This is a genomic window from Streptomyces sp. NPDC050211 (genome assembly GCF_040656035.1).
Lineage (GTDB): Bacteria > Actinomycetota > Actinomycetes > Streptomycetales > Streptomycetaceae > Streptomyces.
The window spans coordinates 1-57,671 of sequence record NZ_JBFALC010000007.1; the positions used below are offsets into that span (position 1 = coordinate 1).

The 57,671-nt window shown below is 70.6% G+C and carries 47 protein-coding genes and 1 tRNA gene; 26 read left to right on the forward strand and 22 right to left on the reverse strand.

What is annotated here, in order from left to right; translation table 11 throughout:
• Positions 1-286 precede the first annotated feature (286 nt).
• Positions 287-3,574, forward strand: a complete 3,288-nt coding sequence (locus AB0I98_RS09525; RefSeq protein WP_362937776.1) for a S8 family serine peptidase — start codon at positions 287-289, stop codon at positions 3,572-3,574.
• 48 nt (positions 3,575-3,622) lie between these two features.
• Here the strand turns inward: AB0I98_RS09525 and AB0I98_RS09530 are convergent, their stop codons facing one another.
• Together AB0I98_RS09530 and AB0I98_RS09535 are read right to left on the reverse strand one after the other, a co-directional pair.
• Entirely contained in the window at positions 3,623-4,363 is a 741-nt protein-coding gene (locus AB0I98_RS09530) for a hypothetical protein (protein WP_362937778.1), read from the reverse strand.
• Between the two features lies 1 nt (position 4,364).
• Positions 4,365-4,886 carry a sigma-70 family RNA polymerase sigma factor gene (locus tag AB0I98_RS09535; RefSeq protein ID WP_362937781.1) on the reverse strand — a complete coding sequence of 174 codons (522 nt, stop codon included), beginning with the start codon at positions 4,884-4,886 and terminating at the stop codon, positions 4,365-4,367.
• Positions 4,887-5,094: 208 nt separating this feature from the next.
• Between AB0I98_RS09535 and AB0I98_RS09540 the strand changes: the two genes are divergently transcribed.
• On the forward strand, positions 5,095-6,114 hold the full coding sequence (locus AB0I98_RS09540) for an aspartate-semialdehyde dehydrogenase (RefSeq protein ID WP_362937784.1): 1,020 nt from the start codon (positions 5,095-5,097) through the stop codon (positions 6,112-6,114).
• Positions 6,115-6,251: 137 nt separating this feature from the next.
• Here AB0I98_RS09540 and AB0I98_RS09545 read toward each other — a convergent pair whose 3' ends face one another.
• Entirely contained in the window at positions 6,252-6,731 is a 480-nt protein-coding gene (locus tag AB0I98_RS09545; protein ID WP_362937787.1) for a DUF1203 domain-containing protein, read from the reverse strand.
• Between the two features lie 120 nt (positions 6,732-6,851).
• Here AB0I98_RS09545 and pepN point away from each other — a divergent pair, with 120 nt between their 5' ends.
• The 3 genes from pepN (at position 6,852) to AB0I98_RS09560 (ending at position 10,938) form a co-directional block, all read left to right on the forward strand.
• Positions 6,852-9,428 carry an aminopeptidase N gene (gene pepN, locus AB0I98_RS09550; protein WP_362937790.1) on the forward strand — a complete coding sequence of 859 codons (2,577 nt, stop codon included), beginning with the start codon at positions 6,852-6,854 and terminating at the stop codon, positions 9,426-9,428.
• Between the two features lie 384 nt (positions 9,429-9,812).
• A complete protein-coding gene (locus AB0I98_RS09555; protein WP_362937793.1) occupies positions 9,813-10,496 on the forward strand; it encodes a hypothetical protein in 684 nt (227 codons plus the stop codon).
• A gap of 241 nt (positions 10,497-10,737) precedes the next feature.
• Positions 10,738-10,938 carry a hypothetical protein gene (locus AB0I98_RS09560; RefSeq protein WP_362937796.1) on the forward strand — a complete coding sequence of 67 codons (201 nt, stop codon included), beginning with the start codon at positions 10,738-10,740 and terminating at the stop codon, positions 10,936-10,938.
• A 174-nt stretch (positions 10,939-11,112) separates the two neighbouring features.
• Here the strand turns inward: AB0I98_RS09560 and AB0I98_RS09565 are convergent, their stop codons facing one another.
• The 4 genes from AB0I98_RS09565 to AB0I98_RS09580 form a co-directional block, all read right to left on the reverse strand.
• Positions 11,113-11,616 carry a nucleoside deaminase gene (locus AB0I98_RS09565; protein WP_362937799.1) on the reverse strand — a complete coding sequence of 168 codons (504 nt, stop codon included), beginning with the start codon at positions 11,614-11,616 and terminating at the stop codon, positions 11,113-11,115.
• Positions 11,617-11,646: 30 nt separating this feature from the next.
• Complete coding sequence (gene pucD, locus AB0I98_RS09570; RefSeq protein ID WP_362937802.1) at positions 11,647-13,965, reverse strand: xanthine dehydrogenase subunit D; 2,319 nt, start codon at positions 13,963-13,965, stop codon at positions 11,647-11,649.
• A gap of 223 nt (positions 13,966-14,188) precedes the next feature.
• Complete coding sequence (locus AB0I98_RS09575) at positions 14,189-15,085, reverse strand: LysR substrate-binding domain-containing protein (RefSeq protein ID WP_362937805.1); 897 nt, start codon at positions 15,083-15,085, stop codon at positions 14,189-14,191.
• Positions 15,086-15,094: 9 nt separating this feature from the next.
• Complete coding sequence (locus AB0I98_RS09580) at positions 15,095-15,952, reverse strand: DMT family transporter (protein ID WP_362938339.1); 858 nt, start codon at positions 15,950-15,952, stop codon at positions 15,095-15,097.
• Positions 15,953-16,240: 288 nt separating this feature from the next.
• Between AB0I98_RS09580 and AB0I98_RS09585 the strand changes: the two genes are divergently transcribed.
• Positions 16,241-17,119 (forward strand): trypsin-like serine protease, encoded by an 879-nt coding sequence (locus AB0I98_RS09585; RefSeq protein WP_362937807.1) that lies wholly within the window; start codon positions 16,241-16,243, stop codon positions 17,117-17,119.
• Positions 17,120-17,182: 63 nt separating this feature from the next.
• Here the strand turns inward: AB0I98_RS09585 and AB0I98_RS09590 are convergent, their stop codons facing one another.
• On the reverse strand, positions 17,183-18,640 hold the full coding sequence (locus tag AB0I98_RS09590) for an FAD-dependent monooxygenase (RefSeq protein WP_362937810.1): 1,458 nt from the start codon (positions 18,638-18,640) through the stop codon (positions 17,183-17,185).
• A gap of 115 nt (positions 18,641-18,755) precedes the next feature.
• Here AB0I98_RS09590 and AB0I98_RS09595 point away from each other — a divergent pair, with 115 nt between their 5' ends.
• Positions 18,756-19,334, forward strand: a complete 579-nt coding sequence (locus tag AB0I98_RS09595) for a TetR family transcriptional regulator (RefSeq protein WP_362937813.1) — start codon at positions 18,756-18,758, stop codon at positions 19,332-19,334.
• 99 nt (positions 19,335-19,433) lie between these two features.
• Here AB0I98_RS09595 and AB0I98_RS09600 read toward each other — a convergent pair whose 3' ends face one another.
• The 3 genes from AB0I98_RS09600 to AB0I98_RS09610 all read right to left on the reverse strand — a co-directional run bounded on the left by AB0I98_RS09600 (position 19,434) and on the right by AB0I98_RS09610 (position 22,232).
• Positions 19,434-19,727: a hypothetical protein gene (locus AB0I98_RS09600; RefSeq protein WP_362937816.1), complete on the reverse strand. Its 294-nt coding sequence runs from the start codon at positions 19,725-19,727 to the stop codon at positions 19,434-19,436.
• Between the two features lie 91 nt (positions 19,728-19,818).
• On the reverse strand, positions 19,819-21,912 hold the full coding sequence (gene malQ, locus AB0I98_RS09605) for a 4-alpha-glucanotransferase (protein WP_362937819.1): 2,094 nt from the start codon (positions 21,910-21,912) through the stop codon (positions 19,819-19,821).
• 44 nt (positions 21,913-21,956) lie between these two features.
• Complete coding sequence (locus AB0I98_RS09610; protein WP_362937822.1) at positions 21,957-22,232, reverse strand: hypothetical protein; 276 nt, start codon at positions 22,230-22,232, stop codon at positions 21,957-21,959.
• Positions 22,233-22,430: 198 nt separating this feature from the next.
• Here AB0I98_RS09610 and AB0I98_RS09615 point away from each other — a divergent pair, with 198 nt between their 5' ends.
• The 3 genes from AB0I98_RS09615 to AB0I98_RS09625 all read left to right on the forward strand — a co-directional run bounded on the left by AB0I98_RS09615 (position 22,431) and on the right by AB0I98_RS09625 (position 25,064).
• Positions 22,431-22,964 carry a PadR family transcriptional regulator gene (locus AB0I98_RS09615; protein WP_362937825.1) on the forward strand — a complete coding sequence of 178 codons (534 nt, stop codon included), beginning with the start codon at positions 22,431-22,433 and terminating at the stop codon, positions 22,962-22,964.
• The gene (locus tag AB0I98_RS09620; protein ID WP_362937828.1) at positions 22,961-23,647 is read left to right on the forward strand and encodes an ABC transporter ATP-binding protein; all 687 of its coding nucleotides are present in this window, start codon (positions 22,961-22,963) and stop codon (positions 23,645-23,647) included. Before AB0I98_RS09615 ends, AB0I98_RS09620 begins: the two co-directional genes overlap by 4 nt.
• Positions 23,648-23,717: 70 nt before the next feature.
• A complete protein-coding gene (locus AB0I98_RS09625; protein ID WP_362937831.1) occupies positions 23,718-25,064 on the forward strand; it encodes an FtsX-like permease family protein in 1,347 nt (448 codons plus the stop codon).
• A gap of 104 nt (positions 25,065-25,168) precedes the next feature.
• Here the strand turns inward: AB0I98_RS09625 and AB0I98_RS09630 are convergent, their stop codons facing one another.
• Positions 25,169-25,708, reverse strand: a complete 540-nt coding sequence (locus tag AB0I98_RS09630) for an HNH endonuclease (RefSeq protein ID WP_210576597.1) — start codon at positions 25,706-25,708, stop codon at positions 25,169-25,171.
• Positions 25,709-26,026: 318 nt separating this feature from the next.
• Here AB0I98_RS09630 and AB0I98_RS09635 point away from each other — a divergent pair, with 318 nt between their 5' ends.
• Positions 26,027-27,121, forward strand: coding sequence for a mechanosensitive ion channel family protein (locus AB0I98_RS09635; RefSeq protein ID WP_362937834.1), 1,095 nt, complete (start codon positions 26,027-26,029; stop codon positions 27,119-27,121).
• Between the two features lie 18 nt (positions 27,122-27,139).
• Here the strand turns inward: AB0I98_RS09635 and AB0I98_RS09640 are convergent, their stop codons facing one another.
• Both AB0I98_RS09640 and AB0I98_RS09645 read right to left on the reverse strand, forming a co-directional pair.
• Positions 27,140-27,559 (reverse strand): VOC family protein, encoded by a 420-nt coding sequence (locus tag AB0I98_RS09640; RefSeq protein ID WP_362937837.1) that lies wholly within the window; start codon positions 27,557-27,559, stop codon positions 27,140-27,142.
• A gap of 95 nt (positions 27,560-27,654) precedes the next feature.
• On the reverse strand, positions 27,655-27,852 hold the full coding sequence (locus AB0I98_RS09645) for a hypothetical protein (RefSeq protein WP_362937839.1): 198 nt from the start codon (positions 27,850-27,852) through the stop codon (positions 27,655-27,657).
• Positions 27,853-28,083: 231 nt separating this feature from the next.
• On the opposite strand from AB0I98_RS09645, the gene AB0I98_RS09650 reads away from it, so the two are divergent.
• From AB0I98_RS09650 to AB0I98_RS09710, 13 genes are all read left to right on the forward strand, one after another.
• Positions 28,084-29,295, forward strand: coding sequence for an ROK family transcriptional regulator (locus tag AB0I98_RS09650; RefSeq protein WP_362937842.1), 1,212 nt, complete (start codon positions 28,084-28,086; stop codon positions 29,293-29,295).
• 84 nt (positions 29,296-29,379) lie between these two features.
• Positions 29,380-30,717, forward strand: a complete 1,338-nt coding sequence (locus AB0I98_RS09655; RefSeq protein WP_362937845.1) for an ABC transporter substrate-binding protein — start codon at positions 29,380-29,382, stop codon at positions 30,715-30,717.
• Positions 30,717-31,658 (forward strand): sugar ABC transporter permease, encoded by a 942-nt coding sequence (locus tag AB0I98_RS09660; RefSeq protein WP_362937848.1) that lies wholly within the window; start codon positions 30,717-30,719, stop codon positions 31,656-31,658. Before AB0I98_RS09655 ends, AB0I98_RS09660 begins: the two co-directional genes overlap by 1 nt.
• Entirely contained in the window at positions 31,658-32,551 is an 894-nt protein-coding gene (locus tag AB0I98_RS09665; RefSeq protein ID WP_362937851.1) for a carbohydrate ABC transporter permease, read from the forward strand. Before AB0I98_RS09660 ends, AB0I98_RS09665 begins: the two co-directional genes overlap by 1 nt.
• A gap of 7 nt (positions 32,552-32,558) precedes the next feature.
• Positions 32,559-33,824 carry a 6-phospho-beta-glucosidase gene (locus tag AB0I98_RS09670; RefSeq protein WP_362937854.1) on the forward strand — a complete coding sequence of 422 codons (1,266 nt, stop codon included), beginning with the start codon at positions 32,559-32,561 and terminating at the stop codon, positions 33,822-33,824.
• Positions 33,815-34,786, forward strand: coding sequence for a BadF/BadG/BcrA/BcrD ATPase family protein (locus AB0I98_RS09675; RefSeq protein ID WP_362937857.1), 972 nt, complete (start codon positions 33,815-33,817; stop codon positions 34,784-34,786). The genes AB0I98_RS09670 and AB0I98_RS09675 overlap by 10 nt, the downstream gene beginning before the upstream one ends.
• Positions 34,787-35,091: 305 nt before the next feature.
• Complete coding sequence (locus AB0I98_RS09680; RefSeq protein WP_362937860.1) at positions 35,092-36,522, forward strand: hypothetical protein; 1,431 nt, start codon at positions 35,092-35,094, stop codon at positions 36,520-36,522.
• A gap of 14 nt (positions 36,523-36,536) precedes the next feature.
• Positions 36,537-37,589: a glutamate ABC transporter substrate-binding protein gene (locus AB0I98_RS09685; RefSeq protein ID WP_362937863.1), complete on the forward strand. Its 1,053-nt coding sequence runs from the start codon at positions 36,537-36,539 to the stop codon at positions 37,587-37,589.
• A gap of 62 nt (positions 37,590-37,651) precedes the next feature.
• Positions 37,652-38,986, forward strand: coding sequence for a hypothetical protein (locus AB0I98_RS09690; RefSeq protein ID WP_362937866.1), 1,335 nt, complete (start codon positions 37,652-37,654; stop codon positions 38,984-38,986).
• Positions 38,983-41,508: a tetratricopeptide repeat protein gene (locus tag AB0I98_RS09695; protein WP_362937869.1), complete on the forward strand. Its 2,526-nt coding sequence runs from the start codon at positions 38,983-38,985 to the stop codon at positions 41,506-41,508. The genes AB0I98_RS09690 and AB0I98_RS09695 overlap by 4 nt, the downstream gene beginning before the upstream one ends.
• Positions 41,509-42,834 carry a PP2C family serine/threonine-protein phosphatase gene (locus AB0I98_RS09700; RefSeq protein WP_362937872.1) on the forward strand — a complete coding sequence of 442 codons (1,326 nt, stop codon included), beginning with the start codon at positions 41,509-41,511 and terminating at the stop codon, positions 42,832-42,834.
• Between the two features lie 113 nt (positions 42,835-42,947).
• Complete coding sequence (locus AB0I98_RS09705) at positions 42,948-44,294, forward strand: VWA domain-containing protein (RefSeq protein WP_362937875.1); 1,347 nt, start codon at positions 42,948-42,950, stop codon at positions 44,292-44,294.
• An 82-nt stretch (positions 44,295-44,376) separates the two neighbouring features.
• The gene (locus AB0I98_RS09710; protein ID WP_362937878.1) at positions 44,377-45,864 is read left to right on the forward strand and encodes an FHA domain-containing protein; all 1,488 of its coding nucleotides are present in this window, start codon (positions 44,377-44,379) and stop codon (positions 45,862-45,864) included.
• A gap of 28 nt (positions 45,865-45,892) precedes the next feature.
• Here the strand turns inward: AB0I98_RS09710 and AB0I98_RS09715 are convergent, their stop codons facing one another.
• On the reverse strand, positions 45,893-46,903 hold the full coding sequence (locus AB0I98_RS09715; protein WP_362937881.1) for a methyltransferase domain-containing protein: 1,011 nt from the start codon (positions 46,901-46,903) through the stop codon (positions 45,893-45,895).
• 137 nt (positions 46,904-47,040) lie between these two features.
• On the opposite strand from AB0I98_RS09715, the gene AB0I98_RS09720 reads away from it, so the two are divergent.
• Positions 47,041-47,454 carry a globin gene (locus AB0I98_RS09720; RefSeq protein WP_362937883.1) on the forward strand — a complete coding sequence of 138 codons (414 nt, stop codon included), beginning with the start codon at positions 47,041-47,043 and terminating at the stop codon, positions 47,452-47,454.
• A gap of 104 nt (positions 47,455-47,558) precedes the next feature.
• Here AB0I98_RS09720 and AB0I98_RS09725 read toward each other — a convergent pair whose 3' ends face one another.
• The 7 genes from AB0I98_RS09725 to AB0I98_RS09755 form a co-directional block, all read right to left on the reverse strand.
• A complete protein-coding gene (locus AB0I98_RS09725; RefSeq protein WP_362937886.1) occupies positions 47,559-48,254 on the reverse strand; it encodes a hypothetical protein in 696 nt (231 codons plus the stop codon).
• On the reverse strand, positions 48,251-48,664 hold the full coding sequence (locus tag AB0I98_RS09730) for a thioesterase family protein (RefSeq protein ID WP_362937889.1): 414 nt from the start codon (positions 48,662-48,664) through the stop codon (positions 48,251-48,253). Before AB0I98_RS09730 ends, AB0I98_RS09725 begins: the two co-directional genes overlap by 4 nt.
• A 7-nt stretch (positions 48,665-48,671) precedes the next feature.
• Positions 48,672-50,336: an energy-dependent translational throttle protein EttA gene (gene ettA / locus AB0I98_RS09735; RefSeq protein ID WP_328364349.1), complete on the reverse strand. Its 1,665-nt coding sequence runs from the start codon at positions 50,334-50,336 to the stop codon at positions 48,672-48,674.
• Between the two features lie 523 nt (positions 50,337-50,859).
• Positions 50,860-52,272 carry a Cys-Gln thioester bond-forming surface protein gene (locus AB0I98_RS09740; RefSeq protein WP_362937891.1) on the reverse strand — a complete coding sequence of 471 codons (1,413 nt, stop codon included), beginning with the start codon at positions 52,270-52,272 and terminating at the stop codon, positions 50,860-50,862.
• Positions 52,273-52,532: 260 nt separating this feature from the next.
• Complete coding sequence (locus AB0I98_RS09745; RefSeq protein WP_362937894.1) at positions 52,533-53,009, reverse strand: single-stranded DNA-binding protein; 477 nt, start codon at positions 53,007-53,009, stop codon at positions 52,533-52,535.
• Between the two features lie 273 nt (positions 53,010-53,282).
• Positions 53,283-55,529 carry a GTP-binding protein gene (locus AB0I98_RS09750; RefSeq protein WP_362937897.1) on the reverse strand — a complete coding sequence of 749 codons (2,247 nt, stop codon included), beginning with the start codon at positions 55,527-55,529 and terminating at the stop codon, positions 53,283-53,285.
• 3 nt (positions 55,530-55,532) lie between these two features.
• Positions 55,533-57,140 carry a dynamin family protein gene (locus AB0I98_RS09755; protein WP_362937900.1) on the reverse strand — a complete coding sequence of 536 codons (1,608 nt, stop codon included), beginning with the start codon at positions 57,138-57,140 and terminating at the stop codon, positions 55,533-55,535.
• A 318-nt stretch (positions 57,141-57,458) separates the two neighbouring features.
• On the opposite strand from AB0I98_RS09755, the gene AB0I98_RS09760 reads away from it, so the two are divergent.
• Positions 57,459-57,531: transfer RNA gene (locus AB0I98_RS09760), tRNA-Arg, on the forward strand.
• Positions 57,532-57,671 lie beyond the last annotated feature (140 nt).

The following is a 57,671-nucleotide window of genomic DNA, read 5'->3' on the forward strand; positions in this document are numbered from 1 at the left end:
AAGGGGCGCGGGGAACTGCGCGACCAGCCCCCATCGGCCCGCGGGTCCATCACCGCGTTCCCAGCGGAGCGCTTACGTGGGCGACTTGGGCTCGATCGCGAGGTATACCCGTAAAGGCCATCGCGGGTTTTCCCCATACATGCATATCGTTTCGGTCAACACTCCCCAAACATCTGTCCCTTGCGTAAAGCTGTGCGGTCGTCCGGGGTCGCATTCCGGACCAACGTGACCGAGGTTGACCAGCCCGGTCGCGCCACGCTCGTTCCTTTACCTACAAGGGATGCCGATGACCCTCACCCCCCAGCGCGATCCGATATCGGGTGCAAGACATGTGGCCCGCATAGCCGTGGCCGCGGGTCTCGTCGCCGCGCTCTCCGCGGCCGGGCCGATACCCATGGCCATGTCCGCCGACCAGGCCGCACCCGCGGCCGACCCCACCGTCAAGTCCGCCCACGACAAGCTTGGTTCGGACGACGCCGATCTGCTCGCCGAGGCGAAGGCCGACGGTGCCAAGACGGTCACGATGATGGTGGCCACGGCCCCCGGCAAGACCGAGCAGGTCGCCGAGCAGCTCGACGCGGTCAAGGGCGGCCTGGTGGGCCGTACGTACGACAAGCTCGGCTACGTCCGTGCCACCGTCCCCACCGCGAAGGCCGACTCGGCCATCGCCGCCGCCACGAAGCTGTCCTCCGTGCACGGCATCGACCTGCGCGAGGAGATACCCCTCGACGACCCGACGCCGAGCGCGCACACCACCAAGGGCGCGAAGGCAACGGGCAGTTACCCGGCCCCCGGCAAGAAGACCCCCGCCGAGAACCCGTACAACCCGTCCTTCGAGACGGGCGCCGTCGACTTCGTGGCGAAGAACCCGAAGTCGGACGGCCGCGGTATCACCATCGGCATCCTGGACTCGGGCGTGGACCTCGCCCACCCCGCGCTGCGGAAGACCACCACCGGCGAGCGCAAGATCGTCGACTGGGTGACGGCGACCGACCCGGTCGTGGACGCCGACCGCACGTGGCGCCCGATGGTCACCTCGGTGTCCGGGCCGACCTTCACCTTCGGCGGCAAGACCTGGACGGCGCCCGCGGGCTCGTACCGGATCAGCACCTTCCTGGAGTCGTACACCACCGGCGGCGACGCGGCGGGCGACGCGAACCGGGACGGCGACAAGACCGACTCGTGGGGCGTCCTCTACGACGCCGCGGCCGGCACGGTCCGGGTCGACCTGAACAACAACTTCGACTTCGGTGACGACACCCCGATGAAGCCGTACAAGGACGGCTTCCAGATCGGGTACTTCGGCACCGACAACCCGGCCACCGATGTCGCCGAGCGCCAGCCGTTCGTCGTCGAGGTCCGCAAGGACGTCGTCTACAACGAGGCCGGCGCGAAGGCCGACTTCGTCAACATCGGCGTCATCGAGTCCGAGCACGGCACGCACGTCGCCGGTATCACCGCCGCCAACGGCCTGTTCGGCGGCAGGATGGACGGCGCCGCTCCCGGCGCGAAGCTCGTCTCGTCCCGTGCCTGCACCTGGTCCGGCGGCTGCACCAACGTCGCGCTCACCGAGGGCATGATCGACCTCGTCACCAAGCGCGGCGTCGACATCGTCAACATGTCGATCGGCGGCCTGCCCGCGCTCAATGACGGCAACAACGCGCGCGCCGAGCTGTACACGCGCCTCATCGACGAGTACGGCGTGCAGCTGGTGATCTCCGCGGGCAACTCCGGCCCCGGCACGAACACCATCGGCGACCCGTCCCTGGCCGACAAGGTCATCTCGGTCGGCGCGACGATCTCCAAGAAGACGTGGGCCGCCAACTACGGCTCCGCGGTGCAGAAGTCGTACGCGATGATGCCGTTCTCCTCCCGCGGCCCGCGTGAGGACGGCGGCTTCGCGCCGACGCTCTCCGCGCCCGGTGCCGCGATCAACACCATCCAGACCTGGCTGCCGGGCGCCCCGGTCGCCGAGGCGGGCTACTCGCTGCCGGCCGGCTACGGCATGCTCCAGGGCACCTCGATGGCGTCCCCGCAGGCGGCGGGCGCGAGCGCGCTGCTGCTGAGTGCCGCCAAGCAGAAGGGCATCGCCCTCACCCCGGCGAAGCTGCGCACCGCCCTGAACTCGACCGCCGACCACATCCCCGGTGTGCAGGCGTACGAGGAGGGCGCGGGCCTGATCAACATCGTGGACGCCTGGGACGCCATCAAGGACGGCGCCACCGCCCACGACTACACCGTCAAGGCCCCGGTCGACACCGCGATCGACTTCGCCCTGAAGACGCCGGGCTTCGGCACCGGCCTGTACGACCGTGAGGGCGGCCTCAAGGCCGGCCAGAAGAAGACGTACGACGTCACGATCACCCGGACGTCCGGCGCGGACCGCTCGCTGCGGCACGAGCTGGACTTCGAGAACAACGCAGGCGGCACCTTCAAGATCGTCGGCTCCGACGTCGTCAAGCTGCCGCTGAACCAGCCGGTGACCGTCAAGGTCCAGGCCAACCCCAAGAGCGCGGGCATCAAGAGCGCGATCCTCGAGATCGACGACCCGCGCACCGAGGGCGTCGACAAGCAGGCCATGAGCACCGTCGTGGTCTCGGCCCCGCTGAAGTACAGCTACTCCGCCTCCGGTTCGGTGCAGCGCAACAGCAGCAAGTCCTACTTCGTGACCGTGCCCGAGGGCGCGAAGGCGCTGGAGGTGGCGATCGGCGGGCTGAAGGGCAAGAGCCAGACCCGGTTCATCGCCATTCACCCGTACGGCGTTCCGGTCGACCCGACGTCGACGATCAACTGCTACCCGAACTACACCAACCCGGACAGCGCTCCCTGCCGCCCCGACGTGCGCTCGTACGCCGATCCGCAGGCCGGCGTCTGGGAGATCGAGGTCGAGTCTCGCCGTACGTCGCCGCTGCTCGACAACCCGTACAAGCTGAACGTCGCCGTCTACGGCGCGGCCTTCGACCCCGACGTCGTGACCGTGCCCGAGGCCAAGGTCGGCACCCCGGTCGAGGCGTCCTGGAAGGCGACCAACAAGTTCGCCGCCCTGGACGGCAAGCTGGCCGGCGGCCCGCTCGGCTCGTCGAAGTCGGCCCGCCCGACCATCGCCAACGGCGCGACCCAGACCAGCACGGTCGTGGTGCCCGAGGGCGCCAAGTCGCTGGACGTCGCCATCGGCAACGTCTCCGACACGTCGGCCGACCTGGACCTGGTGGTCCTGGACGCCGCCGGCGACGAGGTCGGCAGCTCGGCCGACGGTGACTCGGAGGAGTCCGTCTCGGTGCCGAACCCGGCCGCCGGTACGTACACCGTCCAGGTCATCGGCTACTCGGTGCCGGCCGGTTCGACGGCGTACGACTACCAGGACGTGTTCTTCTCCACCGTCCTCGGCAGCGTCACCGTCGACGACGCGCCGGTGAAGCTCGGTACGGGCGCCTCGGCGACCGTCTCCGCGAGCATCACCGCCGCCGCGGCCGCTCCGGAGGGCCGTGAGTTCTTCGGCCAGGTCCAGCTGGTCAACGCGCGCGGCACGGTCGCGGGCGTGGGCAGCGTGAAGATCGAGAAGGTCACGCCGTAGGTGTTACGGCTGCTGGGGCGGGCGTCCTTCCGGGCGCCCGCCCCTTTCTCATTCGCAGGTGAGGGTGCGGGACTCGGGGAGGGCCCTGGTGATCCAGGTGCGTTCCCGGGCCATGTCCTTCCTGCCGACGGCCCACAGGTCGGGCGAGGCCGCGTTCCGCGGGAGGCCGATCAGGGCGTGGTCGCCCTTGTTGAGAATCTCCTCGTCCATGACGAAGACGACCTCGTCCACGCCCTTGGCGGGCTTGTAGGAGCGGGTGATGTCCAGGGTGACGCGTTCCTGTGCGGTGCCGGGGACCGGCACCACGGCGGTGACCGTGCCCTCGACGACTAGGCGGGCGCAGGCGAGGTAGCGGGCGCCGCTCTCCGACGCTTCCTCCGCCTTCCCCGAGGCGTCGTCGTTCTCCGGCTTGCCCGCGCTGTCCGAGCCGCTGGTGTCCGCCAGCGAGCCGCTGTCGTCCGTCGTCCCCGACCCGGCCTGCATGACAAGCCACCCCGCCCCCGCGAACAGCGAGGCGGCACACGCCACCGCGAGCCCGCCCAGCGCGAGCCGCAGCGTCCGGCGCCGCCGCTGCCGTACCGCCGGCGTGGGTTTTTCGGCCTTCTGCTTCGCCGGCTCGGCGGCCAGCGTGTCCCCGATGACCCCCAACTGCTCGCGCAGCAGCGCCAGATCGGCGAGTGCCGACTCGTGCTCGGCCATGAAGGCGGCGTCCGCGCGGGCCTCGTCCGTCAGCGGCTCGTCGGTGAGCGCGGCCATCAGCGCGTCGGCGCCGTTGTGTTCGGCGGTCATGTCACACCACCTCGTCCTCGTGCAGGCGGGCGCGCAGTGCCCGTACCGCCGTGTGCAGCCGGCTCTTGACCGTGCCTTCCGGGATGCCGAGTTCGTCGGCTATCGAGCGGACGGGCAGATCGGCGTAGAAACGCAGGACGAGGACCTGGCGCTGGGAGTCGGGCAGCTCGTCCAGGCCCTGGGCGACGGCGAGGGAGAGCACGCTGGTGTCCTCGCCGGAGGGGTGCTCCAGCTGGCGCAGGGAGGCCAGGCGCTCGCCGAGCCGTTCCTGGCGGCGCTTGGCGCGGTGCCAGTCCATGGCGAGGTTGGAGGCGACCACGGCCACCCATGCGGAGACATCGCGCGGGGCCTCGTACCCCTTCGCCGCCCGCTCGAGCAGCCGCAGGCGGACCTGCTGCACCCCGTCCGGCAGGTCCGTCTGCGGCACACCGCCCAGCGCGAGCACCGCCCGCACCCGGCGTTCCTGAGCCGCGTCCAGAGGATCATCGTTCCCCTGGTCACGGCGGGCCTTTCTGCGCAGCACAAGCCACCCCCCTCACCGCGTTTCCTCTACGACGCCGCAGCGCGCGGAAACGTTCGGCGGATCCTCGGGAAATCTGCCCGAGGTGTACGTCACACTGCCCGGTGTCCCACTCCTCGGGCATGGAGCGCAAAGAATTGGACAGGCGGACCGGGGTCGGCCGCATGATGGAAAAGCCGCAGACACGTACGTACACGCAGAAGGAGTCGCCGTGAGGGTCGGAATCGTCGGAGCCACCGGGCAGGTCGGCACGGTCATGCGCAGGATCCTCACGGAGCGTGCCTTCCCGGTCACCGAGCTGCGTCTGTTCGCCTCGGCCCGCTCCGCGGGGACGACCCTGGACGGCGTGACGGTGGAGGACGCGGCGACCGCCGACTACAGCGGCCTGGACATCGTGCTGTTCTCCGCGGGCGGCGCGACCTCCCGGGCGCTGGCGGAGAAGGTCGCCTCCCAGGGCGCGGTCGTGATCGACAACTCGTCGGCCTGGCGCAAGGACCCGGACGTACCGCTGGTGGTGTCCGAGGTGAACCCGCACGCGATCGCCGACCGGCCCAAGGGCATCATCGCCAACCCGAACTGCACGACGATGGCCGCGATGCCGGTCCTGAAGCCGCTGCACGCGGAGGCGGGCCTCGAAGCGCTGGTCGTCGCCACCTACCAGGCCGTGTCCGGCTCCGGTCTCGCGGGCGTGGCGGAGCTGCACGGGCAGGCGCAGAAGGTGGTCGCCGACGCGGACCGGCTCACCCATGACGGCGGCGCGGTCGACTTCCCGGAGCCCGGTGTCTACAAGCGCCCCATCGCCTTCAACGTGCTGCCCTTCGCCGGCAACCTCGTCGACGACGGTCTGAACGAGACCGACGAGGAGCAGAAGCTGCGCAACGAGTCCCGCAAGATCCTGGAGATCCCGGAGCTCAAGGTCTCCGGCACCTGCGTCCGCGTCCCGGTCTTCGCCGGCCACTCCCTCCAGGTCAACGCCCGTTTCGCCCGCCCGATCAGCGCCGAGCGCGCGACCGAGCTGCTGGCCGCCGCGCCGGGCGTGGAGCTCTCCGACATCCCGACCCCCCTCCAGGCCGCCGGCCAGGACCCGTCCTACGTCGGCCGCATCCGCACCGACGAGACCGTCGACAACGGCCTCGCCCTCTTCGTCTCCAGCGACAACCTCCGCAAGGGCGCCGCCCTGAACGCGGTACAGATCGCGGAGCTGGTGGCGGCGGAGCTGAGCGCGAAGTAATCCCCGGCGTCAGGGGCCGGTCACCCACGGGTGGCCGGCCCTTTCACATACCCGAGGAATAACGCCCCAAAGGGGCGCGGGGAACTGCGCGACCAGCCACGACGGCGCCGCAGACGATCGACGGCATATCGCGGCACTCACAGCAGAGCGCGCCGCACCTCGTACAGAAAGCACCCGTACTCCACGGCCCGCACATGCACCAGCGCCACGGCCGGGTCGTCGAACGCCTTCCGGAAGGCCTCGTCGTCGACCGCGTCGACCAGCTCGCCGCCCAGGATGCGGCCCTCGGCCGAGTAGCGCCGGACGGTGCGGTGGGCGCGCGCGAAGGGGTAGCCGTCCGGGCCGGGGCCGGGGCATTCCTCGGCGTGGATGAAGACCGGGCCCTGCTCGTCGTAGGCACCGGGTTCCGCTCCCGTCTCCGCGGCCCAGCGGCGCAGTGGGGCGTACGAGACGAGGGCGATCAGCTCCCCCGGCTCGCTGCGGCGCAGACAGCAGCGGAGCGGCGCCCCGCCCTCCTCGTCGGTCACGGGAACCATCTCGCGCCCCGCATCATCAGCAGAGCGCAGCTCCTTCAGGGTCACGGGGGTGATGGGTCGTGCGGTGTACGTCGTCGTCATACGAACAGCGTCCTGCGCGTCCGGCCCGCTCACCGGCGGGAACCGGACATCGCGTTACTCACAGGTCCCGTGGAAGGATGACCGAACCGCCGAAGCCACCCATATCGAGGAGATGACCGCGTGCCTGGCACCAACCTGACTCGCGAAGAGGCGCAGCAGCGAGCCAAGCTGCTCACCCTTGACTCGTACGAGATCGATCTCGACCTCTCCGGCGCGCAGGAGGGCGGTACCTACCGGTCCGTGACCACGGTGCGCTTCGACGTCGCCGAAACCGGCGCGAAGTCCTTCATCGACCTGGTCGCCCCGACCGTCCACGAGATCACGCTCAACGGGGATCCGCTGGATGCCGACGAGGTGTTCAAGGACTCCCGGATCGCCCTGCCGGGGCTGCTGGCAGGCCGCAACATCCTCCGTGTCGTCGCCGACTGCGCGTACACCAACACCGGAGAGGGCCTGCACCGGTTCGTCGACCCCGTCGACAACCAGGCCTACCTCTACACCCAGTTCGAGGTGCCGGACGCCCGCCGGGTCTTCGCCTCCTTCGAGCAGCCGGACCTGAAGGCCACCTTCCAGTTCACCGTGAAGGCGCCGACCGGCTGGACGGTCGTCTCCAACTCGCCGACGCCGGAGCCCAAGGACGACACCTGGGTCTTCGAGCCGACGCCGCGGATCTCGACGTACATCACGGCGCTCATCGTCGGGCCGTACCACTCCGTGCACAGCGTGTACGAGAAGAACGGGCAGTCCGTCCCGCTCGGCATCTACTGCCGCCCCTCCCTCGCCGAGTTCCTGGACTCGGACGCGATCTTCGAGGTGACCCGGCAGGGCTTCGACTGGTTCCAGGAGAAGTTCGACTACGCGTACCCGTTCAAGAAGTACGACCAGCTGTTCGTGCCGGAGTTCAACGCGGGCGCGATGGAGAACGCGGGCGCGGTGACGATCCGCGACCAGTACGTGTTCCGGTCGAAGGTGACCGACGCCGCGTACGAGGTGCGGGCGGAGACGATCCTGCACGAGCTGGCCCACATGTGGTTCGGCGACCTGGTCACCATGGAGTGGTGGAACGACCTGTGGCTGAACGAGTCGTTCGCCACGTACACCTCCATCGCCTGCCAGGCGTACTCCCCCGAGTCGCGCTGGCCGCACTCCTGGACGACCTTCGCCAACTCCATGAAGACGTGGGCGTACCGCCAGGACCAGCTGCCCTCGACGCACCCGATCATGGCCGAGATCCGCGACCTCGACGACGTGCTCGTCAACTTCGACGGCATCACGTACGCGAAGGGCGCGAGCGTCCTCAAGCAGCTTGTCGCCTACGTCGGCATGGACGAGTTCTTCCGGGGCGTACAGGCGTACTTCAAGGCGCACGCGTACGGCAACACGCGCCTGTCGGACCTGCTGGGCGCGCTGGAGGAGACCTCCGGGCGGGACCTGAAGACCTGGTCGAAGCTGTGGCTGGAGACGGCTGGCATCAACATCCTGCGCCCGGAGATCGAGACGAACGACAGCGGCGTCATCACCTCCTTCGCGATCCGCCAGGAGGCCCCGGCGCTCCCGGCGGGCGCCAAGGGCGAGCCGACACTGCGCCCGCACCGCATCGCGGTCGGCCTGTACGCCCTCGATGACGACAGCGGCAAGCTGCTGCGCGACGAGCGCGTGGAGCTGGACGTCGACGGCGAACTGACCGCCGTACCGCAGCTGGTGGGCAAACGCCGTCCGGACGTGGTCCTGCTCAACGACGACGACCTGTCGTACGCGAAGGTCCGGCTGGACGAGCAGTCGCTGTCCTTCGTCACGGACCACCTCGGCGACTTCGAGGCGTCGCTGCCGCGCGCCCTGTGCTGGGCGTCGGCGTGGGACATGACGCGGGACGCGGAACTCGCCACCCGCGACTACCTCTCCCTCGTGCTGTCCGGCATCGGCAAGGAGTCCGACATCGGTGTCGTGCAGTCGCTGCAGCGCCAGGTGAAGCTGGCGATCGACCTGTACGCCGACCCCGCCGCCCGCGAGGCCCTGCTCACCCGCTGGACCGACGCCACGCTGGCCCATCTGCGGTCGGCGGCGCCGGGCGGCGACCACCAGCTGGCGTGGGCGCGGGCGTTCGCGGCGACGGCTCGTACGCCGGAGCAGCTGGACCTGCTGGAGGCGCTGCTGGACGGTTCGCAGACGATCGAGGGCCTGGCCGTCGACACCGAGCTGCGCTGGGCGTTCGTCCAACGGCTCGCCGCCGTCGGCCGGTTCGACGAGGCGGAGATCGCGGGCGAGTCCGAGCGGGACAAGACGGCGGCAGGCGAGCGGCACGCGGCGACCGCCCGTGCGGCCCGGCCCACCCCGGAGGCGAAGGCGGAGGCCTGGGCGTCGGTCATCGACTCCGACAAGCTCCCCAACGCCATCCAGGAAGCCGTCATCTCGGGCTTCGTCCAGACCGACCAGCGCGAGCTGCTGGCGCCGTACGCCGACACGTTCTTCGAGGTCGTCAAGGGCATCTGGGAGTCCCGCTCCCACGAGATCGCCCAGCAGATCGCCATCGGCCTCTACCCGACCATCCAGGTCTCCCCGGAAACCCTGACCAAGACCGACACCTGGCTGACCTCCGCCGACCCGAACGCGGCCCTGCGCCGGCTGATCTCGGAGTCGCGGGCGGGCGTGGAGCGGGCGCTGAAGGCGCAGGCGGCGGACGCGGCGGCGGCGCAGTAGTCGTTCGTACGTCGATGGGGGCGCCCGGCACGATGCCGGGCGCCCCCTTTCGTACGGTCAGTCGGCAGGCCGACGCTTCGGGTATTGGCCTGGCAGGTCTCAGGAGCGCCTCGTCCGGGGGCGTGCCGAAAAGCGTCCAGCGGATCGAATGCCAGCAGGGAAGTCGGCGACTTCCCCGCGGCTGCGGCAGTCGAGCTCAACAAGGTCGCGGCTGTGAGGTGGTCTCGACCGCCGCCTTGCCCGTATTCCGGTGTGAGCGGCGGCCGTTCCTTGTGGGTCAAACGACCGGCACACTCAGCGACCGGGCCTGGCTACTGTGTGGCCGGACATCGCGCCGAATCCGCAGTCTCGTTGCGGAGCCGATCGGCACTTGGAGCACATCGGATGAGCAGCAACGTACTGACCATGTACGGCGGGCCGCGACGAGTCGACGGCCAGGGCCAGGCGAAAGTGGCGCACATGGTCAGCTTCTCCGACGGGTCGGGGCCGGCGCCGTCGGCCGTGTACGTGGAGCGCGAACTGCCGCCGGGAGGTACGTCCGCGTACCTTGCGGCCCGGCGTGGCGGGGCCCGTTCCTTCGCCCTGTGGGCCGACGATCAACGCCGGGAGCGGGTGGCCACCGTGGTGACCCCGTCGGCCGGCGGCGGCGTCGCCAGGTTTCAGGTGTTCGGCGCGCACGGCGAGGTCATCGGCACGCTCATGCGCGAGAAGGCGCTCCGCGGCAAGGGCCTGCGCACCCGCTGGACCGTGCACCAGCCCGGCGGCTCCGAAGCGGTCGGCTTCAAGGGGAGGATCGTATGGTGGTGGATGTGGTGGCTCCTGCTGCCCCTGATGATGGCGGCCCTCGTGATCACCGTCTTCGACAGCGTCCCTGGCAACGAGGGCGGCTTCGCACGCGCACCCCGGCGCATCCGGTGGCGCGCGAACGGGCAGGTCCCGCTGGAGTTCAGGTCCAAGGGCGACAAACTGCACGTACACGCACCCGGTGTGGACTGGCGGCTCGCGGCCGCGCTGATCGCCCTCCTGCGCAGCTTCCACGCCGACGCGTGGGACTCGCTGAAGGAGTGACCCGGGGGACGACGCTCCGACGCGGTGCGTGCTGTGGCGGCGGAAGTTGGTGTTCCGGGGCCGCGCACCGTAGGACTGGGCCGCATGTCTGATCGGTGGCCGGCCCAACGCCCGGCGCCAGGTCCGCCCGGCGGGTACGGGCCGCCACGGTTCCAGCAGGTCAGTGCCGGGTACCGGCGTTGGGCCGGCGTCCTGCTCTGGCTCGCGATCGCCGTCGCGGGTCTCATGGTGGTCGCCTTTTGTGGCCAGCATCGTCTTCCTGGTGAAGGCGGACGCGGACGTGGACAACGCCGCCTACGGCTACCTCGCGATCTTCCTCTGGTTCGGGATCACCGCCACGATCCCGGTGCTGCTGGCGCTCGGTATCCCCGCAATCATCATGACGCGGCGTGTACGGCAGCAGGAGCGTCTGGGCCACGATGCTGTGCACCGAGGACACTGATCCCGGACGGTTCGCGCTGACCCTCAACCTCCGACACCGGCCGGGCACTGAGCGTCGGGCCGCGCGATCCACCTCTGACAGCGGCGCTGCCGCCAACTCCATCCGGAACAGCGACTGGGCCGGGGCATCCAGCGCCGGCCGCCACCAGCTTCATGAGGTCGCGGACCTCGGCCGTCAGTAGTCCACGCGGTCGGACTTGGCCAGCCACGCGTCGAACGGCGCCGTACGGTTCGGCAGGTCCAACTGCTCGACCGACGTCGGCCACATCGACTTGGGCTTCTTCTCGAACAGGTCGTAGAACTTACGGTCGTCGAAGCCGGCCACCGCGGCGTCGTGCCGATCGGCGGCATAGACGATCCGGTCGACTCGCGCCCACAGCGCGGAGGACAGGCACATCGGACATGGCTCGCACGACGTGATCAGGACACAGCCGTCGAGCGAGAAGGTGTCCAACGCCGTGCAGGCGGCCCGCATCGCACTCACCTCGGCGTGCGCCGTCGGGTCCAGCGTCGAGGTGACCTGGTTGTTGCCGATCGCGACGACCTCGCCATTCTTGGCGACCAGCGCGCCGAAGGGCCCACCGCCGTTGGTGACGCTGCTGGTGGCCAGACTGATCGCCTGCTCCATCCAGCCACGCTCGGACTCGTGGACGCTCGTTTCCTGGGTGTGCGTAGTCATGCTCGTTCCTCGTTTCGGAGACAGTGGGGGCTAAACGCCGCAGATGTGCTTGGGGGAGACCGGCGTGTGCGTCAGGTTCAGCCCCGTCGCATTGCGGATGGCGTTCACGACCGCGGGCGTGGCGGAGATGGTGGGTGGTTCGCCGACGCCCCGGACGCCGTACGGCGCGTTCGGGTCGGCCCTCTCGATCACGTCCACCACCATCGGCGGTGTGTCCAGGATGGTCGGGATCAGATAGTCCGTGAACGACGGATTGCGGATCTTGCCGTCCTTGACCTGGATCTCCTCCATCACGGCAAGGCCGAGCCCCTGCGCGGAACCACCGTGGATCTGGCCGACGACGGCGTCCGGGTTGATCGCCTTGCCGACGTCCTGCGCACAGTCCAGCTGTACGACCTTGACCAGACCCAGCTCGGTGTCGACGTCGACCACCGCCCGGTGCGCGGCGTAGGCGTGCTGGACGTGCACCCGCCGGCTCTGTCCGGTCTCCGGGTCCATCGCGTAGGTCTGGAGGTGGTGGTACTCCCTGGTCTCCTCGATCACGTCATCGCCGAGCACCTCGACGAGATCGGCGACGAAACCGGTGGCGTGGGACACGACCTTGCCGCCGGAGAGCGACAGATCGGCGGGGTTCTGGCCGAAGCGCTGGGCGACCCGGTCGAAGAGCGCCCCGCGGACCGCTTCGCACGCGTTCCGGACGGCACCGCCGGTGATGTAGGTCTGCCGGGAGGCCGAACTGGAGCCCGCGTCACCGACGTTGGTGTCGGTCGGGTGGATGTTCACCCGCTCCACGCCGAGTTCGGTACGGGCGATCTGCTGCTGCACGGTGACCAGGCCCTGCCCGACCTCGGCCGCCGCGGTGTGCACCATCGCGACCGGTTCACCGCCGATGGCCTGCAACCGCACCCGCGCCGTGGAGTAGTCGTCGACGCCTTCCGCGTAGGAGACGTTCTTGATGATCACGCTGTAGCCGACGCCCCGGACGACGCCTTCGCCGTGCGTGGTGTTGGACAGCCCGCCCGGCAGGCTGCGGACGTCCGCCGGTCCGGTCGGGTGCTCCGGCGGCAGCGGGAGCCGCCTGAGCCGTTCCAGCAGTTCGGCGACCGGCGCGGGGGAATCCAGCACCTGCCCGGTGTGCAGGGTCGAGCCCTCTTCGACGGCGTTGAGCTGCCGCAGCCGTACCGGGTCCATGTCCAGTGCCTTGGCGAGCTTGTCCATCTGGGACTCGTACGCGTACGCCGGCTGCACGGCGCCGAGGCCGCGCATCGCGCCGCACGGCGGGTTGTTCGTATAGAGGCCCCAGCCCTCGATCCGGACGTTGGGCACCTCGTACGGCCCGGTGCCCAACGAGGTGGCGTTGCTGACCACGACGGGGGTCTTGGAGGCGTACGCGCCGCCGTCGAAGTACATCCGCGCCTTGATGTAGACGAGCTTGCCGTCCTTGGTCGCGCCGTGCTCGTAGTACATCTTGGCCGGGTGCCGGTGCACATGGCCGTAGAAGGACTCCTGCCGGTTGTAGACCATCTTCACCGGCTTGCCGGTGTGCAGCGCCAGCAGGCAGCAGTGGATCTGCATGGACAGGTCCTCGCGGCCACCGAAGGCGCCGCCGACACCGGACATGGTGAAGCGCACCTTCTCGACGGGGAGCCCGAGCGCCCGCGCCGTCTGCTTCTGGTCGACGTGCAGCCACTGGGTGGCGATGAACAGATCGACCCCGCCGTCCTCGTCGGGGATGGCCAGCCCGGACTCCGGCCCGAGGAACGCCTGGTCCTGCATGCCGAGGGTGTACACGTCGGACACCACGACATCGGCCTTCGCCTCCGGGTCGCCCTTGACGATCGGCTGGTAGCGCACCACGTTGCCGCCAGGGTGCAGCTTGGGCAGCGTGTCGTCGTGCGCGGCCCGCTCCGGATCGGTGACCGGTTCGAGTACGTCGTAGTCGACCACGATCTTCGCCAGTGCCCGGCGTGCCGTCTCTGGGTGGTCGGCGGCCACGAGGGCGACGGGCTCGCCCTCGTAGCGCACGATGTCCTCGGCGAGCACCGGAGTGTCGGGGACCTTCAGGCCGTAGATGTTCTCGCCGGGTATGTCCTTGTGAGTCAGCACCGCGTACACGCCGGGGTGCTTGAGCGCGGGCGAGATGTCGATCGAGTTGATCCGCGCATAGGGATGAGGGCTGCGCAGGGTGGCGCCCCAGAGCATGTCCTCCGCCCACAGGTCCGAGGAGTAGGCGTACTCCCCGCTCACCTTGAGTGTTCCGTCCGGTCGGAGTGGACTGTCGCCGATCCCGCCCGTGATGGCCTCTTTGAGGTCCTGCGGGGTACGGGCGGGAGAAGTCTGGCTGCTCATCAGGAACCATCCGCCTTTGTCACGAGATTCTCTTCCGTTCGGAAAGTCGGTGATCCACATCGATCTCAACCAACTGTTGAGGAGTAGACAGCCAACCGAACAGAGTCAGCCAGGAGTAGAAGACATGAAAGCGACCGCAGGCAGGGAGCGGCCTTTCGTAGCTTTCTACGAGCGCCGGTCCGGCCCGCGGCCTGAGGAAACTCCTGGAACTCCAGCCCCGCGATCAGCCGACGGCAACACTCCGCAGAGCATCGAGCACCCGGACGACCGCCGGTGCGTCCTCCGCGCCCTTCCGCACCGCCGCCACCACATGCCGCACCGGCCGATCACCCGCCAGCTCCCGCATCACCACGCCCTCGCGCCGCGCTCCCACCATCCGCGGCACGAGAGCCACGCCCATCCCCGCCTCCACCATCGCCAGGATCGCGGTCCACCCGGCCGCCGAATGCCCCTGATACGGGCTGAACCCGGCCGCCTCACACGCCCCCCGCGTGATGTCCGACCAAGGCCCGCTACCCCCGAAGATCCACGGCTCGGCGGCGAGGTCGGCCAGCCGCAGTCCCTCGGCGGAAGCGAGCGGATGGTCGTGCGGGAGGGCGAGGTCCAGTGGATCGGCGAGCAAGGGCACCCGGGTGAAGCGCGGATCCGCCTCGCTCGGCGCCTGGGCCGCCAAGGACAGGGCCAGATCCACGTCCCCGGCGGCCAGCAGCTCGTACGCCTGCCCCGCCTCGGCCTCCCGCACCCGCACACTGACCCCGGGGTGCGTGGCCCGCAGCGCCTTCACGGCCGGTACGACCAGGGCGGGCACGGCGGTCGAGAAGGCGCCGACCCGCACCTCGCCGACCTCGCCGTGCGCGTAGGCCGCCAACTCGGCGTCCGCACGCTCCAGTTGCTCGAACACCACCTCGGCATGGCGCAGCACCAGCCGTGCCGCGTCCGTGAGCCGCACCCGCCGCCCCTGCGCCTCCAGCAGCGGCACCCCGAGCTGCTTGGCCAGATTGGTCAGCTGCTGGGAGACGGCCGAGGGGGTCATCCGCAGCGCCTCGGCGGTCGCCGTGACGGTGCCCTGTTCCCGCAGCGTCCGCAGGATCTGCAGCTTCCGGATGTCCCAGTCGGCCATGGCGGCAACCTATCCGGCGCCGATCCGTGAACTGGCTCCCAGCACGACCCCGCCCAGGATCAGTGCCATGCACAGCAGCTGCGCCGGGCCGGTCGTCTCGCCGAGCAGCGCCCAGGACAGCAGGGCCACACAGACCGGCTGGAGGTAGTAGACGACGCCGGCGCGGGTCGGGCCGACGAGTGCGATCGCCGTGTTCCAGGCGAAGAAGGCGAGGGCGGAGGAGGCGATGCCGACGTAGAGGAGGGGCAGGACGGTTCCGGTCGTCGGTTCGAATCCTCCCTGGACGGCGAGGCTCACGGCCTGGGCGGGTAGCAGCAGGGTGGCGCCGATGAGGAACGTGGTGAACAGGAAGGCGGTGCCGCCGAGTTCGGCGGGTCTGCGGCGCAGCAGCGCGCTGTACCCGCCGAAGCAGCAGGCCGCGGCGACCATCCAGAGGTCGCCCGCTGCGAAGCCGGCTCCGCCGCCCACGAGCAGCAGCACGCCCGTGCAGGCGATGAGCAGCCCGGCCACCCGGCGGGCCCCGAGCCGTACGCCGCTCGCCCGTTCATACACCGCCATCAGCACCGGCGCCGCGGCCATGATCATGCCCATGTTGGCGGCGGGCGTGGACAGCCCGGCCTGGTTGACGAGGGTGTTGTAGACGGCGACGCCGAGGAGGGAGGCGAGGAGCACAAAGCCGAAGTGGCGCCGGATCAGCGGCCGTTGCCGCCAGGCCTGCCGGGCGCCGAACGGTGCGACCGCCACCAGCGCCACCACCCAGCGCCAGAAGGCGTGCTGGACGGGCGGCACACTGTCGCCCAGCGCACGGGAGGTGACGAAGCTTCCGGACCAGACGAGGGTGGCCAGCGCGGCGAGGGCGATCCCCAGAACGGGGGCCGCCCTCGATGTCGTAGGGGAAGAAGTGGTGCTCCGGTCGGCTACGACGGCCACAGACGTCCTTTCGCTGGTCGGTGATCTCGGTGGATCCACCGTCGCAGCGCCGGAACTGTCACGTCCATCGAATCTTTTCGAGCATTCCTTTCAGCAGAACTGAATGATCGCTAGGGCTTTCCCTATGAATCGATCACGCTCTTGTCGCGACGCCCCCCAGGCGCTTCACTTGGCCCACCTCCCACAGGAGAACACCCACTCCCACCTGCCGAAGGGGTAGTTCTTTTGTCAGCCATACGCTTCACCGCCACCGCCGTCACAGCGGCGGCCTGTGCGGCCGTGCTCGCCACCGCGCTGCCGGCCTCCGCCATCAACTCCTACAACGCGACGCCCGCCCCCGAGCGCACCGAGGTCGGCGCGCTCGTCGCCACGTGGGACAACGACGGCAACCCCGCGACGCCGGACCGGGTCGACTGGGTCTGCTCCGGCACCATGATCGACGCGGACACCTTCCTGACGGCCGCGCACTGCACCACCGACTGGCCGGACAACGTGAAGTTCTACGTGTCGCTGGACCAGAACGTGCAGTCCGGCCTCGACGCCGCCGCGAAGACGTACCCGGGCGACCCGGCCGCCCAGGCGAACGCCGTCGCGGTCCAGGGCACGGCCCACAGCCACCCCGACTTCCCCGGGCCCGCGTCCGACACCCACGACATCTCGGTGATCGAGCTCTCCGCCACGAAGATGAAGTCCCGCTGGTCCTTCACGCCCGCGGCCCTCCCGACCGCCGGTCAGCTCGGCGCGCTCGGCCCGCGGGGCCTCAACTCCACCGACTGGTTCGTCGCCGGATACGGAACCCAGGAGGCCGTCAACGGCCCCGGCGGCCAGACCCACCCCGGCGGCGGCGTCCGCATGAAGGCACCCGTCACCTTCGACGCGCTCAACAACTCCTGGGTACGCCTGGCGATGACCGCCCCGCAGGGCAACGGCGGTGCCTGCTACGGCGACTCCGGCGGCCCCAACTTCGCCGTGATCGGTGGGAAGAACGTCCTGGCCGCCACCACCATCACCGGCGACACCCCGTGCTACGCGACCAATGTGACGTACCGCCTGGACACTCCGGGCGCCCGCGCGTTCCTGTCCCCGTTCGTCACGCTTCCCTAGGGCTGCCGACGGAGGGGCCGAGAAGAGCGATCCGCTCTTCTCGGCCCCTCCGTCCACGCGCCTTCACCCCAGGTGCGCGGCGAGCGCCGCCTCGATCGCGCCCGGTTCGGCGGAGTCCGCCGCCCAGGCCGCGTATCCGTCGGGGCGTACCAGCACGGTCGTACGGCGGTCTCCTGCCCAGTGCTCGACGGTCAGCCGGTCCTCGCGGGCGGCCCTCTCGTCGTACCCCTCGGGAGTGATCAGTACGAAGCGGCCGCCGCGCAGGGCCTCGTAGAGGCGGCCGCTCTTGAGGGCGACGTCGGGGACTCGGGTGCCGGTGAGGCGGTGGGAGCCTCGGGGGGCGGGGTATTTGTAGCCGAGGCCGGAGATCTGGGCCAGGGCCTTGCGCTGGGCGGGGCGGGCCACGTTGACGAAGGCTGAGACGAGCGTGCGTACGGCACGCAGTGCGGGGCTCTGTGCACGGGCCAGCCGGACCAGGCCGCCGCTGCTGCGCAGGACTGCCTTGCCTACGGGGTGGCGTTCGGTCTGGTAGGTGTCGAGGAGGCCCGCGGGTGCCCGGCCCTGGACGGCCGCGGCGAGTTTCCAGCCGAGGTTGGCCGCGTCCTGGAGGCCGGTGTTCATGCCCTGGCCGCCGGCCGGTGAGTGGATGTGCGCGGCGTCCCCGGCGAGGAAGACCCGGCCGACGCGGTACTCCGGCGCCTGGCGCTCGTCGCTGTGGAAACGGGACAGCCAGCGCGCGTCATGCATGCCGTAGTCGGTGCCGAGGGCGCGGCGGGTGACCTCCTTGATCTCGTCGAGGTCGAGCGGGGCGTCGTCGGCCGCCTCGTTGCGGCGGTTCCAGCCCATGACGCGGTACCAGCCGTCGCCGAAGGACGCGATCATCGCGAAGGCGTCGCCCGCGCCGTTGACGGTGAGTACGCCCTCTGGCTGCTGGGCGAGCCTGACGTCCGCCAGGAGCAGGGACTTGATGACGGAGACGCCGGGGAAGGGCAGGCCGATCGCCCGGCGTACGGCGCTGTGGTGGCCGTCCGCGCCGACGACGTAGGCCGCGCGGTGGGTGACGACTTCGCCTTCGGGGCCGCGTACGTCGAGGTCGACGCCCTCTTCGTCCTGCCGCAGCCCGACGACCTCGCTCTCGTACGCGAACTCCACCCCTGCCTCGCGCGCCCGCCGCTCCAGCAGCCGCTCGACCTCGTACTGCGGGGTGATGAGGAGGAAGGGGAAGCGGGAGGGCAGCGTGCCGAGGTCGAGCGAGAGGCGACGGAAGAGACGCAGGCCGGTGATGGTCTCGCCGGTGGCGAGCAGCGGGTCGGCGAGGCCGCGGGCGTCGAGCTGCTCCAGGGTGCGGGCGTGCACTCCGAAGGCGCGGGAGAGGTTGCTGATCTTGTGGGGGCGCTTTTCGAGGAGGGTGACGGGGACGCCGGCGGTGGCGAGGTCACCGGCGAGGAGCAGGCCGGTGGGGCCGGAGCCGACGACGATGACGGAGGGGGTGGTGCCGTTTCCGGTGCCTGTGCCGTTCATGGTGGCCTCCCTGGATGCCAACGTCCGTTTGCCAACAACTGTTGACCAACGCTTGTTGACAAACGTAGAGCCCCCGCCTGGACGTGTCAACACGTGTTGGCCTACGGTTGTTGGCATGACCGACAGCAAGCCCCCCGCACCGTCCCGCCGCTCCGACGCCACCCGCACCGCGATCCTCGCCGCCGCCCGCGAGCGCTTCGCGACCGACGGATACGAGCGGGCCACCATCCGCGCCATCGCCAAGGACGCGCGCATCGATCCGTCGATGGTGATGCGCTACTTCGGCAACAAGGAAGGCCTGTTCGCGGCGGCGGTCTCCGTCGATCTGCGGCTGCCGGAGTTCGCCGCGCTGCCCCGGCAGATCATCGGCGAGACCCTCGTGACGCACTTCCTCACCATGTGGGAGGAGAACGAGGAACTCACGGCCCTGCTACGGGTCGGCGCCACCAATCAGGCGGGCGCCGAGCGGATGCAGGGCATCTTCCGGGACCAGGTCCTGCCGGTCGCCCGGTACGCGTGTCCCGACCCGGAGCAGATCCCGGCACGGGCCGGGCTGGTGGCGACGCAGATGCTCGGGCTGGCGCTGACCCGCTACGTCCTGAAGTTCCCGCCGACCGTGGCGCTCAGCCGCCAGGAGATCGTGGCGTGGCTGGGGCCGACGGTGCAGAGGTATCTGACGGCGCCGAGTCCCTGACGCCCGGGAACGCGAAAAGGCGCCGACCTCGCCTTCAGTACGGCGGATGCGCGTACTGAAGGCGAGGGCGACGCCCTCGAAAAGCCTCGGGAAGCCCGGTCAGGCCTTTGAGCCGGCCTCGGTCTTGGCCTTGGGCCGGGTCTTGATGTTGCGGGTCGTCACCCGGTGCGCCTCGTGTGACCTGTCCAGGACCATCACCAGGCCCGCGATGACCACGAAGAGGGCGAGCGGGGCCACGACGAACAGGCCCAGCGTCTCGATGACGCTCAGGCCCGGGCCGGGGTCGTCGCCGTCGTCGCGGGTGAGCGCGAGCGCGGGGGACGACATGAGCAGCATCATCAGCGTCGTACCGGCAGCCAGGGCGCCGGCGCGCAGGGCGTTCTTCTTGTCCACGGGGCCAAAGTATCCAACGCCGGGCGGGGACGCGCGTCCGGGGTGCCGTAAGAGGCGAACCACGCACCACCGGACCGCGCACCACCCACGCTCACGCCTGCCGCCCACCCGACGCCCGTACCACCTCCACCAGCGCATGCAGCCGCGCCGACCCGGCCAGTTCCTCCAGCGTCATCGGCCTGCCCTCCGCGTCCGCCACCGGAAGCCGCCAGTTCGGGTACTGGTCCCACGTACCCGGCAGGTTCTGCGGGCGGCGGTCGCCGACCCCGTCCGGCAGCCAGATGCCGATCATGCGGGCCGGGGTGCGGAGCAGATAGCGGTGGACGGCCTGGACCTCGGCCTCCTCGGCGGACGTGCCGAGGCCTCCGCTGGTCCCCTCCAGCAGACCCAGCTGGGCGAGCAGCGTCAGCCACTCCCCCGTGTCGGCGGCGGCCTCCGCCCGCTCCTCGTCGACGGGTCGCGTCAACAGGCCGAGACGGTCGCGGAGTTCGACATGGTCGCCGGTGAGGCGGGCGGCGGTCGGGGGCAGGTCGTGGGTGGTGGCGGTGGCGAGGCAGTCGGCCCGCCACCGGTCGGGGGGCAGCGGGCGGCCGTCGCCCTCCCAGTCCCGTTCGAACCACAGGACCGACGTGCCGAGCACCCCGCGCTCGCGCAGCGTCTCGCGGACCCCGGGCTCTACGGTGCCCAGGTCCTCGCCGATCACCACGGCCCCGGCGCGGGACGCCTCAAGGACCAGAATCGCCAGCATGGCCTCGGCGTCGTAACGGACGTAGGTGCCCTCCGTCGGCGGCAGCCCTTCCGGCACCCACCAGAGCCGGAACAGGCCCATGACGTGGTCGATGCGCAGGGCGCCGGCGTAGCGGAACAGGGCCTTCAGCAGCATGCGGAAGGGGGCGTAGCCCGACTCGGCGAGCCGGTCCGGCCGCCAGGGCGGCAGCCCCCAGTCCTGGCCTCGGGCGTTGAAGGCGTCCGGTGGTGCGCCGGCCGACATGCCGGCCGCGAAGTACCGCTGCTGCGCCCAGGCGTCCGCGCCCTCCGGGTGCACGCCGACCGCCAGATCGTGCACGATCCCGACCGGCATGCCCGCTTCCCGCGCGGCGCGCTGCGCGGCGGTGAGCTGGGCGTCGGTGAGCCAGGCGAGCCGGCAGTGGAAGTCGACGCGGTCCATCAACTCGCCCCGGGCGCGGGCGGTTTCCGTCGAGCGGGGGGCACGCAGGCCCTCGGGCCAGCCGCGCCAGTCCGGGCCGTGCACCTCGGCCAGCGCGTACCAGGTGGCGTGGTCCTCCAGGGCCTCGCCCTGCTCGGCGAGGAAGTCGGCGTACGCGGCCCGCCGCCCCGGCCCGAGCGGCACCTCCCGCACCAGCTCCAGCGCCTCCCGCTTCAGCCCCCACACCGCGTCCCGGTCGATCAGCTCCCCCTTCTCCAGCACCGATTCCCGCAGCCGCGCCGCCCGCTCCAGCAGCCCCCGCACCCGCTCCCGCCCGTCCACATACGCGAACTCGGGGATGTCCTCGATCCGCAGATGCACCGGGTCGGGGAAGCGACGCGAGGAGGGCCGGTAGGGGGACGGGTCGGTGGGCGTGCCGGGCACGGCCGCATGCAGCGGGTTGACCTGCACGAATCCGGCGCCGAGCGCCCGCCCGGCCCAGGCCGCCAGCTCGGCGAGGTCACCGAGGTCGCCCATACCCCAGGAGCGCCGGGAGAGCAGGGAGTAGAGCTGGACGAGGAGGCCGTACGAGCGTCCGGGCGGCGTGGGAAGCCGGGGCGGGGCGACGACCAGGTGGACGCGGGCGGTGCGGCCGTCGGGGGCGGTCGCGGTCAACCGGTGGACTCCGGGCGGGAGTTGCTCGGCGGCGGCGCGGGTCTCGCCCTGCTCGGTCTCGATGCGCAGCCGGGTGCCCGCCGGGAGGTCGGCGAGCGCGGCGGGCGCGCTGCCGCTCCAGCAGACCACCGTCGGCGGCAGCAGCCGTTCGCTCAGCTCCCGTTCCCGGGCGGCGAGCGCGGCGCGGACGGCACCGGGGCTGCCCGCGTCGACACCGAGCGCGGCCAGCGCCCGGGTGAGCGCGGCGGCCGACGCGGTGACGGTGCGGTCGGGCGACGGACTGTAGGACGGGGCGACGCCGTGCAGCTCGGCGAGCCGGGAGAGGTCCTCGTCGGGGGCCGCGGCCGACCGGGGTGCTGTCATCTGCGGCTCCGCGCGGGAAGGGTCCGAAGTGTCCGGGTGGACATCTACCACTCCGGGCGGAAGGTGTCCGAGTAGGCGTCGAGCTCGCCGGCCGGCGTGTCCGGGTAGGCGTCGGACTCGCTGGTCAGCGGGGCGGCGTCGGCGAGCGGCGGCTCGCTGGTGAGGGGTTCCGCGTCCGGCAGCGGGGGTTCGCTGGTCAGCGGCGCCTCGGCGCAGGCGCCCTCCGCGCTGAAGACGCACAGGTGCAGATCGGATGCGGCGGACAGCTCCGCCTCCTGTTTGGAGAGGGCCGAGAGCAGAAGGTGTGCCGATGCGGCCACGGGGAACTCCTTTTCGAGTACGGCGGGTAAGGCTTCGTACGGGTTACCGCAGCCCTACCCAGCCGACGCGAGACCAGACGTCCACGGCCGGATGACGTGCGCCTCGTCACACACTTCCCGGGCGACCGCAGAACTCGTACCCGCGAATTCGTAGATCACTATTCACTCAGTACATGTATCGAGTGCATACTGATCCCCATGAGCACCCGCCACATCCTCCTGGGGCTGCTCGCGACGGGCCCGAGCCACGGCTACGACCTCAAGCGACGCCACGACGAACGCTTTCCGCAGGCCCGTCCGCTCGCCTACGGGCAGGTCTATACGACACTCCAGCGCCTGGTCCGCGACGGCCTCGCCGAGGTCGACGGCACCGACTCGGACGGCGGCCCGGAGCGCACGACGTACCGCTCGACGGACGACGGTGCGCGTGAACTCGCCAAGTGGGCGGGCGAGATCACCCCGCCCGCGCCCTTCGTGACGAACGAGATCTTCGCCAAGGTCGTCGTCGCGATCCTGTCCGGCGGCGACCCGGAAGCCTATCTGCGTGCCCAACGTGCCGCACACATGGAGCGGATGCGTGAGCTCACGGCGGTCAAGACCGCTCCGGGCGCCGATCTCGCGACCGTGCTCTCGGCCGACTATGCCCTCAACCACCTTGACGCCGACCTCCGTTGGATGACCACGACGGCGGCCCGGCTCACCCCCCTGACCGCGGAGGTCGACACAGCATGAGCAACCCAGTGCCGCTCCTGACGGCCCATGACCTGGCGAAGGCGCACGGCAGCACGCCGGCCCTGCGCGGCGCCTCGGTCGCGTTGCACGCCGGCGAGATCGTCGCCGTGACCGGCCCCAGCGGCAGCGGGAAGTCGACGCTGCTGCACTGTCTGGCGGGGCTGGTCCGCCCGGACGAGGGCGTGGTGACGTACGACGGACAGCGGCTGGACACGCTCTCCGAGAAGCGGCTGAGCGAGCTGCGCCGTACCGACTTCGGCGTGGTCTTCCAGTTCGGGCAGCTCATCCCGGAGCTGACCGCGCTCGACAATGTGGCCCTGCCGCTGATGCTGGCCGGGATCGCGCGGGGGGACGCCCAGGAGCGGGCCGGCGAGTGGCTGGAGCGGTTCGGGGTGCGGGGACAGGAGGGACATCGGCCCGGCGAGATGAGCGGTGGGCAGGCACAGCGGGCCGCGCTGGCCCGGGCCCTGGTCACCGGCCCGAAGGTCGTCTTCGCGGACGAGCCGACCGGCGCGCTGGACTCCCTCGCGAGCGAGCAGGTGATGACGGCCCTGACCCACACGGCCCGCGAGTCGGGCACGGCCGTCCTGCTGATCACCCACGACGCACAGACAGCGGCGTACGCGGACCGCGAGGTACGGCTGAGCGACGGAACCGTGAGCCCGCTGGAGGTGACGGCATGACGCCCCGCCTGCGGACCATCCGCCGAGTACGCCCGAGCGGCGTGAGTGTGACCGTGCTGGAGGTGATCGCGTGAACGCCGATCTGCGGCTGGCCTGGCTGCTGACCCGGGGCTCGAACCGGCGGGAGTGGTGGCGGGCGGGGCTGACGGCGGTGGGGGCGGGGCTTGCCACCGGGTTCGGGCTGGCGGCCGTGGCGATCGCGTCGATCGAGGGGCAGTACGCCGTGTCGTTCGGCAACGGGCTGCTGAATCAGCCCGGCGAGCGGACGGGCGTGGTCTTCGCGCTGGTGCTCCTGCTGATCCCCGTGCTCGGGTTCCTCGGGCAGTGCGCCCGCGTCGGTGCCGTGCACCGCGACCGGCGGCTGGCGGCGCTTCGGCTCGCGGGGGCCGCGCCGGGACAGGTACGGCGGATCGCCGCGCTGGAGGCCGGGCTGGCCTGTCTGGTGGGGTCGGTGATCGCCGTACTCGCCGCCGTGGTGGTCGTCCTCAGGGAGTGGGAGGAGCCGCCGGGCCTCGCCTGGGCCGGGTTCGTGCTGGTCGCCGTCGCCGTGCCGGTGCTGGGTGCGCTGGTGAGCGCGCTGGCGCTGCGCCGGGTGATCACCTCGCCGCTGGGGTGGGTGCGCCGGGTGCGGACGACGCGACGGCCGGGGCTCGCGCTCGCGGTGGTCGTGCCGGCGTTCGCCGTCCTGGTGCTGCTGACGGCCCTCACGCCGTACCGGGACAATCCCCTCATCGGGTTCGCGATGGTTCCGCTGACGGTTGTCGCCGCGGTGGTGCTGGTCGGGGTGATCTCGGTGTGGCTCTCGGGGTTCACGGCCCGGCTGACCGGCCGGTACCTCGCCGCCCGCACCGAAAGCCCGGCCGTGCTGATCGCGGCGGAGCGGCTGCGTGACGACCCGTGGGCGGCGGCCCGTACGCATGCGGCGGTGCTGCTGGTGACGGTGGTGGGCACGGGCTTCGTGGGCGTCCGGCAGGGGCTGCTCGCCCAGCTGCACGGCATGAAGTACCCGGCGGACATGTCCTTCTACGAGACGGGCCTGAACCTCACGGCCGCCGCGATCCTCGTCGCCCTCGCGATCACGCTGTGCGCGCTGGCCGTCGGCACCGCCGAGTCACTGGCCACCCGGCGCCGGGGCCTGGCCGCACAGACCGCCGCCGGAGTGCCGCGGGCGGTGCTCGGCCGGGCGCTGCTGCTGGAGACGGCACTGCCGCTCGCGCCCGCGCTGCTCCTGGCGGGGCTCGGCGGCCTGGCGATCGGCGTCGGATACACCGGGCTCGTCGGTGACGTGCTCGCCCCGTCCTCGTTCGCAGCTCTGCTGATCCCGCTCGCGGTGTACGCGACCTGCCTGCTGGCGGCGGCCACCTCGCTGCCCCTGCTGCGCCGCTCGGCGCACCCCGGGGAGCTGCGCTACACGTGACGCTTCCGGTTCCGGGGGCACGGGGGACCCTCGGGACCGGCGGAAGGCGTGCCGCATGCCCGGCCGTGCGGGAACCGGCCGGGGCAATGCGAAAGCCCGGATCGTCAGGCGGAAATAGCGCCGTCGATCCGGGCCAGGGCGTCGTCCGCGCCGAACGGCTGCAAGTACGGCAGCCAGCGCGGATCCCTATGGCCGGTCCCGATGATGCGCCAGGCCAGGCCGGAGGGCGGAGCGGGTTTGTGGCGCAGCCGCCAGCCGATCTCGAAGAGATGCCGGTCGGCCTTCACATGGTTGCAGCGGCGGCAGGACGCCACCACGTTGTCCCAGACGTGCTTGCCCCCGCGGCTGCGCGGGATGACGTGGTCGACGCTGGTTGCGACGCCACCGCAGTACATGCACCGGCCCCCGTCGCGCGCGAAGAGCGCCCGCCGGGTCAGAGGAACGGGCCCCCGATAGGGAACCCGGACGAATCGCTTGAGCCGGACCACGCTTGGTGCGGGGACTGTGACAGTTGCGCTGTGCATAAAGGCGCCGGACTCCTCGAGGCATACGGCCTTGTTCTCGAGGACGAGGACGAGCGCGCGGCGGAGCGGTACGACGCCGAGCGGCTCGTACGACGCGTTCAGGACCAGGACATGCGGCACGGATGCCTCCTTGTGCGTCGGCGGCGCGTGGCTCGCGCCGGGACGATCTGTAGTCAGTCTCCCCTCATGCCTGGTGGAAGCGCCACCATGTCCCGGTAACGGGCTGGGAGTGTTTTCGACCACATCTTGATTCATCCCCAGGATCACGGGCGGTTCATCCCACCAGTTCATCCCCGGCGGAGGGCCCCTCCTCCCTCGAACACCGCAACGATCCACACACAATGCCCCGATAGTGTGGTGAGCCTGCCCGTCCGGTGACCTTCTTGTGATCTTTACTGCCTGCCGGCGGGTGGACCGCTACACCTGGAGGTACCTGCCGTGTCCCTGTCCGCCGTCCTCTTGGCCGCCGGTTCGTCGCCGTCGCCGTCTCCCTCACAGACGACGCCCCCGGCGGTCCCCTCGCTCCAGGACGCCCAGGAGAGCGCGACCAACGCCGCCGGCTGGGTCGAGCAGAACTGGTCCACCTGGCTCGCGATCGGCCTCAGAGTCCTGCTGATCCTGGTGATCGCGGCGGTGCTGAGAGTGGCGGTGCGCCGGGCGATCACCAAGCTGATCGAGCGCATGAACCGCACGGCCCAGGCGGTCGACGGCACGGCGCTGGGCGGTCTGCTGGTCAATGTGGAGCGCCGCCGACAGCGCTCACACGCGATCGGCTCGGTGCTCCGCTCGGTGGCCAGCTTCCTGATCATGGGCACCGCGGGCCTGATGGTCCTGTCCACCTTCGAGATCAACCTCGCCCCGCTGCTGGCCTCCGCCGGTGTCGCGGGCGTCGCGATCGGTTTCGGCGCCCGCAACCTCGTCACGGACTTCCTCTCCGGCGTCTTCATGATCCTCGAGGACCAGTACGGCGTCGGCGACACCGTCGACGCGGGCGTCGCCTCCGGCGAGGTCATCGAGGTCGGCCTGCGCGTCACCAAGCTGCGCGGCGACAACGGCGAGATCTGGTACGTCCGCAATGGCGAGGTCAAGCGCATCGGCAACCTGTCCCAGGGCTGGGCCACGGCCGGTGTCGACGTCACCGTCCGCCCCTCGGAGGACCTGGACCGGGTCAAGGCGGTCCTCACCCAGGTCGGTGAGGAGATGAGCAAGGAAGACCCCTGGAACGAGATGCTCTGGGGCCCGGTCGAGATCCTGGGCCTGGACAGCGTCCTGCTGGACTCCATGGTCGTCCGCGTCTCCGCCAAGACCATGCCCGGCAAGTCCCTCACCGTCGAACGCGAACTCCGCTGGCGCATCAAGCGCGCCTTCGACGCCGAGGGCATCCGCATCGTCGGCGGCCTGCCGCTCCAGCCGGAGGGCGAGTCGCCCGCCGACCCGACCGCGGGCATGGCGGCCCCGTCGGTCTACTCGAACACGTCGTCCCCGCAAGCTTCGGCGGCCTCACCGCTCACTCCGCCGAGCACGACGAAGTAGGCGTTGCGGGACTAGGGACTACTCCGGTGCCGCGGCCGCCTCGGTCTGCGGGTTGGACACCAGTTCCCACAGGTGCCCGTCGGGGTCGGTGAAGTAGCCCATGTAGGACCCGTCATAGCTGCCCGCGCTCTTGGGGACCGACCCGCCCGCCGCCGTGGCTCGGGCGAGGATGTCGTCGACCTCTGCCCTGCTGCCGATGGCACAGGAGATGACGCACGCGCCCGCCACGGCGGCGTCGGGAGTGGCGACGCCGGCACGGTCGGTGTACGTCGCGTACTCCTCGCGCTCGATCAGGAAGAGCGACAGGTTCGGCAGCTCGAAGAGGACGGCGCCTTCGTCGACGGCCGCCGCGGACAGCCCCAGTCCGTCCCGGTAGAAGCGCAGGGCCCCGTCCAGGTCGGCGACCGGAAGCGAGAGGACGACGGTTTTCGGCTTCATGGTTTTCTCCTGACTCGATCGGGATTCGCTGGGGACTATCGGGGTGCACTGGGGACTCTCGGGATTCGCTGAGGGCTCTCGGGATTCCCTGAGGACTAGTCGCTGCTGGAGCCGGAGCCCGTCTTCCCGCTCCCGCTGCTGAGGCGCCCCAGGAAGCGCAGCACTTCACCCACCCCCAGCGTCACGGCGGCCACCGCCCGCACCCAGCGCGGGCCGCCCCGCTGCGCCCAGACGACGCAGACGCACGCGCCGACGATGAGCACGAGGACGACGGACAAGACGAGTACGGCCATGCGCCGTCCCTCCTTCGGTTGTGGTCGCGTTCTGTTGTGATCACGCCATCCTGGCAGGACCGGTTGCACGGACCTCTCTTGACGCCCCCTTCATGCCGGGCTTACCTTCCTGAGCACCGCGATAGGAAAGTTTCCTAACAGTAGTCGGGCGGGCTCCGTCGAGCGCCCTCGATGGACTTCCCTCCCCCGTCACTGAAAAGCTGGGCGGCTGAAAGGCAGGTGTCGACTCACATGGCAGGAACCGCCGGTACGCCGGGCACCCCGCGCGTCCTGCGCGCCATGAACGACCGTGCCGCGCTGGACCTCCTGCTGGCCCACGGCCCCCTGTCCCGCACGAAGATCGGCAAGCTCACCGGCCTCTCCAAGCCGACCGCCTCTCAGCTCCTGGCCCGCCTGGAGGCCGCCGGGCTCGTCCTCGTCACCGGCACCAGCGAGGGACGCCCGGGCCCCAACGCCCAGCTGTACGCGGTCAACCCGACCGCCGCGTACGCCGCCGGGCTCGATGTCACCCCCGAACGCATCCACGCCGCCGTCGCCGACATCACGGGCCGCACGGTCGGCGAGTACGAGCTGCCGACCCCGGGCAGGCGGCCCAAGGGACCCGTCGTCCAGCAGGTCACCGACGCCCTCGACGGCGCCGTCAAGGCGGCCGGGCTCGCCCGCACCGACCTCCACCGGCTCGTCATCGGCACCCCCGGCGCCTTTGACCCCGGCACCGGCCGACTCCGCTACGCCTCCCACCTCCCGGGCTGGCACTCCCCCACGCTCCTCGACGAACTCGCCGCCGCGCTACCGATGCCGGTCGAGTACGAGAACGACGTCAACCTCGTCGCCGTCGCCGAGCAGCGACTGGGGGCGGCCCGGGGGCACGAGGACTTCGTGCTGCTGTGGAACGAAGGAGGCCTGGGTGCCGCCCTCGTCCTCGGCGGCCGGCTGCACCGCGGCTGGACCGGCGGTGCGGGAGAGGTAGGTTTCCTGCCGGTCCCCGGCGCACCGCTCGTGCGGCAGGTAACCAAAGCCAACAGTGGCGGCTACCAGGAGCTGGCCGGATCGCAGGCCATCCCCCACCTCGCGCGCGAGCTCGGCATCTCCGACATCCCCTCGGGACCGTACGCCGAAGTCGCCGCCGCGCTCGTCGCGCGGGCCGCCGCCGAGGACACCGTCCTGCACCGGCTGCTCCTCGAGACGTACGCGACCCGGCTCGCCACGGGTCTCGCCTCCCTCGTCTCCGTCCTCGACCCCGAACTCGTCGTCCTCAGCGGCGCCTCACTCGCCTCCGGCGGCGAGGTGCTGCGCGCCCTCGTCCAGGCCGAGCTGGAGGAGCTGGCCGCGGCCCGGCCCCGGCTCGTCGTGGGCGATGTCCATGAACACCCCGTGCTGCGCGGCGCGTTGGAGAGCGCACTGGCAGCCACCCGCGACGAGGTCTTCGACACCTCCCGCTGACCCCGTAGTCACACACCTTCTTTCCTCGCCACACCTTCCTTCCTCGCCCCATCCCGTCCTGTCCCGTCCCAGGGAGTACTTGCCATGCCCGGAATATCCCGGAAAGCCGCGATCGCGCTCGCCGCCTCCGCCTCCATCGCCCTCCTCGCCACCGCCTGTACCGGCCAGTCGAGCTCCGGCGCCGAGGACGACGCCTCCAAGGAGACGACCCTCAACTTCTGGCACGCCTGGAGCGCGCCCGCCGAGGTGAAGGCCGTCAAGTCGCTGATCACCGGCTTCGAGAAGGCGCACCCCAACATCCACGTCAACGTCGTCGGCAATATGACCGACGACAAGATCAACCAGGCTCTGCGGGCCGGCGGCGCCAAGGCCCCCGACGTCATCTCGTCCTTCACCACGAACAACGTCGGCAAGTTCTGCTCGTCCGGCGCCCTGGTCGATCTCAACCCGTTCTTCGAGAAGGCGAAGATCGACCCGGAGAAGACCTTCCCGAAGGCGATGAACGAGTACACGCAGTTCGAGGGCAACCGGTGCACCGTGCCGCTGCTGGGTGACGCGTACGGGCTCTACTACAACAAGACGGCCTTCGACAAGGCCGGCATCAAGAGCCCGCCCAAGACCTGGTCCGAATTCGAGACGGTCGCCAAGAAACTGACGATCACTCAAGGGAACACGTACAAGCAACTCGGCTTCATGCCGAACTACCACGGCTGGGAGTCGACGACCGAGCACTACCTCGGCCAGTTCTCCCCCACGTACTTCGGTGCGGACGGCAAGTCCAACCTCGCCAAGGACCCCGCCTTCGAGGCCGGTTTCACCCTCCAGAAGAAGCTCGTAGACGCACTCGGCGGCTACAAGAAGCTGGAGACCTATCGCGCAACGCTCGGCGACGAATGGGGCCCCAAGCATCCCTTCCACACCGGTCAGGTCGCCATGCAGCTCGACGGCGAATGGCGGCTGGGCATGGCCCTGGACGCGAAGACGGACTTCGAGATCGGCGTCGCCCCGCTGCCCGTGCCCGACGACCAGGCCGATGAGTACGGCAAGGGCTACATCACCGGGACGATCGCCGGAATCGCCGCGACCAGCGAGAAGCGGAACGCGGCCTGGGAACTGGTGAAGTACATGACCACGGACACGGACGCGGTGGTCGGCTTCTCCAACGCGATCCACAATGTGCCGTCCACCCTGGAAGCCCTGAAGTCGCCGAAGCTGAAGTACGACCCGCGTTTCAAGACGTTCCTGGAGATCGCCGCGAACCCGAATTCCACGACGTCTCCCGCGTCCGTCAACGGCGGTGTGTATCTGGCGACGATCCAGGAGTTCGGATACGCCTACGAGAGCGGCAAGGAGACCGACCTCAAGGCGGGCCTCGCCAAGACGGCGAAGCAGATCGACACGGACATCGCGCAGGCGCAGTAATGGCCACGATCACCCTCGCGTCGAAGCGCCGCCGGTCGGCGCTTCGAAACGCCGCCTTCATGTCGCCCTGGCTGATCGGCTTCGCGGTCTTCTTCGCGTATCCGCTGATCTCGACCGTCTATTTCTCGTTCATGCACTACGACGGCTTCAAACCGGCGACGTGGAGCGGAACGCAGAACTGGACGTACGTCTTCGAGCACTACACCTTCTTCTGGCCCGCCCTGCGCAACACCCTGTGGCTGGTCGTGATCATGGTGAGCCTGCGGGTCGTGTTCGGCCTCGGCGTGGGCATGCTGATCACCAAGATCAAGACGGGCACGGGCGTCTTCCGCACGCTCTTCTATCTGCCGTATCTCGCTCCGCCCGTCGCCGCGACCATGGCCTTCGCGTTCCTGCTCAACCCCGGCACGGGCCCGGTCAACTCGATCCTCGAGAAGGTGGGCCTCCCGGCCCCGGGCTGGTTCAACGACCCCACCTGGTCCAAGCCCGCCCTCACCCTGCTCGCCCTCTGGGGCATCGGCGACCTCATGGTCATCTTCATGGCGGCGCTGCTCGACGTGCCCCGGGAGCAGTACGAGGCGGCCGAGCTGGACGGGGCGTCGGCGTGGCAGCGGTTCCGCTATGTAACCCTTCCCAACATCTCGCCGATCGTGATGTTCGCGGTGGTCACCGGCGTGATCCAGGCCATGCAGTACTACACGCAGCCATTGGTCGCCGGGAAAGTCGCGTCGGGCGTGATCCAGGGCGCGGGCACGCAGTTCGAGCCCGGCTACCCGGAGAAGTCCACCCTCACGCTCCCCCAGCTCGTCTACAACCTCGGCTTCCAGCGCTTCGACTACGGCTCCGCCTGTGTCGTCGCCCTGGTCCTCTTCGCCCTGTCGATGGTGTTCACCGCGTTCCTGATGCGGCGTCGGGGCGGTCTCATCCAGGCAGGTGACTGATGACGCAAGTACTCGACAAGCCGGTGGAGTTGAGGGCTCCGGGCTCTCCCGCCGAGCGCACGGCCCGTCGCAAGGCGATCCTGGAGTGGATCGCGGTCCACGCGCTGGGTGTCGCCGCCGCCCTGTTCTTCGTACTCCCCTTCGTGTTCGTCTTCCTGACCTCGCTGATGAGCGACAGCCAGGCCCTCAGCCGCGACCTGATCCCGAACACCTGGGAGTGGGGCAACTACCAGAAGGTCTTCGACACACCGGGTTTCCTGACCTGGTGGCGGAACACGCTGCTCTACGCCGGACTGGGAACGATCCTTACCGTCGTGTCGTCGATCCCGGTGGCGTACGCGCTGGCCAAGTTCCGCTTCCGGGGCCGCAATCTGTCCCTGATGCTGGTGATCTCGATGATGATGCTGCCACCGCAGGTGGTCGTCATCCCGATGTATCTGTTCTGGGCGAAGCAGCTGGACCTGTCCGGCACGCTCTGGCCGCTGATCATCCCGATGGCCTTCGGGGACGCGTTCTCGATCTTCCTGCTCCGCCAGTTCCTGATGACCGTGCCGAACGAGTACCTGGACGCGGCGAAGGTCGACGGCTGCGGAGAGCTGCGCACCCTGCTGAAGGTCGTCGTTCCGATGGCGAAGCCCGGCATCGCCGCCGTGGCGCTGTTCCAGTTCTTCTACGCCTGGAACGACTACTTCGGCCCGCAGATCTACGCCTCGGAGAACCAGAGCGCCTGGACGCTGAGCTACGGCCTGGAGTCCTTCAAGGGCATGCACCACACCGACTGGAACCTGACCATGGCCGCGACCGTTCTCGTCATGGCCCCCGTGATCCTCGTGTTCTTCTTCGCGCAGAAGGCGTTCGTCGAGGGCGTCACTCTCACCGGAGTAAAGGGTTGATCCGTTCATGAAACTCACCGTGGTCGGCGGCGGCTCGACCTACACACCCGAACTCATCGACGGTTTCGCCCGGTTGAGGGACACCCTGCCGATCGAGGAACTCGTGCTCGTCGACCCGGCGGCCGAACGCCTGGAGCTGGTGGGCGGGCTGGCCCGGCGTATCTTCGCCAAGCAGGGCCACGACGGCAGGATCGTCACGACCTCCGATCTGGACGCGGGGGTCGACGGTGCCGACGCCGTCCTCCTCCAGCTCCGCGTCGGCGGTCAGGCGGCCCGCGAGCAGGACGAGACCTGGCCCCTGGAGTGCGGCTGCGTCGGCCAGGAGACGACGGGCGCGGGGGGCCTGGCCAAGGCGCTGCGCACGGTGCCGGTGGTCCTCGACATCGCGGAACGGGTCCGCCGTACGAACCCGAACGCCTGGATCATCGACTTCACCAACCCGGTCGGCATCGTCACCCGCGCCCTGCTCCAGGCGGGCCACAAGGCGATCGGCCTGTGCAACGTGGCGATCGGCTTCCAGCGGAAGTTCGCCCACATGCTGGGCGTCGCTCCCGCGGACGTCCACCTGGACCACGTGGGCCTCAACCACCTCACCTGGGAGACTGGCGTACGACTGGGCGGCCCCGAGGGCGAGGACGTACTGCCCAAGCTCCTTGCGGAGCACGGCGACCCGATCGCCGCCGACCTGCACCTACCCCGCCCGCTCCTGGACCGCCTGGGCGTCGTCCCCTCGTACTACCTGCGCTACTACTACGCGCACGACGAGGTCGTACGAGAGCTGCGCACCAAGCCGTCCAGGGCCGCCGAAGTGGCCGAAATGGAACGGCGGCTGCTGACGATGTACGGCGACCCGGCCCTGGACGAGAAACCGGAACTGCTCGCCAAGCGGGGCGGTGCCTTCTACTCGGAGGCCGCGGTGGACCTGGCGGCGGGCTTGCTGGGCGGCGGTGGCAGCCCGTATCAGGTGGTGAACGCCTACAACCGGGGCACGCTGCCCTTCCTGCCGGACGACGCGGTGATCGAGGTGCAGGCGGCGGTGGGGCCCCAGGGTCCGTCGCCGCTGCCCGTACCGGCCGTGGACCCGCTGTACGCGGGGCTGATGGCGCAGGTGACGGCGTACGAGGACCTGGCGCTGGAGGCGGCCGTGCACGGGGGTCGGAACCGGGTCTTCCGGGCCCTGCTGTGCCACCCTCTGATCGGGCAGTACGCGTACGCGGAAGCCCTCACCGACCGACTGATCGCACACAACCGGGAGCATCTCGCGTGGGCATGACCGCATCCGTCCTCGCCGTCGACGCGGGCAACAGCAAGACCGATGTGGCGGTGGTGGCGGCGGACGGGCAGGTCCTGGCCACGGCGCGCGGCGGTGGATTCCGGCCACCCGCGGTCGGCGTGGAGGCGGCGGTGGACGTGGTCGCCGAGGCCGTACAGCGGGCCTTCACCGACGCCGGGGTCACCTCCGCCGACCATGTCTCGGCATGTCTGGCCAACGCCGACTTCCCCGTGGAGGAGGAGCAGTTGGCGGCCGCGCTGCACGCGCGCGGGTGGGGCACGACCGTCGAGGTCCGCAACGACACGTTCGCGATCCTGCGGGCCGGGGTCACCGAACCGCGCGGGGTCGCCGTCGTCTGCGGCGCCGGCATCAACTGCGTCGGCATGCACCCCGACGGAAACACCGCCCGCTTCCCCGCGATCGGCCGTATCTCCGGTGACTGGGGCGGCGGTTGGGGCCTGGCGGAGGAGGCACTGTGGTTCGCGGCCCGTGCGGAGGACGGCAGGGGCGAACCGACGGCACTGGCTCACGCCCTGCCCGCGCACTTCGGCCTCGACTCCATGTACGCCCTCATCGAGTCCCTGCACCTGGAACACATCGAGCCGCTGCGCCGCCATGAACTGACGCCGGTGCTCTTCGCCACCGCGGCGGACGGTGACCCGGTGGCCCGGGCGATCGTGGACCGGCTGGCCGACGAGGTGGTGACGATGGCGACGGTGGCCCTGACCCGCCTGGGGCTGCTGGAGGAGGAGACGCCGGTGGTGCTGGGGGGCGGGGTGCTGGCCGCGGGGCACGCGCAACTGGACGCCCGGATCCGGGACTTGCTGGCGGAACGGGCTCCGAAGGCGGTGGCGCGGGTGGTGCGAGCGCGGCCGGTGCTGGGGGCGGTGTTGCTGGGGCTCGACCGGGTGGGGGCTGGGGCCGAGGTGCAGGAACGGGTGCGCACTCAGTATGTGACATAGCACCGCCGCGTATGTGACATAGCACCGTCGCACAACGGGACATGACCCCCCGAGCTCCCACCCGCCCCCCAATGGAACCGAACCGATTCCCCCGGCGTATTCATGGGCAGGGGAGGGTGCGGAGTGCCACGTCATGCCCGAAACTCGGGCTACACCGCTGCGATCCGATCAAGATCCAGTGAAGGCCGGTGCGGAATGTCAGTCCCGGCAGCGATACTTGCGGCGAAGGATGACCATGGGGGAGGTCAGCAGTGACACACTCGCCGAAAAGCAGCACGGCGCCACCAGCGGGCGCCGTGCCCACGATGCCATCACTACCGCCGCCACCGGGCGACCCCGGCGCGCCCGGCCCATCCCTTCCCCCCGCACCGCAGGGATCGGCCGCCCCGGACCCCACCGAGCCGCCCCGCCGCACCGCGTTCGCCGAGGGCGTCGACCGCCTCCGCGCGGCGGCCACCACGGAACCCGGCCGCCTGCGCATCATCGGCGCGGTCCTCGCCCTGCTGGTCGTCGCCTTCGGTGCCGTGACGGCCTGGCAGACGACCGAGCGGGCGGGCTCGGCCGACGCCGTACTGCACAGCAGCCAGCCGCTCAGCTCGGACGCGGCCGACATCTACCGCTCCCTCGCCGACGCCAACACGGCGGCCTCCAGCGGCTTCCTGGCCGGCGGCCAGGAGACGGCGGCGACGCGCGACCGGTACGAGAAGGACATCCGCACCGCCGCGGCCAAGCTCGTCAACGCCGCCGCGAACTCGGAGCCCGACTCCCCGTCCGCGGAGACCATCACCCGGCTCAACCGGCTGCTGCCGGAGTACAAGGGCCTGGTCGAGCGCGCCCGGACGTACAACCGGCAGGGCTTCCCGGTCGGCGGCGCGTATCTGCGGTACGCGAACGAGAAGATGCAGACCCAGATGCTCCCCGCGGCCGAGGATCTCTACACGAAGGAGAAGCAGCGGCTGCGCGACGACTACGACGACGCGACGCCGTATCCCTGGATCGCGATCGCTCTCGGCGTCCTCGCGCTCGCCGGGCTGGCCTGGGCCCAGCACCGCAACTACCGGCGCACCAACCGCGTGCTCAACCACGGCCTGGTCGCCGCCAGCGCGACGGCCACGGTGGTGCTGCTCTGGCTGGTCGTCGGCCACAGCGTCGCCCGCGCGGGCCTCAACGACTCGTACGACCACGGAGTCCGCTCGCTGAACGTGCTGAACGACGCCCGGATCGCCTCCCTGAAGGCACGCGGCAACGAGAACCTGACGCTGGTGGCCCGCGGCGCCGAGACGGTCACCACCCCGGACGGCAAGACCCTCGACAAGTTCGACGACACGTTCCAGAAGGACATGAAGACCCTCGCCAAGGGCCTGACCGCGGCCGAGGATCTCGCCGACGACGGCTCCGGCGAGCAGCCGGTCACGGCGGCCGTGGGCAACATGGAGGAGTGGCAGAAGCGCCACACCGCCGCCCGCGCGGAGGACGACAACGGCAACTACCAGCAGGCACTGGACAAGGTGATCGGCGCCAAGGGCACGACGAAGGGCGCGACCGGCGAGTGCTTCGACAGCGTCGACAAGAACCTCGCCACGGCACTCAAGCACGAGCAGACCGAGTTCAAGCAGGCCGCCGGTGACGGCCTCGACGCGATGACCGGTCTGTCGGTGGGCGCCGCCGTCCTCGCGGTACTCGGTGCCGCTGGCGCGGTAGTGGGCATCGGGCGCAGGCTGTCGGAGTACCGATGAAAGGGGGCGTGACGATGCATGCACGGAGGTTCTCCCTTCGCCGCCTCCGAGCCGGCCTGAAGGGCTGGGGCGGTGTCGGTGCGATGGCGGTCGTATGCGCCCTGGCGTTGGCCTTCGCGCTGCTGCTGCCGAAGACCCAGTCCACCGGCGACGGCGCGGGCACGGACGGCCAGGAGGTCGCCCACGGCAGCCAGGCGCGGGCCGAGGAGTGCGACGACCCGGAGAAGCAGACCCTGTCCCCGTCCGGCGCGGACGGCTCCACCATCGACGCCATCAAGGCCCGTGAGGGCGAGAAGCGGAAGCTGATCGTCGGCGTCGACCAGAACAGCTACCGCTGGGGCTACCGCAACCCCAACAGCGCCGGTACGGCCGAACTGGAGGGCTTCGACATCGACCTGGTCCACCGGATCGCCCAGGACATCCTCGGCGACCCGGACGCGGTCCAGTTCAAGGCCATCCCCACCAACCAGCGCATCCCGGCCATCCAGGAGGGCCGCGTCGACATGATCGTCCGCACGATGACGATCAACTGCAGCCGCCTCGAGGACGTCGCCTTCTCCGCGCCCTACTTCAAGACCGGCCAGCAGCTCCTGGCCCCCAAGTCCTCGACCATCACCGGCTACGACGACTCGCTCGCCGACAAGAAGATCTGCACAGCCGAGGGTTCCACCGCGTACACCAAGCTGGACGAGGACAAGAAGGCGAAGAAGCTGGTCTCCTCCGCCGACATATCCACCACCGTCCCCAACCAGCTCGACTGCCTGGTGCGGCTCCAACTCGGCGAGGCCGACGCCGTGGTGACCGACGGCGCGCTCGCCGCCAGCCAGGCCGCGCAGGATCCGACGGTCGAGCTGAAAGGCGCCCCGTTCACCACCGAGTACTACGGCGTGGCGATGAAACAGGACGCCGACGATCTGGTACGCCGGGTCAACCAGATCCTCGTGGACTACCGGGAGGACACCGCGAACGGCTGGCAGACGTCGTACGACAAGTGGTTGTCGGCCACACTGGGTGAGGACTCGACGAAGTCGGAACCGCCCGCACCGCAGTATCTGCGCAAGAGCTGAACCACCGTCAACGTCCGCTCCACGTCAACCACATAGGAACACAGAGCAGCGAGAGGTGATCGATGGGCGTCACGGGACCCCCCGGGCCGGTGATGGACCGGGACGAGGTGGACCGTGCGCTGGCGCGGCTCGGCGCGGAGCACGAGGCGATCGAGACCTCGCTCCTCGCCCTCCAGGACCACGCGGGCCGCAGACTCCTCGAAGGTGCGCAGCTGACCGGCATCACCAAGGAGCGCTGGACGGCCGCCGAGGCGTCGATCACCCTGTTGTGGGCGTACTTCGACGCGTACACGGACGCGTTGCGCGCCGCCCGCGAGATCCGCTCCCGGCGCCGCTGGTCCAGCCGCGAGGACCTGGCGGAGCTGACCGAGCTGCTGCGCGGCGAGGCCGTCACGGTCGCGGGCTCCACCGGCGCCACGGCGAGCGCGCCGACCCTGCACGGCGGCTCGGGCAAGCTCAGCGAGCAGTTCACGCTGGTCACGCTCGTCGACCGGATGAACGAGCTGTACGCGACCTCGCTGGACATGGTCGTCGCCGCCGACGCGGTCTGGTCGGCGCTGCCCGCCCGGATCGATTTACTGGCCGCGGAGCTCCAGCGCACCCGCAAGCTCGCACACTCCGTCGGCGTACGCCCCGGCGAACACCCGGCCGGCGACGACCTGGAGCGCATCACCCGCACGCTGACGAACCTGCGCGAGCAGGTCATCTCCGACCCGCTGGCGTTCTGGACGCCCACCCCCGGGAGTTCGGCTCCTGGCGGTGGCCGCCCGGACACCACGGTCTACGACCGTGAGGCGCGCGCCCTGGAGGACGTACGCCGTGAGATCGACGCTGTACTGACCGTCCGTCAGGATGCCGAGCAGCGCCTGGTCAAACTGCGTGACGTGCTCTCGCGCGCGGACCGTACGCTCGCCGAGGCCCGCACCGCGCGCGGCGAGGTCCTGGCGAAGATCGCGGCCACGGAGGTGCCGGTCGTCAGCGGCCCGCCGACCGTGCTGCAGGAGCAGCTGGCGACGGCCGCCGAGTACCGCAGACACGCCCAGTGGCATCGGCTGTCCCCGCTGCTGGAGTCCCTGGAGCAGAAGGCGGAGGACGAACTGCTGCGTGCCCGCGAGTCGTTGACCGCGGTCACCCAGCCGCTGGCGGTCCGCGCCGAGTTGCGCGGCCGGCTCGACGCGTACAAGGCGAAGGTCGCCCGGCACGGCCTCGCGGAGGACCCGTTCCTGATCGAGCGGTACGACGCGGCGCGGCGGATGCTGTGGAGCGCGCCCTGCGACCTCAGGGTCGCCGAACAGGCCGTACTGCGCTACCAGCAGTTGGCGGCCGAACTGCTGGGCAGCCCGCGCGTCCCGGGGCAGGGCGGGCCGGAGGATCGTAGGGGGGAGCACTCGTCATGAGTCAGGCAGAGCAGAAGTGCCAGCGCCCGGGGTGCGAGGGCGCGTACGAGGACGTGGGCGGCGGCGAGCTGTACTGCGACACCTGCGGTCTCGCCCCGGTCGTCTCGTCGAACGGAATGGTGGGCTCGCCGCCCACCGGCATCAGCCGCAGCGGCAAGGGCTCGTCCGGCAGCGCGAGTTCACGCTCCGGCTCCCGCGCCAGCTCTCGTACGTCGTCACAGTCGTCGAAGTCGCGGCGCTCGGTGTCGGGACGCCTGTCGCGCTCCCTGTCGGGCCGTTCCACGGGCCGCTCGGTGTCGGTGCGCAGCTCCGGCTCCAGCACCGGTTCCGGCGGTCGCGGCCGGCTCGGTGTCGGACTCGTCCAGGTGCCGGGCGTGCCGCGGCCCGACCCGCGCGAGATGGTCCTGGAGAAGGCGGAGGTCCCGGAGCGCAAGCGGTTCTGTTCCCGCTCCGACTGCGGGGCCCCGGTCGGCCGGGCGCGCGGCGAGCGACCCGGCCGTACGGAGGGCTTCTGCACCAAGTGCGGTCACCCGTACTCCTTCGTCCCGAAGCTGAAAGCGGGCGACGTCGTCCATGGCCAGTACGAGGTCGTGGGCTGCCTGGCGCACGGTGGCCTGGGCTGGATCTACCTCGCGGTGGACCGCGCGGTGTCGGACCGGTGGGTGGTGCTGAAGGGCCTGCTCGACACCGGCGACCAGGACGCGATGGAGGCCGCGATCTCCGAGCGGCGCTTCCTCGCGGAGATCGAGCACGCCAACATCGTGCGGATCTACAACTTCGTGGAGCACCTCGACCAGCGGACGGGCTCGCTGGACGGGTACATCGTGATGGAGTACGTCGGCGGCAAGTCGCTGAAGGAGATCGCCAACGAGCGCCGCACACCGGGCGGCAAGCGGGATCCGCTGCCCGTGGAACAGGCGTGCGCGTACGGCATCGAGGCGCTGGAGGCCCTGGGCCATCTGCACAGCCGCAACCTGCTGTACTGCGACTTCAAGGTCGACAACGCCATCCAGACCGAGGACCAGCTCAAGCTGATCGACATGGGCGCGGTGCGCAGGATGGACGACGAGGAGTCGGCCATCTACGGCACGGTGGGCTATCAGGCGCCGGAGGTGGCCGACGTCGGCCCCTCGATCGCCTCCGACCTCTACACCGTCGCGCGTACGCTCGCCGTCCTCACCTTCGACTTCCAGGGCTACACGAACGTGTTCGTGGACTCCCTGCCCGACCCGGACAACATCGAGGTCTTCCGGCAGTACGAGTCCTTCTACCGGCTCCTGGTCCGCGCCACCGACCCGGACCCGGCCCGCCGCTTCGCCTCCGCGCAGGAGATGACCGAGCAGCTCACGGGCGTCCTGCGCGAGGTCGTCTCCCTGCAGACGGGCACGGCCCGGCCGTCGCTGTCGACGCTGTTCGGGCCCGAAGTGAAGGTGACGGACACCGAGTTGTTCCCCAAGCTGGAGGGCGATGTGTCGCGGCTGGGGGCGCGGGTGGTGGCCCCTCGACGGCGCGTTGCCGGTACGGATGCCGCCGAGTTGCCGGCCGTCGCAGCCGGCAATGGGCAGGGCACCCAGGACCTCGTCAGACACATCAACGCGCCCGCCGCCGCGCTCGCCCTGCCGGTGCCGCATGTGGACCCGAGCGACCCGAACGCCGGGTTCCTGGCGGGCCTGATCGCCTCCGCGCCGGGCGAGTTGATCAGTGCCCTCGCGGCGGCGCCGTCGGAGTCGACCGAGACGCGGCTCAGGCAGATCAGGGCCTGGCTGGAGACCGGCGACTCCGACACCGCGCTGGAGACCCTGGCGCGCCTGGAGGCCGACCACCCGGACGACTGGCGGGTCGTCTGGTATCGCGGCGTCGCCGCGCTGGTGACGGGCGATCACGAGAACGCCGCGCTCTCCTTCGACGCGATCTACGACGCCTTCCCCGGCGAGCCCGCGCCCAAGCTGGCGCTCGGCCTGTGCGCGGAGGTGCTGGGCCAACTCGACAACGCCGCCGAGTACTACCGCCTGGTGTGGTCGACCGACCCGAGCTTCGTGTCCGCGGCGTTCGGCCTGGCCCGCGTCCGGCTCGCGACCGGCGATCGCAGGAGTGCCGTACAGACGCTGGAGTCGGTTCCCGAGTCGTCCATCCACTACACGGCCGCGCGCGTGGCCGCCGTACGGGCGCGGCTGCGTCAGCGCACGGCCGCCGCCACCGACGTACCCTTCCTGGAGGACCTGACGGCGGCCGCCGGGCAGGTCGAGGCCCTGGAGGCGTACGGTCTGGACCCCGCGCGACGCGAGCAGTTGTCGGCGGAAGTCCTCGGCAGTGCGCTGGACTGGATACTCTCCGGTGGCCAGGGTTCCGTACCCCCCGCCGCCGGGGGACGGGTGCTGCTCGGCAGCGGACTGGACGAGCGGGGACTGCGTTTCGGCCTGGAGCGTTCGTACCGCACGCTGGCCCGGCTCGCGCGAGGCGGCGAGGAGAGAATCGATCTGGTGGAACGTGCCAATCGTTACCGCCCCCGGACGTGGGTGTAGTTGATGTCGCAGATGCCCCAGCAGACCGCCCTGTCCCGGTGCCCGAGCTGCGAGGAACCCCTCGAGTCGGGTGACCGTTTCTGCGGTGCGTGCGGATACGACCTGTCCGCCGTCCCCGCACGACCGGAGGACCAACCGACGATCACCATGAACGGCTCGGCACCGCCCCCGCCGGCCGGTGCCGCCGATGTGGACTGGCCCATCGCCCCGGGCCGGCCCGCTGCCACGCATCTGCCGGCCGACCTCCCGGCCACGGACCCGGACGGCCACGCGATCCCCGCGCAGGCACCGGTGGGCTCCCCCGTGTCCCCCGCCTCCGGTGTCCGCTTCGACCGCCCGCCGGAGCCCGACGAGTACCCGCTCCAGGCGCCCGACCCGCGCATCGCCGACCTGACGTCCCCGCCGGAGGGCACCACCGTGTGCGTCGCCTGTCGTTCCGGCCGCGTCGACAACGACGGCTACTGCGAGAACTGCGGGCACGCCCAGCCCCGCGAGCGCGACCACATGGAACAGGACGCCGGCCCGGTCGCCGCCGTCAGCGACCGCGGTCTGCGCCACCACCGCAACGAGGACGCGTTCGCCCTCGGCTGCACCGCGCTGCCCGACGGCGCCCCCGCGACCGTGGCGATCGTCTGCGACGGCGTCTCCTCCGCGACCCGCCCGGACGACGCCTCCCTCGCCGCCTCACGGGCCGCGAGCGAGTCGCTGCTGGCCGCCCTGCCGCGCGGCACGCATCCGCAGCAGGCGATGCACGAGGCGATCGTCGCCGCCTCACGCGCCGTCAACTCCCTGGCCGGGGAACCCGCCACGGCCCGCGAACACGCCCCGCACCAGAACGCCCCCGCCTGCACCCTCGTCGGCGCGATCGTGACCGCCGGACTGCTGGTCGTCGGCTGGGTCGGCGACAGCCGCGCCTACTGGGTGCCGGTGGACCGCAGCTCCCACCCGGCCCGGCTCACCGAGGACGACTCCTGGGCCGCGCAGATGGTCTCCGCGGGCCTGATGAGCGAGGCCGAGGCGTACGCCGACGAGCGCGCCCACGCGATCACCGGCTGGCTCGGCGCCGACGCCTACGAACTGGAGCCGCACACCGCTTCCTTCAAGCCGGACCGTGCGGGTGTAGTGGTGGTGTGCACCGACGGGCTGTGGAACTACGCCGAGGCGGCCGAGGAGATGGCCGAGGTCGTCCCCCTCGACGCCGCCGTGCGCCCCCTGCACAGCGCCCAGGTCCTGGTCGGTCACGCGCTCGACGGCGGGGGCCACGACAACGTAACAGTGGCCGTCGTGCCGTTCCCGGCCCCGCCGCAGGGGGCAGGATCGGCCTGAGGCCACCGCACGAAACGGACTGGAGGGGACCAGTCCGGACACAGTCATCACCCCGTTCCTGTGGGGTTTTCGAGGGGATCTTCAGGAGATCTTCAAGGGGGAGCAGAGAAGGCATGGCCAATTTCTCGAAGTCGAACGTGCCGCAGTTCTCGGTGGACGTCTATCAGAACGAGTACCTGCCGGAGGGCGGTCGCGAGGTCAACGCGATCGTCACCGTGACCGCGACCGGCGGCGGCACGATCGGAAGCGCGGTCGCCGCACCCCACCTCTACGCGCCGGGACAGGGCCCGGACGCGGCGGTGGCGATCATGGTCGACTGCTCCGGCTCGATGGACTATCCGCCGACCAAGATGCGCAACGCGCGGGACGCCACGTCCGCCGCGATCGACACCCTGCGCGACGGCGTGCACTTCGCGGTGATCGGCGGCACGCATGTCGCCAAGGAGGTCTACCCGGGCGGCGGGCGCCTCGCGATCGCCGACGCCACCACCCGCGACCAGGCCAAGCAGGCGCTGCGCAAGCTCAGCGCCGGCGGCGGTACGGCCATCGGGACCTGGCTGCGCCTCGCCGACGGCCTGCTGTCGTCCGCGGACGTCGCCATCCGGCACGGCATCCTGCTCACCGACGGCCGCAACGAGCACGAGTCGTCCGAGGCCCTGAAGGCCGCGCTCGACTCCTGCGCCGGACGCTTCACCTGTGACGCCCGCGGTGTGGGCACCGACTGGGAAGTGAAAGAAGTCACAGGAATCGCCTCCGCCCTGCTCGGCAGCGCCGACATCGTCGCCGACCCGGCCGGTCTCGCCGCCGACTTCACGCAGATGATGGAGACGGCCATGGGCAAGGAGGTCGCGGACGTCGCCCTGCGGCTGTGGACGCCGGTGGGCACCACGGTGAAATTCGTCAAGCAAGTCGCGCCCACCGTCGAGGACTTGACCGAACGCCGCACCGAGTCCGGCCCGCGCGCCGGGGACTACCCCACCGGCTCCTGGGGAGACGAGTCCCGTGACTACCACGTCTGCGTCGAGGTCCCGGCCGCCAACATCGGCCAGGAGATGCTCGCCGCCCGCGTCTCCCTGGTGATTCCGCAGCCCGACGGGACCGCCCAGAACCTGGGCGCCCAGGGCCTCGTACGGGCCGTGTGGACCGACGACATGGTCGCCTCGACGTCGATCAACCCCCAAGTCGCCCACTACACCGGCCAGGCCGAACTGGCACAAGCCATTCAACAAGGGCTCGATCTGCGCAAAGCGGGCGATATCGATGGAGCAACGGCCAAACTGGGCCGCGCTGTTCAGCTCGCCAGCGACTCCGGAAATGCGGATACCGCGAAACTCCTTGCGAAGGTGGTGGACGTTGTCGACGCCGCGACAGGTACTGTGCGACTGAAGGCGAAGGTCGCGGAGGCCGATGAGATGACCCTCGAGACCCGGTCTACAAAGACTGTTCGTGTAAAGAAGTGACCTGAGACAGACGCGAGCCTGACCCCTTGGGGTTGGAGAAATCCGGTCGTCGCGGCCGGAAAGGAGAGGGGGAAGCGCCGACATGCCGACCTGCCCGAACGGACACCAGTCGGGTTCCGACGACTGGTGCGAGGTCTGCGGTCACCGCATGGCCGGTGCCGTACCCCCGCCCCCTCCGCCACCGCCCCAGGCCGCCGGGTACGGCTACCCGCAGCCCGGCCCGGCCCAGGCCCCGCCGCCGCCCGGCGCCCACCCCGGGGGGCGCCCGCACCTGTCCGCCGTCCCGGACCCCGAGCCGGAGCTCTGCCCGCAGTGCCGTACGCCGCGTGAGGGCGGCGCGCCGTTCTGCGAGGAGTGCCGGTGGAACTTCCTGACGAACACGGCGACCTCGTACACCCCCGCGGCCCCGCGCCAGCCGGCGCCCGGCCCGGCCGTGCGCTTCCAGCAGCAGCCGCCGCCCGGTCCGTCGTACGGCGGCGGTGAGTCGTACGACTACCAGAGCTCGCGTCCGTCCCAGATGAACCGGCCTGCCGAGCCGATCCCACCGTTCGGCACGGACCCGTCGGGGCAGGGCGGCCCGCCCGGTCCTCCCGGTCCGCCTGGTCCTCCGGGTCCGCACGGTGGTCAGGGTCCGCACGGTGGTCAGGGCGGCCAGCCCGGTCACGGCGGCCGGCCCGGTCCTGGTGGTCCGTCCGGTCCCGGTGGTCCGTCGGGTCCCGGTGGTCCGTCCGGCTTCGGTGGCGATCCGTCACGGCAGGGCCCGCCGCCGCCCGGGCCGAACCCCGGCGGTCCTGGTGGTCCCGGCGGTCACGGTGGTCCTGGTGGCCCCAACGGTCCCGGTGGTCCCATGGGACCCGGTGGTCCCAACGGTCCAGGTGCGATGGGTGGTCCCGGTGGTCCGGGGCATCCCGCGCAGGCGTTCCAGCAGTCCGGCCCGCCCGCCCCGCCCGCGTTCCCGCAGGAGACGAACAGGCCGCAGCAGCCCGGCGGCCAGTCCTTCGGCGGCGGTGACGACGACTGGCTGCTCTCCCCGCCCGGCGGCCCCGGCGGTCCCGGTGGTCCCGGCCCCGGCGGTCCCGGCCCCGGTCAAGGCGGCTACGGCTACCCGCAGCCCGGCGCGACCCAGGCTCCGCCCCCGCCCGGCCCGGCGTACCAGCAGCAGCCGGCGACCTGGCTGGCGACCATCGGTCCGGACCGTGACTACTTCATGGCGATGATGCAGCGCTCCGGCCCCGAGGCAGCGGGCCTCAACCTGCCCGCGTACTCGCCCGAGCAGCAGCGCACGCTCACCGGCAACCAGGTCACCATCGGCCGCCGCCGCCACTCCACCGGCGACACCCCCGACATCGACCTCTCGGTGCCGCCGGAGGACCCGGGCGTCTCGCACCAGCACGCGGTGCTGGTCCAGCAGCCGGACGGCAGCTGGGCGGTCGTCGACCAGAACTCGACGAACGGCACGACGGTGAACGGCTCCGAGGAGCCCATCCAGCCCTTCGTGCCGGTGCCGCTGCAGGACGGGGACCGGGTCCACGTGGGCGCGTGGACGACGATCACGATCCGCCGGGGTTAGCGGCTTCCGCTCACTCGGTGGCGTCCGCTCACTCGGTCAGCAGGCGTGGCCGGTCGTTCGGGAGGGGCCAGGCGTACGGCCCCTCCGGGTCGTCCAGCCAGGCCCACTCGCGCTCGCCGCTGACCGTCACGCCGTAACGCTCCCGCTGCGGCTGCCCCTCGCGCTCCCACAGCGCGTACGCCTCCTGCGGTTCGAGGCTGCCGCGGCTCAGCGCCAGCAGGAAGCGGAACAGCTCGTGCTCCCGGGCCCGGCGCGGAACGCCGCCGAGATGCGCCGGTTCCGCGTCGGGCCTGGCCGATCCGCGCAGCGGCACGAAGTAGGCGGGCGTGTGCAGGAACCGTCCCTCGGCGTGCTCGGCGTCCTGTACCTCCAGCGCGATCAGGCCGGTGGCCAGCGGTGTCAGGATGCGGGCGCCGGGATTGCACTGGGCGAGCCAGGCGCACGGGATCGAGGTCAGGGTGCAGGTCGCGATGATCCGGTCGAAGGGGGCGCGTTCCGGCACCCCGCGCGCTCCGTCGCCGGTGACGACGGCCGGGTGGTAGCCGGCGGCGGCCAGGTGCCGGCGGGCCGACTCGGTGATCTCCGGTTCCAGGTCGACGGTGGTGACCAGGTTGTCGTCGCCGAGCCGGTGGGCCAGCAGCGCGGCGTTGTAGCCGGTGCCCGCGCCGATCTCCAGGACCCGGTTGCCGTCCTCCACCCGCAGCTCGACCAGCATGATCGCCATGAGCGAGGGCTGGCTGCTGGAGGAGACCAGTTCGCCGTCGCGCAGCCGGGTGGCCAGCGGGGCATCGGCGTACGCCCCGCGCATCCAGCGTTCGCGCGTACGCGGGTCGGGGCTCTCGCCCCACCGGCGTTCATAGCCGCCGACGACCCCGACGTAGTAGTACGGCACGAAGAGGTGGCGCGGCACCGCCTCGAACGCCTCCCGCCACACCGGGTCTCCCGCCCAGGCCCCGCTCAGCTCGATCTCGCGCACCAGCGCGGCCCGCGCCGACGCGGCGAGGTCGTCGAGTTCGTTGTCGAGAGCGTGCGCACCCATACGTCCACTTTCCTGCGGGACGGCCCGAGAGGCGAGCACCCATACCGGTCGAACCGGAATCGACCAGTCAGTACGGGGGTCCACCGGTCGGGACGGTGGTCCTAAGCCTTGAGTCCTGGTCCTCCCCGTCTGAGACCATGGGTGATGTGAAAGAGATTCGGCGCGGCACGCTTCAGGAGCAGACCTTCTACGAGCAGGTCGGCGGGGAGGAGACCTTCCGCCGGCTCGTCCACCGTTTCTACGAGGGAGTCGCCGAGGACCCGATCCTGCGGCCGATGTACCCCGAGGAGGACCTGGGCCCGGCCGAGGAGCGCCTCACCCTCTTCCTGATCCAGTACTGGGGCGGCCCGACGACGTACAGCGAGAACCGAGGCCACCCGCGCCTGCGCATGCGCCACGCCCCCTTCACCGTCGACCGCGCGGCCCACGACGCCTGGCTGAAGCACATGCGCGACGCCGTCGACGACCTCGGCCTCTCCGAGGAACACGAGCGCACGCTGTGGAACTACCTGACCTACGCGGCGGCATCGATGGTGAACACACCGGGCTGACCGACCTCCGGCGTGTGCGCCCCAAAGGGGCGCGGGGAACTGCGCGACCAGCCACGACGGACCGGCAGGCGACACACCGGCCTTCCAGCGGAGCGCTGGCGCGCTCAGCGGGACACGCTGACGTCCAGCGCTCCAAGTCCCGCCCTGCGTACGGCGATCGACCCGTACGGCGTACGCAGCCGGAGCCAGGCGCCCGACGAGAACAGCGCGAGCTGCGGCTCGTCGTGCGCGTGCGTGTCCTGTCGTACGCGGAGAAAGCCCAGTGACTGGGCCGCGTGCACGGCCCGCACCGGCAGATGGGTGTCCCCGACCGACCGGGACCAGATCTCCCGCCCGATCCGGTCGAGTGCGGCCCGCGTACGCTCCTCCGGCGTCAACTCCTGCGTGCGGGAACGGAATTCGGCGACCCCCGCCCGGACCATGGCCCGCAGGGCGTCCGGTGCTGGCAGCCCCGGCTCGGGCCGCCACCCGCCACGCGGCGGCAGCACCCCGGCCCACGGGGGCCCGGTGACCTCGGCCAGGACGGCAGCGGTGGCCGCCGGCTCGTCCAAGGCCTCCAGCAGCTCACCCGCGGAGACGGTCACGTCCAGCGTGGCGTCGAGCCCGTTCTCGTACGGCTTGGCGAGCCGTACCGCACGGATCGCCAGCACCTCGAAGGACGGCGGCCGCCCGAAGACGGCGAGCGCGGTCCCGGCCGCCTGCAGGCGCACCGCGGCTCCACGGTCGTAGTGGAGCAGCCGGGAGAGGAAGGCCGCGAGGTCCGCCGCCTCCCCCTCGTCGGCGAGGTGGAGCACCGTCATGCGGCGACGGCCTCCTCCTCGTCGTCATCCCTGTACTCCGCGAGGAACTCCCGTTCCTCCGCCGTGAGCCGGCGCGGACGCTGCGCCTCGAAGTCGAACGGCACTATCACCGTCGAGGCCCGGACATAGACCTGGTCCGGATCCTTGACCTCGTAGGCGATGGTGAAGGAGGCCGCCCTTATCTGGGTGATCCACAGCTCGATGTCCACGGGCGTGTGCCGGTGGACGAGCTGCCGCTTGTAGTCGATCTCATGGCGCGCCACCACCGACCCCTGCTGGAAGTCCTTCTCCGGGCGGAACAGGAAGTCGATACGCGCCTCCTCCAGATAGCGGAGGAAGACCACGTTGTTGATGTGGCCGTACGCGTCCATGTCCGCCCAGCGCAGTGGGCAGCGGTAGATGTGCCGCAAGATCAGATCAGCCCCGGGTCAGCTTCTTGTAGGTGGCGCGGTGCGGACGGGCGGCGTCCGGGCCGAGCCGCTCGATCTTGTTCTTCTCGTACGACTCGAAGTTGCCCTCGAACCAGAACCACTTGGAGTCACCCTCGTAGGCGAGGATGTGCGTGGCGACCCGGTCCAGGAACCACCGGTCGTGGGAGACGACCACGGCCGCGCCCGGGAACTCGAGCAGCGCGTTCTCCAGGCTGGACAGGGTCTCGACGTCGAGGTCGTTCGTCGGCTCGTCGAGGAGCAGCAGGTTGCCGCCCTGCTTGAGGGTGAGCGCGAGGTTCAGCCGGTTGCGCTCACCGCCGGAGAGGACGCCGGCCGGCTTCTGCTGGTCGGGACCCTTGAAGCCGAACGCGGAGACGTACGCCCGCGAGGGCATCTCCACCTGGCCCACATTGATGTAGTCGAGCTCGTCACTCACGACGGCCCACAGCGACTTCTGCGGGTCGATGTTCTCGCGGCTCTGGTCGACGTACGAGATCTTGACGGTGTCGCCGACCTTGATGCTGCCGGAGTCAGGATCCTCCAGACCCTGGATCATCTTGAAGAGCGTGGTCTTGCCGGCGCCGTTCGGCCCGATGATCCCGACGATGCCGTTGCGCGGCAGCGTGAAGCTGAGATCGTCGATGAGGACCTTCTCACCGAACGCCTTGGAGAGGTTGTTGACCTCGACCACGACGTTGCCCAGACGCGGGCCCGGCGGGATCTGGATCTCCTCGAAGTCCAGCTTCCGCATCTTGTCCGCCTCGGCGGCCATCTCCTCGTAACGGGTGAGCCGCGCCTTGGACTTGGCCTGACGCCCCTTGGCGTTGGAGCGCACCCACTCAAGCTCTTCCTTGAGCCGCTTCGCCCGCTTGGCGTCCTTCTGGCCCTCGACCTTGAGGCGGGAGGCCTTCTTGTCGAGGTACGTGGAGTAGTTGCCCTCGTACGGGTGGGCGCGGCCTCGGTCCAGCTCGAGGATCCACTCGGCGACGTTGTCGAGGAAGTACCTGTCGTGGGTCACGGCGACGACGGTGCCCGCGTACTTCGCGAGGTGCTGCTCCAGCCACTGCACGGACTCGGCGTCCAGGTGGTTGGTGGGCTCGTCGAGCAGCAGCAGGTCGGGGGCCTCGAGCAGCAGCTTGCACAGCGCCACGCGGCGGCGCTCACCACCGGAGAGGTTGGTGACGGGCCAGTCACCGGGCGGGCAGCCCAGGGCGTCCATGGCCTGCTCCAGCTGCGTGTCCAGGTCCCACGCGTTGGCGTGGTCCAGGTCGTCCTGGAGCTTGCCCATTTCCTCCATGAGCGCGTCCGAGTAGTCGGTCGCCATGAGCTCGGCGACCTCGTTGAAACGCTTGAGCTTGCCCATGATCTCGGCAGCGCCGTCCTGCACGTTCTCCAGGACCGTCTTGGACTCGTCCAGCGGCGGCTCCTGGAGGAGCATGCCGACGGAGTAGCCGGGCGACAGGAAGGCATCGCCGTTCGACGGCTGCTCGAGTCCGGCCATGATCTTGAGAACGGTGGACTTACCGGCACCGTTCGGACCGACCACACCGATCTTCGCGCCGGGCAGGAAGCTCAGCGTCACGTCGTCAAGGATGACCTTGTCGCCGTGCGCCTTACGCGTCTTGCGCATGGTGTAGATGTACTCAGCCAAGAGAAACCGTCCGGCAGCTTGAATTCTGGCAGTGGGCAGATACACCCCATCTTGCCCGACCGCTACCCCTCGGGGGAAACGGGTATGGCCGGGGACCCCTGACCTGGGGTTTCGCTGGTGGCGGCGGTGGCTCGACTGCCGCTGTCGGTCGTCGATGGTCACCCTGCTGTACGTCTACGGTGACTCGGTCGTCGTGCCGCTCCTGTGCGGCATCCCGCGATAGACGACCCAGAGGCTGCTCAGAACCAGGAGCGCTCCGCCAATCGGCCAACCCACAGACCCACCGGCGCGGTAGTCACTGATGCCGCTCCAAAGAAGGAGGGCGGATGGGAGCGGCCCTGCCCAGTCAAGGGCTCTGCTCAATCTCCGGGAAATCGAAGGCTCGTTCACTGTCTGATCCTGACAGGCGCTTGCACCCTCCACCAGGTACGCCCGCCTATGAGGACTGCCGCCTTACGCTCTCTTTACCCCGCCGCACAGGCACCTGCGGATTCGCTGTTGAGTTGCCAAGGATCCGTATCGCTCAGCCCTGTCCAGGCGTCTTCCTGTTGCGTACGAGGACCAGGACGCCGCCGCCGATCACGACGAGGGCGATGGCGGTGCCGCCGATTACGGGGGTGGCGCCGGAGCTGCCGGTTTCGGCGAGGTTGGTGTCGGGGGTGGTGCCGCCGACCGTGGCGGGGCTCGGCTCGGTGAGGAGCTGGGTCGAGTCGCCGCTGTCGCTGCCCTTTGTCCGGCAGTCGAGGACGCCGGTGAACCGCTTCTGGAAACCGCCCGGTGCCTCGATGGTGAAGTCGTACGCCTGGTCCTCCTGCAGGGGGATCGTCACCGTCCGGGACTCGCCGGCGGCGATGGTGTGCTCGATCCCCATCAGCTTGAAGGTGAAGTCCTCATCGCCCTTGTTGGCCGCGGTGAGGTCCACGCCCCCGGCCGCGCAGTTCTTCACCGCGGACAGTGCGGGTATCGGGCCCTGCTCTGCCCAGGTCGCGCTCGCCGTCGCCGAGACCGTGGACTCGCTGGAGCCGGCCAGGATCTGGGTCTGGCTGCGGCTCTCGGAGGTGAAGGCACGGCCCACCGGCACGGTGGTCGAGGCCTGCACGGTCAGCTCGGCCGACCCGGCCGCGGCATCCTCGGGGACGTCGAAGAACACCTGGCTGCCGTCGGCGGCGGAGGTGACGGCCTTGCCGTCTCCGTCGACGATCGTCACCCCGCTCGTGGCGGAGTCGGCAGGCGGTGTCACCGTCACGGAGTCCGCGTTGGTGTGCACCGTCACCGGGCCGAGCCGCTCGCCGGAGCGGCCGGAGACCGCGGGCGGGTCCAGGGTCAGCGACGCCTTCGGCTCCGCCACGTCACGGGCGTTCTTCTCGAGGTAGTCCGCGAGCTTCTCGGCCTGCGGGTCGACGGCATCGACGTCCACGTCGTCCGAGTGGCGCCAGATGGCCACCTGGGTGCCGGCCGCCGCGTCCTGCTCGGAGAGACCGCCCTTGACGCCGGCCTTGGTGGCGAGCGCCGCGAGGTCGTTCACCTGCGGGTAGGAGTTCTGCAGGATCCAGCGGATCTTGCCGGCGTCCTTGTTGGAGCCCAGGGAGGTACCGCTCCAGGGCGTCTCGTGGTACTTGGCGTCCTTCTGCGTGGGGTTCCGGATGTCGACGCAGTACGTCTGCAGCATGCCGCCGCCCTCGACGGACATCTCGAACAGGCCGGCCGACAGCTCCTGGTCCCCGGCCGCGTCGTGGATCACGGCCGCGCCGTACGTCTTCAGGCCACCTATGGTGGCGGTCGCACCGCCCTGGTTCTGCGCCGTCCCGTCCGCGACGGCCGAGCCGGCCCCGGCCATCACACCGGTGACGGCCACGAGCCCGGACACCAACGTCGCCACGGCGAGGCGGACTGCCCCTCGCCCGCGCACGGACGGCGCAGAGAACGAAGAAAACACAGAATTCCCCTTCGAGCAGGACCCGTTGACGTGGGGGGTGCGGTCCCACCAGCAGCATCAGAAGCCCCAAGAGCTACGCTCCGCATCCTAAGGACGTGGCGCACCACGCCTCCCGGGGATACCGTCGGACAGCCGATCCGACTCGGAATCGTTATCGCCAAGACCGCTGGTGAGCGGGGCTTATCGACAAATCCACTGCTGTGGCGCGGTGCGCATTCGCCGATAAGCCGTAGTTCAGTCGGCTCCGGGCGAAGGTGACATCACGTCACCGCCACGGGTTCCGGCTCTCGTTGGGCTTCCGCGCCCACCCTGTCCCCCGGCGGCGTCTCCCAACTGGGCTCCGACTGCGCGGGCGCCGCGCCAGCCGCCCCCATGTCCGGCTTGTTCGGGCGCCGGAAGACCGATGTGCCCCGTGAGAGGTCGTGCCCGATCGCCACCGCGTCGATGTCGGCCGACGTCCAGCTCTGCCCTTCACGCATGTCCGAACGCACCTTCAGCCTGCCCTGCACGATGACCGGGTCGCCCACCGACAGCGACGACGCCACATTCGTGGCCAGCTGCCGATTGGCCCACACCGTGAAGAAGTTGGTGTGCCCGTCCGTCCAGGTGTTCTTCTCGCGGTCCAAATACCGCGCGGTCACCGCCAGCCGGAACCTCGCCGAACCGCCCGACGCCAGCTCCCGGTACACCGGCTGCGTCGCCACGTTCCCCACCGCGCAGACCATGGTCTCGTTCATCACAACCCCTCCCTCGCCCCGAGCGGTTCACCCCGGGCGGATACGCCGACGGGCCCGTCCCGTACGGCTGCGTCTGCCGCGACGACCCGGTACACCAGGTACGTCGCCGCCTCCGCGACCACCGCGTCCGCCGCGATCGCCGCAGAGCCAGACTGCCTCCGCCGGGCCGAGCCCGCTGAGCGCTGTGGACCACCGCCCGCCTGTGGAAAACTCCGTCACCCGAACAGGCGCCCGAGCCTCCGCGCCCCTCACCTCACCACTGCTTCCTGGCCCTCACCTCACCACGGCCTCCGCCCCCAGCACCCTGCCGTACTGCTCCCGCACCTCCCGATACCGCAGCAGCTCCGCCGCCACCGGATCCAGCACCCGCGCCCGCCCGCACCCGGCAGCGGCCTCCCGCAATCGCCGCTCAGCCTCCAGCCCGTACCGCCGTGCCGGCCCCCGGGCCGCCAGCTTGCAGCTCCATTCGACGAGCGGACCGCCCACGATGCCCGCCACCATCAGCAGCACCGGCACGCCCAGGTTCGGCGCCATGACCTGAAAGATCTGCCCGGTCAGCCAGATGCCGCCGACGACCTGAAGGATCGTCATGGCGGCCTGTGCCAGCACGGCCACCGGCCACCAGCCCGGCCGCGGCGGTCGCCCCGGAGGCAGTCCGGCCCGCGCGGCCAGCTCGTCCAGCGCCTCGGGCAGCCCCTGAGCCCCCCGCACGGCCGCCTCCCGCACCGCCTGCGCCCAGGGCCCGGGCAGCCCCGCCGAGGCGCGGTCGGACACCGCCCGCACGGCCTGCTCGACACGCTGCCGGGCCGTGACCTCCTCGTCGTTGTGCGTACGCAACGACAGCCGCCCGGTGGGCGGTTCGCGCCGGTCGTTGAACCACCGCCACAGCCGCAGCCAGGGTGTGCCGCACGCGCGACCCGCGTTGCGCAGCCACGCGCGTTCGGCGGCTTCGCCGGCGGCGGTCGCGCCCACCGCGTCCGCGAGCCGCGCGGAGAAGTCTTCCCGTGCCTCCTCGCTGAGCCCGCTGCGCCGCCCCGTGGCGTACACGGGCCGCAGCCGCCAGGCCGCGGCGTCCACGTCGGCCGCGATCCGACGTGCCGCTGCCCCGCGTTCCGCCACGAACTCGCCGAGCGCCTCCCGCAGTTCCCCGACCCCGTCCCCGGTGAGCGCGGACAGCGCGAGCACGGTCGCGCCCGGCTCGCCGTACTCCCCCAGGGCGATGCCGTCCTCGTCGAGCAGCCGCCGCAGGTCGTCGAGGACCTGGTCGGTGGCCTCCCCGGGAAGCCGGTCGATCTGGTTGAGGACCACGAACATGACCTCCGCGTGCCCCGCCATCGGCCGCAGATAGCGCTCATGCAGCACGGCGTCGGCGTACTTCTCGGGATCGACCACCCAGATGACCGCGTCGACGAGCGCCAGGACCCGTTCCACCTGCTCGCGGTGCTGTACGGCGGCCGAGTCGTGGTCAGGCAGGTCGACCAGGACGAGCCCGCGCAGCTCGGCCTCCGTGTCCGGGTTCTGCACCGGGCGCCGCCGCAGCCGTCCCGGAATGCCGAGCCGGTCGATGAGGGACGAGGCACCGTCGCTCCAGCTGCACGCGATGGGGGCGGCGGTGGTGGGCCGACGCACCCCGGTCTCCGAGATGTTCACTCCGGCGAGCACGTTGAACAGCTGCGACTTTCCGCTGCCGGTGGCGCCCGCGATCGCCACGACGGTGTGCTGCCCGGAGAGCCTGCGCCGCGCCGCCGCCTCGTCGAGGACGCGCCCCGCCTCGGCCAGCGTCTTGCTGTCGAGCCGCGTACGGGACAGCCCCACCAGTTCGCGCAGCGCGTCCAGCCGCGACCGCAGCGGCCCGTCGTACGCCAGCGGCGCCACCGTCTGCGGTCCGGGACGCCTGCTCTCCACGACGACGACCGGCTCAGCGGCAGCGCTCTCGTCGACCCGCCGTGCGATCAGCCCGTCGTCCCAGGGGCTGACGGATTCGGCACCGCCGGACTCCGCGGGGCCGGATTCGGTACGACCGGACTCCGTACGACTGGACTCCGTACGACCGGATTCACCGTGCCCGGAGTCAGCGCGGCCGGAGTCAGGACGGCCGGCGTCCCGTCGGCCAAAGTCTCCCCGGTCGGCATCCCCGCCCCCGGATTCATCCCGCCCGACCTCCGCGGGCCCGGCAGCCCCGGTCTCCCCGCGCCCGGACTCTCCGCGCCCGGTCTCCTCCGTACGCCCGAATCCGCCGCTCCCGTCCCCCACGCGCGCGTGCTCGTCGAGGTCGCCTTCTGCTTCTGCATCAAAGAACCCGCTGCCCATGGACGCACTCTCCCCGTCAGAACCCTCCCCAAGGTCGCCGGCCGCGCTCTCCCTGTTCGGCCTGTTCGTCCTGTCCCCAGGGAAGCTGTTTCTGGAATCGTGCTCTCCAGGGAGCTCGATATCGACGCGCGTGTCCTCGGGGGCCACGCCCTCCGGGCGCTCGGCGTGCTCGGTGTGCTCGGTGTGGTCGCGGTCAGTGATGGCGGTCACCGGTCACCTCTCCTTCTGCAGTACGGACAGCGCGGCGATGAGTTCGGCCTGAGGTTCGGGGTGGACGTCGAGTGCGTCGAGCGGGGCGAGACGACGCTCGCGTTCGGTGTGCATGACCCGGTCCAGGTGGTCGGCGAGCAGCCGTCCGCCCCGGTCGCGCAGCCGCAGCGCCCCGTGCGCGCCGATCCGCTCGGCGAGCGCCTCGCCACCGGACCGCGTCCGGCGACCGCCGAGCAGGGCGGTGGCGGCGAGGGCGGCGACCACCTCGGCATCGGGCGCGACACTCCGGTCGAGGTCGCGTACCTCTTCCTCGGCGAACTCCTCGAGTTCCCGCCGCCACCGTCGTACGGCCATCCCGATCCGGTGCTCGGCACTCTCCAGCGACGGATCGCGGTCGGCGAGCCCGGGGGCGCCGGAGGCGGGTTCGCGCCGCCAGGCGTCGTCGACGCGCTCGTCGGCGGCGGTGACGGCGCACAGCAGGAGGGCGGCAAGGCTCTCCACAAGGGCGTCGAGCAGTTCGCCCGCGGAGCAGTCGAGCGGGAAGGCACGCCACCGCTTCAGGGCGCCGCCGGCCAGCACGGCGCCCGCCTGCAAGCGGCCCCGCACGCGCGCGTACTCGCTGTCGTAGGCCGAGTCGACGGCGGCGGTGAGCCGCAGGGCGGCGGCGTACTGGGCGGCGGCGGCGCTGGCCAGCTCGGGCATCCGGGACCGGAGTGATTCCAGAAGGCCGTACACCGTACGGGCCATCGAGTGCTGTCGGGCGGCCGGCTCCTGCGCCTGCTGGACGAGCCAGGTCCGCAGCGGCGCCACAGCGGTGGCCGGCAGCAACCCGCCGCCCCAGGCCGACTCGGGCAGCTCGGGCACCGTGAACCGGGGTACGTCGCCGAGTCCGGCCTTGGTGAGCAGCGCCGCGTATTGCCGAGACACCTCGGACACGACCTGGTGGGGCACCCGGTCCAGGACGGTGACGAGGGTGACGTCGTACTCCTTGGCGGTGCGCAGCAGGTGCCAGGGCACCGCGTCGGCGTACCGGGCCGCCGTGGTGACCATCAGCCAGATGTCGGCGGCGCAGATCAGCTCCGCGGCGAGGACACGGTTGTCGGCCACCAGGGAGTCGACGTCGGGCGCGTCGAGAAGGGCGAGCCCGCGCGGCAGGGTGTCGGCGGTCTCGATCCGCAGCACGCGCGCGGGGTTCTCGCCCGGCAGGAGTAGCTCGTCGCCGGGGTCCTGATGGGGCATCCACACGCGCGTGAGGTCGGGCAGCACCCGCATGCCGCTGAACCAATGATGGTCTTCCGGGTTGCACACCAGCACCGGAGTCCGCGTCGTCGGGCGCAGCACCCCCGCCTCGCTGACCCGCCGCCCCACAAGGGAGTTGACCAGCGTCGACTTCCCGGCCCCGGTGGATCCGCCCACCACGGCGAGCAGCGGCGCTTCAGGCTCTCTGAGCCGGGGCACCAAGTAATCGTCGAGCTGAGCGAGCAGTTCGTCGCGGTTGGCACGCGCGCGTGCCGCCCCCGCCAGGGGCAGCGGGAAGCGTGCGGCGGCGACACGGTCGCGCAGGGCAGAGAGTGCATCGAGCAGCTGAGGCCGTACGTCCAAGGTCACCACATGCGAAGAATGCCCAATTTTAGGGGATATCTGAAGCATATGAGCATGTCTGCGCGCCGACAGGACACAAGGGATGGAAGGGACGAGTGGGGCGAGGGCAAAGCCCAGGCATAACGAGTGCACAACACCCGAGGTGCGAGACGCCAAAAGCGATGCACGATTCGTACCTGCCTGCGATTATCAGGACCGCTTCACCGAACCTCCACATCGAGCCACGGAGGCGAAGCAACAGGGACACGGATCGGGGAGCCCTATCCTTGTCCCCGGCAATGTCACGGACCAGCCCCCGCCCGGGCACCACGACACAAGCCACCACCGGCCCCCGTAGCTCAGTGGATAGAGCAGGCGCCTTCTAAGCGCTTGGCCGCAGGTTCGAGTCCTGCCGGGGGCGCACACAGCCTCTCACCTGCGGAAACGCGTGAGGGGCTCTTTCATGTCCGGATGCGCATCGCTCTGTGAGCAAGCGCCTTCACCTATGCGCGACTGTGGATACAGACAAACCGTGCGTCGTGGCGACAATGACTGGCGCCG

What these genes read in the sequence shown, in the direction of transcription:
- AB0I98_RS09525 (WP_362937776.1), top strand. Translation starts at nt 287, where the DNA reads ATGACCCTCACCCCCCAGCGCGATCCGATATCGGGTGCAAGACATGTG.
- AB0I98_RS09530 (WP_362937778.1), bottom strand. Translation starts at nt 4,363, where the DNA reads ATGACCGCCGAACACAACGGCGCCGACGCGCTGATGGCCGCGCTCACC.
- AB0I98_RS09545 (WP_362937787.1), bottom strand. Translation starts at nt 6,731, where the DNA reads ATGACGACGACGTACACCGCACGACCCATCACCCCCGTGACCCTGAAG.
- AB0I98_RS09555 (WP_362937793.1), top strand. Translation starts at nt 9,813, where the DNA reads ATGAGCAGCAACGTACTGACCATGTACGGCGGGCCGCGACGAGTCGAC.
- AB0I98_RS09565 (WP_362937799.1), bottom strand. Translation starts at nt 11,616, where the DNA reads ATGACTACGCACACCCAGGAAACGAGCGTCCACGAGTCCGAGCGTGGC.
- pucD (WP_362937802.1), bottom strand. Translation starts at nt 13,965, where the DNA reads ATGAGCAGCCAGACTTCTCCCGCCCGTACCCCGCAGGACCTCAAAGAG.
- AB0I98_RS09575 (WP_362937805.1), bottom strand. Translation starts at nt 15,085, where the DNA reads ATGGCCGACTGGGACATCCGGAAGCTGCAGATCCTGCGGACGCTGCGG.
- AB0I98_RS09590 (WP_362937810.1), bottom strand. Translation starts at nt 18,640, where the DNA reads ATGAACGGCACAGGCACCGGAAACGGCACCACCCCCTCCGTCATCGTC.
- AB0I98_RS09595 (WP_362937813.1), top strand. Translation starts at nt 18,756, where the DNA reads ATGACCGACAGCAAGCCCCCCGCACCGTCCCGCCGCTCCGACGCCACC.
- malQ (WP_362937819.1), bottom strand. Translation starts at nt 21,912, where the DNA reads ATGACAGCACCCCGGTCGGCCGCGGCCCCCGACGAGGACCTCTCCCGG.
- AB0I98_RS09615 (WP_362937825.1), top strand. Translation starts at nt 22,431, where the DNA reads ATGAGCACCCGCCACATCCTCCTGGGGCTGCTCGCGACGGGCCCGAGC.
- AB0I98_RS09620 (WP_362937828.1), top strand. Translation starts at nt 22,961, where the DNA reads ATGAGCAACCCAGTGCCGCTCCTGACGGCCCATGACCTGGCGAAGGCG.
- AB0I98_RS09640 (WP_362937837.1), bottom strand. Translation starts at nt 27,559, where the DNA reads ATGAAGCCGAAAACCGTCGTCCTCTCGCTTCCGGTCGCCGACCTGGAC.
- AB0I98_RS09645 (WP_362937839.1), bottom strand. Translation starts at nt 27,852, where the DNA reads ATGGCCGTACTCGTCTTGTCCGTCGTCCTCGTGCTCATCGTCGGCGCG.
- AB0I98_RS09650 (WP_362937842.1), top strand. Translation starts at nt 28,084, where the DNA reads ATGGCAGGAACCGCCGGTACGCCGGGCACCCCGCGCGTCCTGCGCGCC.
- AB0I98_RS09655 (WP_362937845.1), top strand. Translation starts at nt 29,380, where the DNA reads ATGCCCGGAATATCCCGGAAAGCCGCGATCGCGCTCGCCGCCTCCGCC.
- AB0I98_RS09660 (WP_362937848.1), top strand. Translation starts at nt 30,717, where the DNA reads ATGGCCACGATCACCCTCGCGTCGAAGCGCCGCCGGTCGGCGCTTCGA.
- AB0I98_RS09665 (WP_362937851.1), top strand. Translation starts at nt 31,658, where the DNA reads ATGACGCAAGTACTCGACAAGCCGGTGGAGTTGAGGGCTCCGGGCTCT.
- AB0I98_RS09670 (WP_362937854.1), top strand. Translation starts at nt 32,559, where the DNA reads ATGAAACTCACCGTGGTCGGCGGCGGCTCGACCTACACACCCGAACTC.
- AB0I98_RS09680 (WP_362937860.1), top strand. Translation starts at nt 35,092, where the DNA reads ATGCCATCACTACCGCCGCCACCGGGCGACCCCGGCGCGCCCGGCCCA.
- AB0I98_RS09685 (WP_362937863.1), top strand. Translation starts at nt 36,537, where the DNA reads ATGCATGCACGGAGGTTCTCCCTTCGCCGCCTCCGAGCCGGCCTGAAG.
- AB0I98_RS09690 (WP_362937866.1), top strand. Translation starts at nt 37,652, where the DNA reads ATGGGCGTCACGGGACCCCCCGGGCCGGTGATGGACCGGGACGAGGTG.
- AB0I98_RS09695 (WP_362937869.1), top strand. Translation starts at nt 38,983, where the DNA reads ATGAGTCAGGCAGAGCAGAAGTGCCAGCGCCCGGGGTGCGAGGGCGCG.
- AB0I98_RS09705 (WP_362937875.1), top strand. Translation starts at nt 42,948, where the DNA reads ATGGCCAATTTCTCGAAGTCGAACGTGCCGCAGTTCTCGGTGGACGTC.
- AB0I98_RS09710 (WP_362937878.1), top strand. Translation starts at nt 44,377, where the DNA reads ATGCCGACCTGCCCGAACGGACACCAGTCGGGTTCCGACGACTGGTGC.
- AB0I98_RS09715 (WP_362937881.1), bottom strand. Translation starts at nt 46,903, where the DNA reads ATGGGTGCGCACGCTCTCGACAACGAACTCGACGACCTCGCCGCGTCG.
- AB0I98_RS09720 (WP_362937883.1), top strand. Translation starts at nt 47,041, where the DNA reads ATGGGTGATGTGAAAGAGATTCGGCGCGGCACGCTTCAGGAGCAGACC.
- AB0I98_RS09725 (WP_362937886.1), bottom strand. Translation starts at nt 48,254, where the DNA reads ATGACGGTGCTCCACCTCGCCGACGAGGGGGAGGCGGCGGACCTCGCG.
- AB0I98_RS09745 (WP_362937894.1), bottom strand. Translation starts at nt 53,009, where the DNA reads ATGAACGAGACCATGGTCTGCGCGGTGGGGAACGTGGCGACGCAGCCG.